This window comes from Rhizobium grahamii (assembly GCF_009498215.1).
Lineage (GTDB): Bacteria > Pseudomonadota > Alphaproteobacteria > Rhizobiales > Rhizobiaceae > Rhizobium > Rhizobium grahamii_A.
In genome coordinates this window covers 2,910,247-2,952,500 of the sequence record NZ_CP043498.1, presented here as the reverse complement: position 1 = coordinate 2,952,500, position 42,254 = coordinate 2,910,247, and the positions used below count along the sequence as shown (strand labels likewise).

33 protein-coding genes, 1 tRNA gene, 2 rRNA genes and 1 pseudogene (2 of these 37 only partly in view) are annotated in these 42,254 nt (G+C 59.8%); 24 read left to right on the top strand and 13 right to left on the bottom strand.

Going from position 1 to position 42,254, the window contains the following annotated elements; all coding sequences use genetic code 11:
• From FZ934_RS14225 to FZ934_RS14215, 3 genes are all read left to right on the top strand, one after another.
• Nucleotides 1–2,553, top strand: a 23S ribosomal RNA gene (locus FZ934_RS14225); it begins 245 nt to the left of the window's first position.
• A gap of 220 nt (nucleotides 2,554–2,773) precedes the next feature.
• Nucleotides 2,774–2,888 (top strand): 5S ribosomal RNA (gene rrf, locus FZ934_RS14220).
• Nucleotides 2,889–3,124: 236 nt separating this feature from the next.
• Nucleotides 3,125–3,201: transfer RNA gene (locus FZ934_RS14215), tRNA-Met, on the top strand.
• Nucleotides 3,202–3,294: 93 nt separating this feature from the next.
• Here the strand turns inward: FZ934_RS14215 and FZ934_RS14210 are convergent.
• From FZ934_RS14210 to FZ934_RS14190, 5 genes are all read right to left on the bottom strand, one after another.
• Nucleotides 3,295–4,479 carry a Wadjet anti-phage system protein JetD domain-containing protein gene (locus FZ934_RS14210; protein WP_153271603.1) on the bottom strand — a complete coding sequence of 395 codons (1,185 nt, stop codon included), beginning with the start codon at nucleotides 4,477–4,479 and terminating at the stop codon, nucleotides 3,295–3,297.
• Entirely contained in the window at nucleotides 4,476–7,955 is a 3,480-nt protein-coding gene (locus FZ934_RS14205; RefSeq protein ID WP_153271602.1) for an SbcC/MukB-like Walker B domain-containing protein, read from the bottom strand. The genes FZ934_RS14210 and FZ934_RS14205 overlap by 4 nt, the downstream gene beginning before the upstream one ends.
• On the bottom strand, nucleotides 7,952–8,593 hold the full coding sequence (locus FZ934_RS14200; RefSeq protein ID WP_153271601.1) for a DUF4194 domain-containing protein: 642 nt from the start codon (nucleotides 8,591–8,593) through the stop codon (nucleotides 7,952–7,954). Before FZ934_RS14200 ends, FZ934_RS14205 begins: the two co-directional genes overlap by 4 nt.
• 1 nt (nucleotide 8,594) lies before the next feature.
• Nucleotides 8,595–10,106 (bottom strand): Wadjet anti-phage system protein JetA family protein, encoded by a 1,512-nt coding sequence (locus FZ934_RS14195; RefSeq protein WP_153271600.1) that lies wholly within the window; start codon nucleotides 10,104–10,106, stop codon nucleotides 8,595–8,597.
• Nucleotides 10,107–10,305: 199 nt separating this feature from the next.
• Nucleotides 10,306–10,959, bottom strand: a complete 654-nt coding sequence (locus FZ934_RS14190; RefSeq protein ID WP_432443585.1) for an alpha/beta hydrolase family protein — start codon at nucleotides 10,957–10,959, stop codon at nucleotides 10,306–10,308.
• Nucleotides 10,960–11,212: 253 nt separating this feature from the next.
• On the opposite strand from FZ934_RS14190, the gene FZ934_RS14185 reads away from it, so the two are divergent.
• On the top strand, nucleotides 11,213–12,235 hold the full coding sequence (locus tag FZ934_RS14185; RefSeq protein WP_153271598.1) for a UDP-glucuronic acid decarboxylase family protein: 1,023 nt from the start codon (nucleotides 11,213–11,215) through the stop codon (nucleotides 12,233–12,235).
• A gap of 20 nt (nucleotides 12,236–12,255) precedes the next feature.
• Nucleotides 12,256–13,704, top strand: coding sequence for a UDP-glucose dehydrogenase family protein (locus FZ934_RS14180; protein ID WP_153271597.1), 1,449 nt, complete (start codon nucleotides 12,256–12,258; stop codon nucleotides 13,702–13,704).
• A gap of 18 nt (nucleotides 13,705–13,722) precedes the next feature.
• Here FZ934_RS14180 and FZ934_RS14175 read toward each other — a convergent pair whose 3' ends face one another.
• On the bottom strand, nucleotides 13,723–14,634 hold the full coding sequence (locus FZ934_RS14175) for an SMP-30/gluconolactonase/LRE family protein (RefSeq protein ID WP_153271596.1): 912 nt from the start codon (nucleotides 14,632–14,634) through the stop codon (nucleotides 13,723–13,725).
• A 172-nt stretch (nucleotides 14,635–14,806) separates the two neighbouring features.
• Here FZ934_RS14175 and FZ934_RS14170 point away from each other — a divergent pair, with 172 nt between their 5' ends.
• The 5 genes from FZ934_RS14170 to FZ934_RS14150 all read left to right on the top strand — a co-directional run bounded on the left by FZ934_RS14170 (nucleotide 14,807) and on the right by FZ934_RS14150 (nucleotide 21,773).
• Nucleotides 14,807–16,027, top strand: a complete 1,221-nt coding sequence (locus FZ934_RS14170) for an adenylate/guanylate cyclase domain-containing protein (protein ID WP_153271595.1) — start codon at nucleotides 14,807–14,809, stop codon at nucleotides 16,025–16,027.
• A 171-nt stretch (nucleotides 16,028–16,198) separates the two neighbouring features.
• Entirely contained in the window at nucleotides 16,199–16,630 is a 432-nt protein-coding gene (locus FZ934_RS14165) for an OsmC family protein (protein ID WP_153271594.1), read from the top strand.
• A gap of 167 nt (nucleotides 16,631–16,797) precedes the next feature.
• Entirely contained in the window at nucleotides 16,798–17,406 is a 609-nt protein-coding gene (locus FZ934_RS14160; RefSeq protein WP_113365074.1) for a TetR family transcriptional regulator, read from the top strand.
• A 54-nt stretch (nucleotides 17,407–17,460) separates the two neighbouring features.
• On the top strand, nucleotides 17,461–18,597 hold the full coding sequence (locus FZ934_RS14155; protein WP_153271593.1) for an efflux RND transporter periplasmic adaptor subunit: 1,137 nt from the start codon (nucleotides 17,461–17,463) through the stop codon (nucleotides 18,595–18,597).
• Nucleotides 18,598–18,623: 26 nt separating this feature from the next.
• The gene (locus FZ934_RS14150) at nucleotides 18,624–21,773 is read left to right on the top strand and encodes an efflux RND transporter permease subunit (protein WP_153271592.1); all 3,150 of its coding nucleotides are present in this window, start codon (nucleotides 18,624–18,626) and stop codon (nucleotides 21,771–21,773) included.
• 68 nt (nucleotides 21,774–21,841) lie between these two features.
• Here the strand turns inward: FZ934_RS14150 and FZ934_RS14145 are convergent, their stop codons facing one another.
• From FZ934_RS14145 to FZ934_RS14135, 3 genes are all read right to left on the bottom strand, one after another.
• Complete coding sequence (locus FZ934_RS14145) at nucleotides 21,842–22,753, bottom strand: ROK family protein (RefSeq protein WP_153271591.1); 912 nt, start codon at nucleotides 22,751–22,753, stop codon at nucleotides 21,842–21,844.
• 73 nt (nucleotides 22,754–22,826) lie between these two features.
• Nucleotides 22,827–24,161 carry a sensor histidine kinase gene (locus tag FZ934_RS14140; RefSeq protein ID WP_153272460.1) on the bottom strand — a complete coding sequence of 445 codons (1,335 nt, stop codon included), beginning with the start codon at nucleotides 24,159–24,161 and terminating at the stop codon, nucleotides 22,827–22,829.
• A gap of 2 nt (nucleotides 24,162–24,163) precedes the next feature.
• Nucleotides 24,164–24,817 (bottom strand): response regulator, encoded by a 654-nt coding sequence (locus FZ934_RS14135; protein WP_113365069.1) that lies wholly within the window; start codon nucleotides 24,815–24,817, stop codon nucleotides 24,164–24,166.
• A gap of 217 nt (nucleotides 24,818–25,034) precedes the next feature.
• Here FZ934_RS14135 and FZ934_RS14130 point away from each other — a divergent pair, with 217 nt between their 5' ends.
• The 8 genes and pseudogenes from FZ934_RS14130 (at nucleotide 25,035) to FZ934_RS14095 (ending at nucleotide 34,244) form a co-directional block, all read left to right on the top strand.
• Nucleotides 25,035–25,988 (top strand): sugar-binding transcriptional regulator, encoded by a 954-nt coding sequence (locus FZ934_RS14130; RefSeq protein ID WP_153271590.1) that lies wholly within the window; start codon nucleotides 25,035–25,037, stop codon nucleotides 25,986–25,988.
• A gap of 145 nt (nucleotides 25,989–26,133) precedes the next feature.
• Entirely contained in the window at nucleotides 26,134–27,444 is a 1,311-nt protein-coding gene (locus tag FZ934_RS14125) for an ABC transporter substrate-binding protein (protein WP_153271589.1), read from the top strand.
• 134 nt (nucleotides 27,445–27,578) lie between these two features.
• Nucleotides 27,579–28,451, top strand: a complete 873-nt coding sequence (locus tag FZ934_RS14120; RefSeq protein WP_153271588.1) for a carbohydrate ABC transporter permease — start codon at nucleotides 27,579–27,581, stop codon at nucleotides 28,449–28,451.
• Nucleotide 28,452: 1 nt separating this feature from the next.
• Nucleotides 28,453–29,282, top strand: a pseudogene (locus FZ934_RS14115) (carbohydrate ABC transporter permease).
• A gap of 18 nt (nucleotides 29,283–29,300) precedes the next feature.
• Nucleotides 29,301–30,299: an ABC transporter ATP-binding protein gene (locus FZ934_RS14110; protein ID WP_153271587.1), complete on the top strand. Its 999-nt coding sequence runs from the start codon at nucleotides 29,301–29,303 to the stop codon at nucleotides 30,297–30,299.
• 107 nt (nucleotides 30,300–30,406) lie between these two features.
• Nucleotides 30,407–31,888, top strand: a complete 1,482-nt coding sequence (locus FZ934_RS14105; protein WP_153271586.1) for a mannitol dehydrogenase family protein — start codon at nucleotides 30,407–30,409, stop codon at nucleotides 31,886–31,888.
• Between the two features lie 83 nt (nucleotides 31,889–31,971).
• Complete coding sequence (locus tag FZ934_RS14100; protein WP_153271585.1) at nucleotides 31,972–32,661, top strand: HAD family hydrolase; 690 nt, start codon at nucleotides 31,972–31,974, stop codon at nucleotides 32,659–32,661.
• Nucleotides 32,661–34,244, top strand: coding sequence for an FGGY-family carbohydrate kinase (locus FZ934_RS14095; RefSeq protein WP_153271584.1), 1,584 nt, complete (start codon nucleotides 32,661–32,663; stop codon nucleotides 34,242–34,244). The genes FZ934_RS14100 and FZ934_RS14095 overlap by 1 nt, the downstream gene beginning before the upstream one ends.
• A 10-nt stretch (nucleotides 34,245–34,254) precedes the next feature.
• On the opposite strand, the gene FZ934_RS14090 is transcribed toward FZ934_RS14095, so the two are convergent.
• On the bottom strand, nucleotides 34,255–35,109 hold the full coding sequence (locus FZ934_RS14090; RefSeq protein WP_153271583.1) for a MurR/RpiR family transcriptional regulator: 855 nt from the start codon (nucleotides 35,107–35,109) through the stop codon (nucleotides 34,255–34,257).
• A 224-nt stretch (nucleotides 35,110–35,333) separates the two neighbouring features.
• On the opposite strand from FZ934_RS14090, the gene FZ934_RS14085 reads away from it, so the two are divergent.
• Nucleotides 35,334–36,047 carry a sulfate transporter family protein gene (locus FZ934_RS14085; RefSeq protein WP_153271582.1) on the top strand — a complete coding sequence of 238 codons (714 nt, stop codon included), beginning with the start codon at nucleotides 35,334–35,336 and terminating at the stop codon, nucleotides 36,045–36,047.
• 5 nt (nucleotides 36,048–36,052) lie between these two features.
• Here the strand turns inward: FZ934_RS14085 and nth are convergent, their stop codons facing one another.
• Nucleotides 36,053–36,835: an endonuclease III gene (gene nth / locus FZ934_RS14080; RefSeq protein WP_153271581.1), complete on the bottom strand. Its 783-nt coding sequence runs from the start codon at nucleotides 36,833–36,835 to the stop codon at nucleotides 36,053–36,055.
• A gap of 22 nt (nucleotides 36,836–36,857) precedes the next feature.
• Here nth and FZ934_RS14075 point away from each other — a divergent pair, with 22 nt between their 5' ends.
• The 4 genes from FZ934_RS14075 (at nucleotide 36,858) to FZ934_RS14060 (ending at nucleotide 39,345) form a co-directional block, all read left to right on the top strand.
• Nucleotides 36,858–37,352: a DUF2244 domain-containing protein gene (locus FZ934_RS14075; RefSeq protein ID WP_153271580.1), complete on the top strand. Its 495-nt coding sequence runs from the start codon at nucleotides 36,858–36,860 to the stop codon at nucleotides 37,350–37,352.
• Between the two features lie 69 nt (nucleotides 37,353–37,421).
• Nucleotides 37,422–38,294, top strand: coding sequence for a methylated-DNA--[protein]-cysteine S-methyltransferase (locus FZ934_RS14070; protein WP_153271579.1), 873 nt, complete (start codon nucleotides 37,422–37,424; stop codon nucleotides 38,292–38,294).
• 120 nt (nucleotides 38,295–38,414) lie between these two features.
• On the top strand, nucleotides 38,415–38,894 hold the full coding sequence (locus tag FZ934_RS14065; protein WP_153271578.1) for a hypothetical protein: 480 nt from the start codon (nucleotides 38,415–38,417) through the stop codon (nucleotides 38,892–38,894).
• Between the two features lie 13 nt (nucleotides 38,895–38,907).
• Nucleotides 38,908–39,345: a GFA family protein gene (locus FZ934_RS14060; RefSeq protein ID WP_153271577.1), complete on the top strand. Its 438-nt coding sequence runs from the start codon at nucleotides 38,908–38,910 to the stop codon at nucleotides 39,343–39,345.
• A gap of 11 nt (nucleotides 39,346–39,356) precedes the next feature.
• On the opposite strand, the gene FZ934_RS14055 is transcribed toward FZ934_RS14060, so the two are convergent.
• Nucleotides 39,357–40,340, bottom strand: coding sequence for a sugar-binding transcriptional regulator (locus tag FZ934_RS14055; RefSeq protein ID WP_153271576.1), 984 nt, complete (start codon nucleotides 40,338–40,340; stop codon nucleotides 39,357–39,359).
• A 408-nt stretch (nucleotides 40,341–40,748) separates the two neighbouring features.
• Here FZ934_RS14055 and tal point away from each other — a divergent pair, with 408 nt between their 5' ends.
• A complete protein-coding gene (gene tal, locus FZ934_RS14050; RefSeq protein ID WP_153271575.1) occupies nucleotides 40,749–41,714 on the top strand; it encodes a transaldolase in 966 nt (321 codons plus the stop codon).
• A gap of 57 nt (nucleotides 41,715–41,771) precedes the next feature.
• Here tal and FZ934_RS14045 read toward each other — a convergent pair whose 3' ends face one another.
• Nucleotides 41,772–42,254, bottom strand: the 3' portion of a protein-coding gene (locus FZ934_RS14045; RefSeq protein ID WP_153271574.1) for an amidohydrolase family protein. The gene runs 354 nt beyond the window's last position; 483 of the gene's 837 nt are visible here — the last part of the coding sequence; its start codon lies beyond the right edge, outside the window — the gene reads right to left on this strand; the stop codon is at nucleotides 41,772–41,774.

Sequence of the window (42,254 nt, the reverse complement as noted above, 5' to 3'; positions counted from 1 at the left end):
TGAAACATCTAAGTACCTGCAGGAAAGGACATCAACCGAGACTCCGCAAGTAGTGGCGAGCGAACGCGGACCAGGCCAGTGGCAATTGAAGTTAAAGTGGAACAAGCTGGAAAGCTTGGCCGTAGTGGGTGACAGCCCCGTACGCGTAGATACTTTGATTGTCCTAGAGTAGGGCGGGGCACGTGAAACCCTGTCTGAACATGGGGAGACCACTCTCCAAGCCTAAGTACTCGTGCATGACCGATAGCGAACAAGTACCGTGAGGGAAAGGTGAAAAGCACCCCGACAAGGGGAGTGAAATAGAACCTGAAACCGGATGCCTACAAACAGTCGGAGCCCGCAAGGGTGACGGCGTACCTTTTGTATAATGGGTCAACGACTTAGTGTAACTAGCAAGCTTAAGCCGGTAGGTGTAGGCGAAGCGAAAGCGAGTCTGAATAGGGCGATTTAGTTAGTTGCATTAGACCCGAAACCGAGTGATCTAGCCATGAGCAGGTTGAAGGTTGGGTAACACCAACTGGAGGACCGAACCCGCATCTGTTGCAATAGATTGGGATGACTTGTGGCTAGGGGTGAAAGGCCAATCAAACTCGGAAATAGCTGGTTCTCCGCGAAATCTATTTAGGTAGAGCGTCGAGCGAATACCCGGGGGTAGAGCACTGGATGGGCTATGGGGACTCACCGTCTTACTGATCCTAACCAAACTCCGAATACCCGGGAGTACTACTCGGCAGACACACGGCGGGTGCTAACGTCCGTCGTGAAAAGGGCAACAACCCTAACCTCCAGCTAAGGTCCCCAAGTCATGGCTAAGTGGGAAAGGATGTGAGGATCCCAAAACAACCAGGATGTTGGCTTAGAAGCAGCCATCATTTAAAGAAAGCGTAACAGCTCACTGGTCTAAATAAGGGTCTTTGCGCCGAAAATGTAACGGGGCTGAAGCCATGCACCGAAGCTGAGGATGTGCACTTGTGCACGTGGTAGCGGAGCGTTCCGTAAGCCTGTGAAGGGACAGTCGTGAGACATCCTGGAGGTATCGGAAGTGCGAATGTTGACATGAGTAACGATAAAGAGGGTGAGAGACCCTCTCGCCGAAAGACCAAGGGTTCCTGCTTAAAGTTAATCTGAGCAGGGTTAGCCGGCCCCTAAGACGAGGCGGACACGCGTAGTCGATGGGAACCACGTTAATATTCGTGGGCCTGGTGGTAGTGACGGATTGCTCAACTTGTAAGGTCTTATTGGATTGATCTTGCAGGGACGCGGTTCCAGGAAATAGCTCCACCGTATAGACCGTACCCGAAACCGACACAGGTGGTCAGGTAGAGTATACCAAGGCGCTTGAGAGAACTATGTTGAAGGAACTCGGCAAATTGCACGCGTAACTTCGGAAGAAGCGTGACCCCATTTTACGCAAGTATGATGGGGTGGCACAGACCAGGGGGTAGCGACTGTTTATCAAAAACACAGGGCTCTGCGAAGTCGCAAGACGACGTATAGGGTCTGACGCCTGCCCGGTGCTGGAAGGTTAAGAGGAGAGGTGCAAGCTTTGAATCGAAGCCCCAGTAAACGGCGGCCGTAACTATAACGGTCCTAAGGTAGCGAAATTCCTTGTCGGGTAAGTTCCGACCTGCACGAATGGCGTAACGACTTCCCCGCTGTCTCCAACATAGACTCAGTGAAATTGAATTCCCCGTGAAGATGCGGGGTTCCTGCGGTCAGACGGAAAGACCCCGTGCACCTTTACTATAGCTTTACACTGGCATTCGTGTCGGCATGTGTAGGATAGGTGGTAGGCTTTGAAGCGGGGACGCCAGTTTCCGTGGAGCCATCCTTGAAATACCACCCTTATCGTCATGGATGTCTAACCGCGGTCCGTTATCCGGATCCGGGACAGTGTATGGTGGGTAGTTTGACTGGGGCGGTCGCCTCCGAAAGAGTAACGGAGGCGCGCGATGGTGGGCTCAGACCGGTCGGAAATCGGTCGTCGAGTGCAATGGCATAAGCCCGCCTGACTGCGAGACTGACAAGTCGAGCAGAGACGAAAGTCGGTCATAGTGATCCGGTGGTCCCGTGTGGAAGGGCCATCGCTCAACGGATAAAAGGTACGCCGGGGATAACAGGCTGATGACCCCAAGAGTCCATATCGACGGGGTTGTTTGGCACCTCGATGTCGGCTCATCGCATCCTGGGGCTGGAGCAGGTCCCAAGGGTTTGGCTGTTCGCCAATTAAAGCGGTACGTGAGCTGGGTTCAGAACGTCGTGAGACAGTTCGGTCCCTATCTGCCGTGGGTGTAGGAATATTGACAGGATCTGTCCCTAGTACGAGAGGACCGGGATGGACATATCTCTGGTGGACCTGTTGTCCTGCCAAGGGCATAGCAGGGTAGCTACATATGGAATGGATAACCGCTGAAGGCATCTAAGCGGGAAACCAACCTGAAAACGAGTATTCCCTATCAGAGCCGTGGAAGACGACCACGTTGATAGGCCGGGTGTGGAAGCGCAGCAATGTGTGAAGCTTACCGGTACTAATAGCTCGATTGGCTTGATCGTTCTCATTGATCAATGCTCATCGAACAAAGTTCGATGAGCCATCATCTCTTGTCCTGACGCGCCAAAGGCGCTGCGGACGGCCCGCGCCACGAGGCGCGACGGCTTACCAGCCTGTATGGGTGCAACAAGCATCGTCCAGGCGGCAAAGAGAAAGACGTGTTCAAAGACTAAGAAGAAGGCTCTGCCTTCACCAGCTTCTCAATTTGTTGCGCTTCGCTGACCTGGTGGTTATGGCGGGGCGGCTGCACCCGTTCCCATTCCGAACACGGCCGTGAAACGCCCCAGCGCCTATGGTACTTCGTCTTAAGACGCGGGAGAGTCGGTCGCTGCCAGGTCTGCCAAGCGCAACAACAAATCTTCTCTGATCGAAATCTTCGGCCCAGCCGAAACAAAAGGGCCGCGTAAGCGGCCTTTCTGCTATAATGGGCCCGGAAATAATGGGATGCGCATCGTATCTGCTCGTGCGTCCCTTACAGGAGACAAATCGCCTTCGGCAATTTGCTCCGGCACAGTCCGTCATCGCTAAAGCGACGACGTAGCCGCGATAAATCCCAAAGGGATTTACGCTGGACGCGGGGTGGAGCAGCCCGGTAGCTCGTCAGGCTCATAACCTGAAGGCCGCAGGTTCAAATCCTGCCCCCGCAACCAAATCTTCACAAACGAAATACCCAGAAACATATCAAAGAAGACCCGCATCGGGCCGTAGAGACGCAAGGGCCGCGGCCGCTAGTCGCGGCGCAATCATGGCCGTTGCGGTGACAGGCTTTCCTGTTCCAGGACCAGACCCGCTTCCCTTAAAGCGCGCCAGAGGCCTTTGATCATGCTGTCGTCACCGCCATATGGGGGAGTGCTGGCGTTGGCCGTCGCCGGGACGCCGTACCGGGCCAGAATGCCAGCATCCATCAGATGCGGTCGCAATCTGATCGCATCATGGCGCAGCGCCTTTTCCAGATGCGCAAAAATGCGCACACCGCCGGCATCGAGATCGCCCCAATGGTATGTCGGCGCGCCTGCCTCACGGCAAAGCCGCAGGATCTGGTCAAGATGGCTGCGGGCAGGAAAGCCGCCGGTGTAGAGAATCAGGCCGCTCCAGTTGCCGTTGCATTCCCGAGCATGGCGAATGAAGGACGTATAATTCTCGATCGTCAGGACATAATCGACGGAATCGGCGAGCGTGACCGCGGCGGCCTGGTCGGGTGGAAAGCCGTAATAGACGAGGTTTGGAAGCTTCACACCGTGGATTGCAATCGGGCCGCTGAGCAAAAAGGGCTGTGGCGTGCGCGCGACGCCAAACGTCGCCAGGAACTCGTCGCTGTCCAAAGTGGCTGTTGCGATATCGCTTGGGTAGAGACGAGAATGGATTGCAACGACGCTGGTCGCCAAACGATCGAGCGCCTTGCTGTCGGCCCCGACCGAACGTGAAAAACTGCGGAAATCGACGGTGACGGCGGCCGCATCTTTCACCCTCTCCTGCAATCCGCAGGCAAGCGCGAGTGCGTTCCGCACGCTTGCCGTATCGCTTCGGACCAACCCGAATTTTCGGACGTTGCGTGCCCAGGCAGAAGCGATCTCGTCAAGCACCTCGTGCGCCGCTTTGGGGATATTCGGGAGCTGATACAGATCCGCCAGCGTGGCTTCGACCTGCTGGTGCGAGGGCCTCCGGTCCAGATGCCTATACAGCGCGTCAGCATCGAGGAGCCTGATACGCAGCCCATCGGCATCGGCGGCTTTCGTGTTTTCCAGGCTTACCGCCCCCAACTTTTCGGCTGCCCGGATGGTTTCGACGAAGCGGTCGCGCGCCTCTACGCTCGGAAAGGCGGCTTCGTCGGCATAGCTTAACGGGTGAGGGATGCTGGGTCTCGCTTCATACCGGTCGAGCAGGTTGTGAAGGAGCCTGGCCGCATCGCCGAAACGGACGTGTTTCATCCGTTGATATCCGCACCATTTCGGACGCCAGCGACCGCATCCGGACCATTGGCTGTTATCTGGATGGCCAGCTCGGCATCGCTGATATATTGGGGGTTGTTAGCACGCATCTGCTCTTGGGCATGGGGCTTGATCCGGATGGTCTCGGCGGTCGCCGCGTTGCCGTGGCGGAAGACATCGGCGATGCTGTCCATGTTCTCGTAGATGATGGCACGTTTTTCAGAGGGTGCCGCGATGACGACCTGCAGGCCGATATCGGTGTAGAAGCCCAGCAAGGTGCGCTGGTTTGGACCGTCCATTTTGCTGAACGCCTCATCGAAGACCGCAAGGCCCAGTCCGAAATCCGTGCGTTCGCTATGTCGCCCGGAACTGTGGTAGATGCTTGCGAGGGCGGCGCCGATGATCACGTAATAGGGAACCTGGCGTTCCGCGCCGCTGGCCGTGCCTTTGCGGCGTTCATAACTGGTCTGCAGACCCGTCTCGATATTCCGAGTGGTCAGATCGAAACTGTAGTAGTTGCGGTAATCCTGATAGAGGGTGAAATCGAGCGCCTCATCGTTCAAGAGCCGCTCGACGTCTGCCAAAGCCTGTGCGTGCTGCGGGTCGCGCGGGGCTTCGTGACTGAAAAGGGTTTCAAAGACGTTTTCGTCATCTTGGCTCGCTTGAGCGAGATGATAGAGCCCGGAGAGTTCCGGCTTCGGACGGGCGTTGAGTGTGTAGGTCTCACGATTGAAGGGCCGGGATTTCAGTGCGCGGGCCAGCGCATCGAGTTCGCTTTTCAGCTTGTTGAACCGGTTGTTGAGCTCTTGTACGAAAGCCGTTCGCAGAAGCCGGCTGATCTGGCTTGCAGCCTCATCCGCCTGTTGCCTGTAGCGGATCAGTTCGTTGGCCTCCAGCATGGCCGTATTGGTCTCGATCCAGTTCCTGATCTCGATCGAAATGGATGCCGGCCCGATTGATGGCGCCGTATTGTCGAAGTTCAATCGATAGTGGGTCAGCGCTTCGCGAATTTCCCCTTCGCAAGCGTGGTATTCCTCTTTTGCGTCCTCGGCCCGTTTCTTCATGTTTGTTATGACGCTGGCCAGCGCTTTAGGGCGTTCGGCGATGTATGTGTCCCGAAGTGCCGAAAGCTGCGCACGATTTCGAATTTTCTGGCGAAAGACTTGGCGTCGCAGCGAGAAATGTCTTCGCGATCCGAGCTGGTATTCGCCGCTTCCGAGCATCCGGCTAAGTTCATCCATGCGGGCTGTCAGTTCACCCTGTTGTGTCTGGCACGCACCTTTGTCTGCCTGGATGTTTTGCAGTCTCAATCTTATCCGCTCGACAGCGGCTCTGAGACGCGGGTCAATGCTCGACGCCACGCGATCCAGCCTTTGCTGCAAATCCGACCGGCTTTCATCGAGCTGATTGATTTCGAACGCCAGGGCTTCAAGGCCATTGGTGGCTTCGACCGGTTGAATGAACGCGTCCAGTCGTCTTGCCAGGTCGTCATGGAACTTTTCGTTCTGAACATGGTTTGCGATCAGCATGCGATGCTCGGTGGTCTGTCTTGAAAGATCCTCCCGCATCAGCGGTGCAGCGGCGCGACCGATCTTCAGGCCGCCCTGAGCATGTAAAACCTCCACCACCATGTCATTGTTGTATGTGCCGTCCTTCATGATGGCACGCCCGCCGTCCATGAGTTCGGGCTGGCCGTGCGCGAGGCGCACCTTTCCGGCGCGGAAATCGATAAACGCGGAGGCGAGCGCATCGTCGCTCTTCATGATGCTTGCCAACGATCCCGGTTGCGCCTCCAGCGAGCGGCTGGCAAGCCGCCGCGTGTTGACGACGCGGCAGCCTCGGAACCGGTCCCTGCTGTCGCTTCGCAATATTTCGACGGCGCGTGCGGCGTGTTCCGGCTGGACAATGATCGCCTCGCGATCGCGGGCGAGAAAGGCCTCCGCGGCATTGCGCCAGCTTTCGTCGAGGATTTCGGTGACCTGGCACAGGGCCCTTGGACGCATTCCCTGGCTCTGCAGCGTGCTGATCAGGTCTGCGGTGCGCGGGTCCAGCGCGACCTGGCCAGATCGTGCCTGGCGCAGCCTGTCCTCGAGCTCAGCCAGCTCTTTCTCGAGGTTCTTGCGGCAGGTGATCGCGTCGTCGCGTCGCTCGAGCAGCTTGATCTGGCTTGCCGCTGCTTCAGGTTTCGCGGCATTGATCAAGTGCTCCATCTCGGCAGGATTTTGCGGCCAGGCAGGAGAGGCCTGATCTCCGCTCTTGCGGCGAATGGTTTCCAGCATCTCGAAGAGATGCCCGAGCTTGAGAGAGGCCAGTCTTTCGTGGTGATCGAGCAGCGTGACGGCGCGCGCGGTGCTGAGAAAGCGCTGCTGCAGCCGACTTGTTGCAGCGGCGCGGGCTTGTTCCTTCAGTCTCAGTTCCGCGGTCAGAATCGATTTTTGTGAGGTCACGTCTAGGGCTGCGATCTGCGCCTGCAGGACCTCTTCTTCCTCCCGAAGCATCTTCTGCTCGTCATCGAGACGCGCGCTCTCCGAGCCAACATGATTGAGCGCGATGGTTTTCTCGCGAAGCGCACGGATCTTCGCGATAAGCACCGCGCCAGACTCGATCAGAGCAGCGAGGCTCTCAACGCCGCGGGCAATATCTTCGCGTTCCAGCAAGACGACATATTCGCCGACGAGTTTTTGCATGTTGCGCAGGGATTCCAGTCGCCGCTCAAGCTCGTGGATATCTTTCTGAATGTCCCGATAACGTTGGATCGAATCTCGCAGCTCGCCGATGTCGATATCGTCCTTTTCCAAGAGGAAGCGCCGAACGAAGTCTTCGACGGAACGCATTTCCTCGAATGACAATGCTGTTATGAAGGCGCGGATGAAACGCTCCGGATCGCCGTGCCGGCGGCCGGTGAAGAGCAGGCGCATGTACTCGCGGATGAAATTGCGCGCACCGTCCGGCCTGAGAAGAGTGGTGCCTCGTTCCGCACACGTCTGCTCCAACCGCGAGCGAACCAGCGACCATGCCGCGGAGCGTTGTTGTCCATCGGCAAGATCTTCGACTAGCATATCGGTGTGAATACGAACGCCGGGAGCAATATAGCGGCCGACGATCTGTGCATCCTCGGTGGCCGATGCCTCGATGCAAAGGCCGATGCTGACAGGCTTGCGCATACCGGTCGGATCATCGAAGACGAGGGCGATATGGGTGATGGATTGCTCCCGCAGGACATGGTGCTCGTTGAGCTGTCCCAGGCAGTAGCCTCGCATGGTTCTCTCCGAGCGGCTGCTGCCCGTCTCGCCGGCGGACCGATTGAAACGGTAATATCTGGGCGATCCACCCGCCATGACTGCCTGGATCAGATCGATCAACGTCGACTTTCCCGAGGTGTTCTGGCCGAGGATTGCGCCATTGCCGCTGATATCGAGGTCTTCGCGACCGAATAGGTGCCATTGCACCAGTGAGATACGACTGAGCTGCATCATTCGGCGTTGTCCTCGTTTTCGTCTGATGGTTCCTCGTCGTTGTCCTGAAAATCCGGACCGGACAGAAGCTGCTCTATATGGAGAAGATGTTGCGTACCGCTCACCGTGTCGACAAGCGCTCGAATGGTCAGGTGCATGTCGCGCGCCTCGTCGTCATATTCACCGAGCCTGACGATCGCCCGCCGCTCTAGCGATTGTAGAAGGTTTCTGAATTCCACGATTCCCAAGGCGGGTCTTCGTGTGCCGCCCACCATGTCCTGGTAGGCATCATAAGCCTCATTGAGCGTCGTCAGCATGTTGCCGTGTTTTCCAAGATCGCCTTCTCCCCAGAGCCTGCGCAGGAGAAGAAGAACAAGGGTCTCGTCCATGCGCATCCTTGGGCCGGTGACGACTTCAGTATCCGGAAGGATGCCGGCCCAGCCTTCTGAGTCGCGCACGGCGAGCCGATAGCCTGCGACCTCGAAATAGCTGGCCACGAGCCTTTCGATCTCGGGTTTCAGCAGGGTTTCCATCATGCCGGGCGAGCCGCGATCCTCAACATGAAGGAACTGATGACGCAGCAGGTGATGGATGACCTGGATAACCCGTTGCAGAAGTTTCGGATCACGGCCCTCGAGGTTGCGGAATTCGACGAGCATTTCAGTTTCCCGGGTTTGTTACGTCTTGCCTGCGGGCAACGCTGAAATCCGCGCACCGCAGCCAGTCATTGTCGACGACGGCATCAGCGATCGGTGCCAAGGTAAAGTGTTTGGCAAGCAAGGCGGCCAGCGGTGTGTCATGCGGCTTTCCCTCTGCGCGCGAATGCGCGACCAAGCGCAGGGCCTCGAAGGCGAGGAAATCGTCGATCGTGTCGATCCAGAGCCGGCTGGCTGGTGTCTCTCCAAACCGAGGCACCCGGCTTTCGAGAAAATGCAAGACCTGCTCGGGCCTTACACTCAGTCGCTGGATATGAATGCGCTCCAGATTTTTTCGCAGTTCCCAGATTGGATTGACAGGCCGCAGCGCCAGCACATCGCCGACAATCGGTTGTCGCGCGTTGCGTGGACGAGCCAGAAGGAACGGGGAAAGTGGCGACAGGCGAGGCTCGATCAAACCGGGCAGCGTGACATCCGCCTTTCTGGCGGCAATCAGCCTATCAAGCGTGAGCAATACGGAGGTGCTGCGCAGAAGAAATCCGCCGCTGCGGCGCCCCGCGTATCGCACCGTGTTGCGCAGCCGCGTCTCAAGTCTTGTCCGATGCTGCTGGATGGCTTCGAAGGCATCCTCGATCTGGTCGAAGACACTGCGGATGCGCTGCAGATCGTCGTGAACGAGTTCCCGGGCGCCAGCCATATCTGTTGCCAGCCGGGCTTCCAGATAGGCATCCGCGATCGCCCCTGTATCCGCGATGGAATCCTCTAGCCTGTTGAGGGCCTCGATAATTCTATGACGATAGCGGTACGGGTGCGAGGTCGTGGTGATCGCGGCATAATCCTGCAGCAGGACCCGCTCGACGAAATCCTCGAAATAGTGCTTCAGGCGGTCGCCAATGTTTTCGCTTGCGACGACTTGCTTGTCGATTTCCCGAAGGGCCGACAGGACACTCCGCATGTAACGCCCGAAAGAGGCGGCATCTCGAGCCGCTTTGTGAAGACCGAGCGCATTTTCGCGGGCCTTGGTATGCAGGGCCTCCAGGCCGCTTTTGACCTGTACCACCAGGCCGCCGAGCTGCTCGGAGACACCTACTTTGAGCTCGCTGAGGAATTCTGCAAGGCGCATGGCGCCTGACGGCATGTCGACAGTGATCTTCAGCCCGTAATGGATCGGCTCCAGCCAACCGGTCGCGATGAGGCGGTGATAGATATGCCGCGCCCGCATCATGGCGTCGCTGCTGGCAATCGGATCTGCGCTATCGTTGCCGCGGCGTTTGATCCGGCGTCCTTTTCCCAAAGCAAGCTCATCGAGGACGACCGGCACTTCGTCGTCTCGCCATAAATGAGACTGCTCGGCCAACTGGTCATAGATCAGTCGGAGGATATCGGTCTGAGTTGGGAAATAGAGATCGGCCTGGTAAAAGCGCTCATAGATTTTTGCGACAATGATCTCGTATATTAGACGGTTTGATCCAGAGAAAACCGTGAATATATCCGTATGCAATTTCCCAAAAAGCATCGGTGATATTTCCAATTCTTATTTCATTTATAAAATTTTATCAGAATGGCGCGGTTACAGGATTTTTCGAAATTCAATACGTAACGTTATCTCGGGACCGAAGTACGTACGAGTAGATCGGTTATGTCAATATGAGAATATCAATTTAGGATTGTTTTTCGTGGGTCTTCTATTTTGGGGCTAGTTGTGCCGCGTTGGGCTATGCCGCCGGACGCAGGTTCGCGATCCATGCGGAAACACGAGACGACAAGCTCTGCAAGTGAGCCGCCAGCGTGAAGCCCGAGACGGCCTTGCGCGGTCGGAAATCGTGGTCGCCGTCGTCAAGCCAGAAGAGGGAAATCTGCGCCGACAGCGCGTAGTCCTGCACCTCTTCCAGGCTTCCGAACGGATCGCGCGTGCCTTGGCAAATGAGTGTCGGTGTCTTCAGTGCCTGTAAGTGCGTCGTGCGAAGTTGCGCCGGCTTGCCGATCGGGTGGAAGGGATAGCCGAGGCACAACAGGCCGGCGATCGAGCCGGCGACGTAGAGTTGATCCGCCACCATGCTCGCAACGCGGCCGCCCATCGACTTGCCGCCGATGATGACGGGGCCGGAGGTCGCGAACTGGGTGACGGCGGCAAGATATTCCGGGATGAGCGTTTCCGCACGCGGGGCGGGGAGGCGGCGGCCGGATCGGCGGCGCTCCGCCATGTAGCCGAACTCGAAGCGCCCGACGCGAAAGCCGGCATCCGCCAGTGTTTCGGCAAGCGCATTCATCGATGCCGAGTCCATGGGTGCACCCGCGCCGTGGGCGAGCAGGATGGAGAACTCGGCATCATCTGGGCCGATCGTCAGAAACTTCTCTTCCACTTGCATGTCCTAACCAACTCATCGCCTGCGCAAAGGCGTAGCGGCAATCATTTCGCGATACCAGCCCTGATGTCGCGTAGCGCCTCAGGTGCGGGGCGCAAATGAAGGCGGGTGCTTCACCTTTCGAATGAATGGCAACCGCGCGACTTATAAACTAACAATTGGATAGATCCGGACAATAGTAAGAGGCCTGATCGCTAGTCTATCGATTGTGGCCCGAAGCAACGCGCTTGTTGGTGGTGCTTTATGGAGTGTAGTTATGATTGAAGCTCATAGTCATTCGAAGGCACTTCGACCTATTCTTGAATCGTCAAATATTCTCATCACGGGTGGCGCAGGTTTTCTTGGCTCACATCTTGCCGAACTGCTCGTCGCGCGCGGCAATCATGTCTACTGCCTCGACAATTTTCACACCGGCCGGGTCGCGAACCTTTCCAAGCTGCAGTTCACCAATCGGCTGAGCGTCGTGCAGCATGATGTGCGCGACGAACTGCCGGATAGCTTGCCGGCCTTTTCGGAAATCTACAACTTGGCCTGCCCGGCATCCCCGGTGCATTATCAGGCCGATCCGGTCGCGACCGCGATGACGAACTGCCAGGGAGCATGGAATGTGCTCCGGCGGGCAGAGCGGGACGGCGCGCGGGTGTTCCACGCCTCGACCTCCGAGATCTACGGCGACCCCGAAATCCACCCGCAGCCGGAACACTACTGGGGCAACGTCAACAGCGTTGGCCCGCGTTCGTGCTACGATGAGGGCAAGCGCTTCGCGGAGACGCTTTTCACCGATTTCGGCAAGACACGTGGCGTCGCGGTGCGGATCGTCCGCATCTTCAACACCTACGGTCCGCGCATGCAGCCCGACGATGGCCGGGTGGTCTCGAATTTCATCATTCAGGCGCTGCTTGGCCAGCCTCTCACCATGTATGGCGACGGCCAGCAGACCCGATCGTTCTGCTATGTCGACGATCTCATCCGTGGTTTCGACCTGCTGATGCGGAGCGAGCTGGCCGACAGTCCCGTGAATATCGGCAATCCGGGCGAGTTCACGATGGAAGAACTCGCGAGTCTGGTGCTCGAGATAACGGGGTCGCGGTCACCGGTCGTACGGTTGCCACTGCCGGTCGATGACCCGAAGCGCCGCAAGCCCGATATCAGCAAGGCGAAGGATCTGCTCGGCTGGAAGCCGGAGATCAGCCTTCGGGAGGGGTTGATCCGGACGATCGAGTATTTCGATCGCGAGCTGCGCAAGCAGCCCGCGATGACGATTAGCGCCGCCGAATGAATAGTGTGTAAGGGGTTATCATGAAGGTCGTTATTGTCGGCTCAGGATATGTCGGGCTCGTATCCGGTGCGTGTTTTTCGGCTCTCGGCCATTCGGTCGTTTGCGTCGACAGCAATGAGCAGAAGATCGAGACCCTGAAGGCCGGCGGCGTGCCGATCTACGAACCCGGCCTCGGCGCTCTGATCAAGACGAATATCGAGCAGAACCGGCTCGCCTTTTCCTGCGACCTCGAAGGTGCCATGAAGGGCGCCGATTTCGTTTTCATCGCCGTCGGTACGCCGACCCGCCAGGGCGGAAGCGAAGCTGATCTGACGAGTGTCTACTCGGTTGCGAGCGCGATCGCACTGACGGCTGACGACGGCATCATCATCGTCACGAAATCAACAGTTCCGGTCGGAACCGGCGAGGCGCTGGAAGGGATCGTCCGCGCTGCGCGGCCTGATCTCGTATTCGCGGTCGTCTCCAATCCCGAGTTCCTGAAAGAGGGAAGCGCGATCGAGGACTTCATGAAGCCCGATCGTGTGGTTGTCGGTTGCGATCTGCCCTGGGCAGGGGAGAAGATGAAGGCGCTCTATGAGCCGTTGCGCGCCATGGGGGTCACAATTCTTCATACCGGACGCAACGCCGCCGAGGTGATCAAGTACGCGGCGAATGCGTTTCTGGCGATCAAGATTTCCTTCATCAACGAGATCGCGGATTTCTGCGAGGCCGTTGGTGCTGACGTCGCCGAGGTTGCAGATGGCCTCGGAAAGGATAAACGCATCGGTCGCGCCTTCCTCAATCCGGGCCCCGGATACGGCGGTTCATGCTTCCCGAAGGATACGCTTGCGCTGCTTGCCACGGCGCAGAGCCATGCGGTCAATCTTCGCGTGGTGGAAAGCTCCATCTCGGCCAATGATGCGCGGAAGCGCGGCATGGGAAACCGTGTCGTTCGCGCTCTCGGGCAGTCCGTGCGCGGCAAGACGATCGCGGTACTCGGGCTGACGTTCAAGGCCAACACCGACGACATGCGCGAGGCGCCGTCGCTCGATATCGTCACCTCGCTGCAGCGGCTCGGCGCGCGGGTGCGCGTCTATGATCCGAAGGGCATGGAGCAGGCGCGTCAGTATCTCAGGGACGTGGACTATACGGCTGATCCCTATCAGTGCGCGACGGGGGCTGATGGCATCGTCGTTGCGACGGAGTGGAAGGAGTTCGAGCATCTCGACTTCGTCCGGCTCGCCGCGCTGACGAAGCATGCGGCGATTGTCGACCTCCGGAACATCCTGGATGTTCGCAAGGTCGAGGCTGCCGGCTTCGAACTTCACCGCATCGGGTCGCCCCGCAGGGAAAAGGCCTCGGTTCAGCAGCAGACACCGCGTCGCCTTGCGGTCAAGGCGGATTACTATGACGAGAGCGCCCAGCCGAATGCGGCAAATGGCGCGGTGCGCGCGGGAGCGCCGCTTCCGGTCGCCATTCCCGCGCAGTAACAGCAGCAGGCCATCCCGTCAGGGATATTGGGCGCCGTTCGTCGTTGTGTAGATCGAGTAGACCGATTGTGTGGCGGTGATGAAGAGCCGGTTCTTCTTCGGGCCGCCGAAGGTCAGGTTAGAGACGGTCTGAGGAACCTTGATCTTGCCTAGCAGCGTGCCGTCCGGTGCAAAGCAATGCACGCCGTCGGCCGCACTGGTCCAAAGGTTGCCTCTCACATCGAAGCGGAATCCGTCAGGCACGCCGGCATCGATCGAGCAAAAATAGCCACCATTCTCGAGCCGCCTGTCGTCTACCACGTCGAAGACGCGGATATGGCGCGGCACCTCATGGTTCGACGAACCGGAATCTGCGATGAAAAGACGTTTTTCGTCCGGCGAAAAAGCAAGACCGTTCGGCTGAATGAAATCCGTCACGACGGCTTCGACTTCGCCCGTGCCGGCGTCGATGCGATAGACGTTTCGTGTCGGTTGCTCGGGCTCGGCCCTGTGTCCCTCATAGTCGGACATGATGCCGTAGGTCGGATCGGTAAACCAGATCGAGCCATCGGATCTGACGACGACATCGTTCGGCGAATTCAGCCGTTTTCCCTTGTAGCTATCCGCAAGCACGGTGATGCGGCCATCGGGCTCGGTGCGGGTCACGCGCCGGCCGCCATGTTCGCACGATATCAGTCGGCCCTGGCGATCGCGGGTGTTGCCGTTGACATAGTTGGAAGGCGAGCGAAACACCGAGACGCTGCCATCGGGCACCCAGCGCATCATCCGTTCGTTCGGAATGTCGCTCCAGATGAGGCAATCGAGATCGGAGAACCAGACCGGGCCTTCTGCCCAGCGGCAACCGGAAATGAGCTCCTCCAGCTTCGCGCTGCCTGCAATCAATTCGTGAAAACGTTCGTCTCTGACATCATAAAGCACATTGTCCGACACCGGCCGACTCCTCCCAAAGCGTTCCGGCCCCTGTGGTAGCCGCAAAATCCGGTCTGTGCCAGAGCCGTTTCGGCAAATGATTGGCTTCAAAAGGAAATTGCCGCGGGGAAGGGCCAAGCTCTTTGCCACGTTGACGAAACCGCGATAGCTTAGTTTCAGCGAGGAGCCTTTCATGGAACAGAGCGATATCGGGACGGTTGCCGCCTGGCTGACGGAGCAGGGGCTCAAGGGAGCTTCCGAATCCGAGCTGTTGACCGGCTTCTGCGAGATGTGCAGGGAGTTCGGGCTGCGGCTCGATCGCGGCATGGCCTTGATGGACACTTTGCATCCGGTGCACGAGGGTCGCGCTTTCCGCTGGGACAGCGAAAAGGCAATTGAGCCGGAGTTCGAGTATGGCCCGACTGGCCGCGATGCGGATTCGCTACAAAGCTGGCAGCGGTCGGCGTTCTATCACCTTTGGGCTGGCACCGAGAACGAGGTGCGCCGCCGCATCGGCTTCGGCGACCCGACCGATTTCGCGATGCTCGAGAGGATGCAGTCGGAGGGCCACACCGACTTTATCGCCATGGTGCACCGTTTTGAGAAGGCCGGTACCATCGGCGAGATGGATTGCTTCTTTTCGCATTTTACGACGCGCCATCTGCAGGGTTTCTCGGATCGCGACCTCGTCATCCTGCGCAAGCTGGTGCCGGTTCTGGCACTCGCCATCAAATGCATTGCGCTTGGCCGTATCGCCCGGACCATCGCGGAGGTCTATCTCGGTGAAGACGCCGCGCGGCAGGTGCTGGAAGGCAAGATCTCGCGGGGCAAATCGGAGCGCATCTCAGCCGCCCTTTGGTTCTCGGATCTCCTGAATTACACGAAAATCTCCGACAGCGTACCGCCGGAAGACATATTGCCGATGCTCAACGCCTATAGTGATGTCATCATTTCAGCGGTTCACGAGGCTGGCGGCAACGTCCTTAAGCTGATCGGCGATGGCGTGCTTGCTATCTTCAAATCGGAAGCGGCGTCCGATGCCTGCTGCGCGGCGCTTCGGGCCGAGCGGCTATTGCGCGAGAAGCTCATCGTCCTCAATGAGGAACGGGCACGCGACGACCGGCCGACCACGGATGTCTATATCGGCCTGCATATCGGCGATGTGTTCTACGGCAATATCGGCAGCCAGGAGCGGCTGGATTTCACTGTGATCGGCCCTGCGGTCAACGAGGTGAGCCGAATTGCGTCGCTCTGCCGGTCCGTCGATTTCAACGTTCTCATGTCTTCCGATTTCGCGGCCTCTATTCCCGACGAGGATCGAGAGACGCTTGCATGCATCGGTCGCTACGCGCTGCGAGGCGTCCAGCGGGCGCAGGACCTCTATACGATCGACAGCGGCCGCATGTTGGGCTGACCTCACATCGAGGCTCGCTCGCGGTTTGCGTCCACAAAGAAATTTCACAGCCGTGTCGCCTTCTTTGACTAGAGGATTATATCGCGTCGAAGGGGCAGGTGCCTCGTTCAGCGGGCGAAAGGACAGTGGTCGTTTCGTTCCCATCACAATCGAAAGAAACTGGAGGACGGCATGCAGATCAATCGTACAGGTTCGGCTCAGTGGTCGGGTGGCCTCAAGGATGGCAAAGGCCAGATATCGACCCAGAGCGGGGCACTCAAGAGCTACCCCTACGGCTTCGCAAGCCGTTTTGAAGGCGTTCCCGGCACCAATCCGGAAGAACTGATCGGTGCAGCACATGCGGGCTGCTTCACGATGGCTCTTTCGCTGATCCTCGAGGAAGCTGGCCTCAAGGCAACCAGCATGGAAACGACCGCCAAGGTCACGCTTGAGAGCGTTGAAGGTGGCTTCGCCATTACGGCGATCCATCTTTCGCTGACTGGCTCTGTTCCGAACACGGACGAACGGACGTTCATCGAACTTGCCAACAAGGCGAAGGCCGGATGCCCGGTTTCCAAGGCTCTGTCTGCTGTTCCGATCTCGCTGGAAGTGAAGCTGGCCTGACCTGACCCTATTGCAAGCTGATAAAGGCGCCGCGCCAGTCGCGGCGCCTTTTTTGTTTGGGCCGTGGCAGCTCCATGCTGCAGTGCATCAGATTGACAAATGACGCTTGATGCTTTACGACTGACGAAATACGAAAATCGTCAGTCATAAATATCGGTGCCCTGAACATGACCGAAACCATCGAGAACACGCTGGAGGCGACGCGCCAGGAGAATGTCACACGCATTCTCGACGCCGCCGAGCGGCTGTTTCGCCACTACGGCTATGCCAAGACGACGGTAGCAGACATCGCCCGCGACCTCGGGATGTCACCGGCAAACGTCTATCGGTTCTTTGCTTCCAAGGTCGAAATCCACCAGGCGATCTGTGGTCGCATGCTCGCCGCGAGCTATCAGATGGCTTACGACGCCTGCCATCTTCCGATCAGCGCGTCGGATCGGCTGCGCCGCTTCGTCGAAGGCCAGTATCAAATGACCGTTGATACGATGCTCGACCAGGAGAAGGTTCACGAGATGGTCGTCGTTGCGATCGAGCGCGACTGGCATGTCATCGAAAAGCATGTCGACAGCATCCATGCCCTGATCGCGGACGTGATCCGCGAAGGCATTGCGTCCGGCGAGTTCGTCGAGCAGGACGCCGATGTTGCGTCTCGCTGCTTCGGTGCCGCGACGATGTCGCTCTGCCACCCGCAGATGGTGGCGCAATGTCTCGCCAAGACCAACCGTGCCACGGTCGACGAACTCATCGAGTTCACGATCCGGGCGCTGAAGAAATAGCTGGGCGGTCAGCACCGCCCCTCCAACCCAAAGATCATTTCAGGAGTGCGAAAGATGATTTCGCTGAAGACAGTGTCGTTGCCTTCCTTTGCCACCTTTGCGCTCCTTGGCGCCGTAGCGCTCGCCGTTTCCGGCTGCAGCGACGAGAAGAAAGCCGAAACCAAAGAGGTTGTCCGGCCGGTCAAGGTGGTCGAGATCGCCAAGGCCGGCGACGTCAGGTCGCTCGATTATTCCGGTTCGGTCAAAGCGCGCGTCGAGATGAACCTTGGCTTCCGCGTGGCCGGCAAGATTACCGATCGTCGCGTCAATATCGGCGATCGCGTGAAGCCGGGCGATCTCATCGCCCGCATCGATCCAACGGATTACGAGCTTGCGGTCAAGACGGCGGAAGCGAACCTCGCAGCCGCCGAGAAGGGCGTGGCGACGGCCGATCTCGCAAACAAGCGTGCCCAGCAGCTCTTCGACAAGAGCGTAACGGCCAAGTCTCAGCTCGAGCAGGCCGCCCTCAGCTACGACCAGGCGGTCTCTACACGAGACGCAACGGCTTCCTCGCTCGATCAGGCACGAAACCAGGTGGCCTATACCGAGCTGAAGGCCGATCAGACCGGCATCGTGACGGCGATCAGCGCCGATACCGGCGCGGTCGTTTCCGCCGGCACGCCGGTTGCCACTGTCGCGCTCGATGGTGAGAAGGAAGTGCAGATCGCCGTGCCTGAGAATGACATTGCTGCCTTCAAGCCCGGCAAGACGGTGACGGCGAGCTTCTGGTCGGACAACAGGCTCGTTCTGGATGGCAAGGTGCGCGAAGTGTCCGGCAGCGCGGACTCGCAGTCGCGGACCTTCTCCGTTCGCGTCAGCCTGCCCAAGGACGAGCGGGTGCTTCTCGGCATGACCGCGACCGTCGAGGCAACAGCCGACATTGCCAATCCTTATGTCTCCATCCCGCTCAGCGCACTGGCTGAAAAGGACGGCAAGAAGATCGTCTGGATCGTCGATCGCAGCGGCGAAACGGTGCATGCGCGCGAAATCAAGGTCGCGGACTTCACGCATGATGGCGTCAATGTCGCCGACGGCCTGCAGACCGGCGATCTCGTCGTTGCGGCCGGAACGCAGTTCATGACTGAAAACTTGAAGGTCAAGCTGCCGGAGCAGCAGTCGGCACAGGCCGACGGTGGCGATGTCGTTCGCTAAGTGGAATCAGGAGAGGGATTAGGACCATGGACAACTCGAGCACCGAGAAGCGTCCCTTCAACCTGTCGCGCTGGGCGATCGGTCATCCGAGCATCGCGCGTTTCCTGTTCGGCCTCATTCTGATTACCGGCGTGCTCGGACTGATGCGCATGGGTCAGAAGGAAGATCCGGATTTCACCTTCCGCGTGATGGTCGTGCAGGCCGTCTGGCCAGGCGCCTCCATTCAGGAGATGGAAGACCAGGTCGTCAACAAGATCGAGCGCAAGCTGCAGGAAACCCCGCATATCGATTGGGTTAAGTCCTATACGCGCGCTGGCAGCGCCATCATCACCCTGCAGGTCAAGGGCGATACCAACAGCCAGCAAGTGGCTGACGCCTTCTACCAGGTGCGCAAGAAGGTGGGTGACATCTCCAACGAGCTGCCGGAAGGTCTGCTCGGTCCCTATTTCAATGACGAGTTCGGCGATACCTACATCACGCTGCATTCGATCAGTGGTGATGGCTACAGCTATCCCGAGCTGAAGAAATTCGCCATCCAGGCGCGCGACATGCTGTTGACGACGCCTGGCGTCGAGAAGGCCGTGATCATCGGCGACCAGCCGGAAAAGATCTATATCGACGTCTCCTCGAAGGCCTTGGCTGAACGTGGCCTGACTATTCTCGACCTTCAGAACGCGATCAAGGGACAGAACAGCGTCGATGCAGCAGGCTCCGTCGATACCGGCACGCGCTCGGTGCGAATCTCCGTCGAGGGCGATGTGACCAAGGCCGCGGATATCCGCGAGCTGCGGCTGAAGGCCGGCAATCAGGTGACGCGCCTTGGCGATATCGCGACCGTCTATTCCGGCCTGGAGGACCCCTATCAGCGCAAGTTCCGCTTCAACGGGCATGAGAGCGTTCAGGTCGGCGTCGTCATGGCCAAGGGCTTCAAGGTGACCGATGTCGGCAAGGACGTCGAAGCGACCTACCAGCGTTTCGAGCAGTCGCTGCCGTACGGCGTTGCCGTCGACCAGATTTCCAACCAGCCTGATGTCGTTACTGATGCGATCAGCGAGTTCATGCATGCGCTCGGCGAAGCGCTTGTTATCGTGCTGATCGTCTCATTCCTGTCCATCGGCTGGCGCTCGGGGCTCGTTATCGCGATTGCCATTCCGCTCGTGCTGGCCGCGACCTTCGCCATCATGTACGAGCTCGGGATAGATCTGCAACGCATCTCGCTCGGCGCTCTGATCATCGCGCTCGGGCTGCTCGTCGATGACGCCATGATCGTCGTCGAGTTGATGGAGCGAAAACTCGAAGAAGGCCTTGTGAAGATCGAGGCGGCGAGTTTCGCCTACTCCTCGACTGCCTTCCCGATGCTGACAGGTACGCTGATCACCACCGCCGGCTTCATTCCGGTTGGCTTTGCGGCATCCACCGCCGGTGAATATGTGCGCACGCTGTTTTATGTCGTCGGCATCGCGCTCGTCGTCTCGTGGTTCGTCGCGGTCTATTTCACGCCGTGGCTCGGCTACATGATCCTGAAGCAGCGTCATCATGCCGGCGAACACCATGATGCCTTCGATACCAGCTTCTATCGGCGCCTTCGGGCGACGGTCGGCTGGGCTGTGCGTCATCGCATCATCGTGGTGGCGATGACACTGGTGACCTTCGCGACCAGTCTCTGGGCGTTCCAGTTCATTCCGCAGAACTTCTTCCCGCAATCTTCCCGTCCTGAGATCCTTGTCGATCTCTGGTTGCCTGAAGGCACCAGCATCAAGGAAGTCGAGACGCAGACCAAGGCGCTCGAAGCCAAGATCATGGGTGATGCCGACAAGAAGTTCGTCGCTTCCTATATCGGCGAAGGCGCTCCGCGCTTCTTCCTGCCGCTCGACCAGCAGCTTCGCAATCCGAACTTCGCGCAGCTCCTTGTCATGGCAAACGACGAGCCTGCGCGCGAACGCCTGATCGTCAAGCTGCGTGATATCCTTGCGGAAGACTTCCCGGATATCCGCGGCAAGGTCGATCGTCTGTTCCTCGGTCCGCCGACGGGTTGGCCGGTGCAGATGCGCGTCATGGGACCGGACCGTCAGGAAGTTCGCAAGATCGCCGACGAGGTGAAGGCGAAGTTCCAGGCCAACCCGCAGCTTGGCGCGATCCATGACGACTGGCTCGAGCCGGTGCCGGCTATGAAGCTGGTGATCGACCAGGACCGTGCGCGTGCGCTTGGCGTCACGTCGCAGCGCATACGCCAGATGCTGCAGACGGCCGTCTCCGGTGCCCCGCTCGACGACTTCCGCGATGGCGAAGAGACGGTATCGATCGTTGCCCGCGAGCCGGAGACCAGCCGCTCGCTGCTGTCGGCCGTCAATTCGGTCTATGTGCCGACTGATTTCGGTGGATTTGTTCCGGTATCGCAGGTTGCCAAGGTGGTGCCGGTTCTGGAGCAGGGGATCGAATGGCGGCGTGACCGTCTGCCGACGATCACCGTTCGTGCGACCTTGCCTGACGACGTCCAGTCGAACGATGTCGTCATGAAGATGTATGCCGACATGCAGTCGCTGCGTGACAGCCTGCCGGCCGGCTACAAGATCGAAATCCAGGGCGGCGCGGAAGATTCCGCCGAAAGCCAGGCTTCGATCGCCGCAAAGGCGCCGATCATGCTTGTTGTGATCGTCCTCCTGCTGATGGCGCAGCTGCAGCACTTCGGCAAGGCGATGCTCGTGCTGGCGACAGGTCCGCTCGGGATCATCGGGGCGGCTGCGGCGCTGCTGATATCGGGTGCTCCGTTCGGCTTCGTCGCCATCCTCGGCGTCATCGCGCTGCTCGGGATCATCATCCGCAACTCGATCATCCTCGTCGACCAGATCGATCAGGACATCAAGGCGGGGATGCATCGGCAGGAAGCGATCATCGGTGCCGCGGTCCGGCGTTTCCGCCCGATCATGCTGACGGCATTGACCGCGGTGCTCGCGCTGATCCCGATCTCGCGTGGCGTGTTCTGGGGGCCACTGGCCTACGCCATGATGGGCGGCATCCTGGTCGCGACCGTGCTGACGATTCTCGTGCTGCCCGCGGCCTATGCCTTGTTCTTCGGCAAGGAGCCGAAGGCAAAGGACGATGCGGCCGAAGACCATGCAAACGGCAACGACGGAAGTCATCTCCATGGAACTCCGCCGGCCATCGCAGCGGAATGATACCGAAAACGGCGCGGTCATCCCGCGCCGTTTTCATTTGATGGATAACCCGGAAAGGCTCTAAGGAATTATTCGGCGTCCGCTCGCAGGCCGAGGAGGGCGGCCCCGATCAGGCCGGGCTCGACCCGGCATTCGCTGCGGACGACGACACGGCGGTCGAACTTGCGCAGGATCCGTTCCCGGACAGCCTTGTCCAGTTCGAGGAGCAGCGGCTCGACATTAGAGAGGCCGCCGGCAACCGGCACGATCGTCGCGCCCGTGATGTTGATCGTCAGCGCGAGAGGGGAGGCTACGAGGTCGATATAGACGTCGATCGTCCGGGTTGCCTTCTCTTCGCCACGCAGCCAGTCGTCAATGATCTCGCGGCTGGAAAGATCGATGTCGTGCAGCGTCTTGTGCAGCCGTTCCATGCCGCGGGCGCCTCCAACACTGTCGACACAGCCTTTCTGGCCGCAACCGCAGGCGTAGTGGGGGATTTCGACCGGTGGATGGCCAGCGCGCAGGGCGACGATCGGTCCGTGTCCCCATTCGCCGGCAAAGCCGCCCGCTTCATTGATCAGCCTGCCGTTGGCGATCACGCCGCCGCCAACGCCGGTGCCGAGGATGACGCCGAGGACGATGCGATGCCCGCGTCCTGCGCCGAGGCCGGCTTCCGCCATAGCAAAGCAATCCGCGTCGTTGGCGACAAGCACGGGAATGCCGAGTTCGGCTTCGATATCGGCGGCGAAATTCCGTCCGTGAATGCAGGGGATGTTGGCGCAGGTCAGCCTTTGCGTGTCCGGATCGACGACGCCGGCAATGGAGAACGACAGCCGCTTCGGCTTCTCGCCGGCTTCGTCGATGATCTTGCGCAGGACACCGACGAACGCCGCAAAGTCGTCGGTTGGTGTCGGATAGCGGTCGAGCGGCGTGATGTCGTTTTCGGACCGGGCAATCCCGCCTTTGATGGCAGAGCCGCCAATGTCGAAGGAAATGATCATTCGCAATCTTCTTGTTCGAGAAGCTCTGCGTCTGCTCGCACCGTTCCCGGTGATTTGCAAGCCAAAACCGAGCTCAGGCCGGCAACTTGATCCGTGCTTCGAAGCCGGATGTCTCTCCTGATGCAGGCGAAATAAGTTCCAGCGTGCCGCTCATCTGGGAGATGATCCTGTCGGCGATCGCAAGGCCTAGACCCGATCCCGACGCGTTGGTCTGGCCGCGGCGGAAGCGTTTCTTGAGAGTTGCGATATCCATCTCGCGCACAACCGGACCGCCGTTGATGACTCGGATCACGCCATCATTTTCCAGGCTGATGCGGATCGGAAGGTCGGGATCGCCGTGAACAAGCGCATTCTCGATCAGGTTGCGCATGACGATGCCGAAGGCGTCCATATCGGCACTGCGGGTGAGGCTGGCGCCGTCGGCGACCGAATAATGCAGGCGACCGTTCGTACGGCGATCGCGCTCGAAATCCGTCACGATCATGTCCAGCACGTTGCGCAGGTCCGCAGCCGTTGCGCTACCGCCGATACCGGCTTCGGCGCGGGCAAGTTGGAGCAGCTTTTCGGCCAGTCGTCCGAGATTGACGAGGGAGGTTTCCACCTGCCGTGCCCGGGTCAATGCCGGACCCGGAGGGAGTTCTTCGGCAAGGCGTTGCGTCTGAGCCAACGCGCCGGCAATCGGCGTTCTGAGCTCGTGAGCGCTGTTGGCGGTGAATTCCCGTTCGGCTTCGAGGGCTGCGCGCAGCCTTGCAAGCAGCAGGTTGACGGACCGCGCGATCGGCCGCAGTTCCTTTGGCAGATCACGGGTTTCCAGTTCCGCGAGGTTGCCGCCATCCTTTGTGCCGATATCCTCCCGCAGGGTGTCCAGCGGTTTCAGGCTGCGATTGACGATCAGCCAGATCACCAGAATGCTTGATGGTACAAGCACCGCCAGCGGGATCAGCAAGGTAACGGCGCTTTCGCGCACGGCTTCGCGGCGGTTCTTGAAGCGATCTGCCACCTGCAGGAACAGCCGTCCGTCAGCTGTCGACTCGGTATAGATGCGCGCGGTTTCGCTGTCCTTGAAGCCCGTCGCGAGCGGCGCGGGGAAAGGCTCGGCGGGCGCGTCGTTGGAGCGGAGAATCACTTTTCCCTGCGGGTCTCGTACCTGGAAAGTCAGATACTCCCGGTCCGCGGCGGTCTCCAGCGCTGCAATACCATGTGGTTCGAGGGCATCGCGCTGATCGATGTCGTCGACGATGAGTGCCAGAAGCCGCTGGGTCGTTTCCTGCTGGGCGCTGTCGAAGATCTCGTCGAATTCGTGCTGCATCACGCGGAAGCTGAGGCCAATGGCCAGCAGCCAGAATACGACCATCATGGAAGTCAGCGTGAGGATCAGGCTGCGTGCAATACTGCGGTCGCGTTTCATGGTCATCCGAGGGTGTAGCCGATGCCGCGGGCGGTGCGGATGCGGTCCTTGCCGATCTTCTTGCGCAATCGGCTGACGTAGACTTCAACGGTGTTGCTTTCGATTTCCGAGCCGAAGGCGTACAGCGCTTCTTCGATACGATCCTTCGATACGATCGAACCGGGCCGTGCCGTCAGAAGATCGAGGACGGCCCATTCACGGCTCGTCAGGATGATCGCTTCGCCGGCGACCGAGAGTTTATGCTGTGGCCGGTCTATTTCGATATCGGCGATGCGGACGATCGGATGCGGATTGGCGTCATAGCGGCGGGCGACAGCCTGTATCCGCGCTTCCAGCTCTTCCAGGTTGAACGGCTTCACCAGATAGTCGTCGGCGCCGGCGTTCAGTCCTTCGATCCGGTCTGAGATCTGATCCCGGGCGGTCAGGATGATGACCGGCATGTTCATTCCACGGCTGCGCAGGCGCTTGAGGAAATCGACGCCGCTGCCATCCGGAAGCTGCAGGTCCAGAAGCACCAGCCCGTAGTCGACGGGGCCGATGGCGGTATCGGCGTCGCCGAGATTGCCAACCCAGTCGACAGCGTGATTGGCCGCGATCACATGATCACGCACCGCTTCCCCGATCATCTTGTCATCTTCAACCAGTAGGATACGCACGGCTTTTCCTCTCGCGGACAGTTAGCGTTGGGAACGCCGATCGGTCAAGCGTGGCTTCAACGGCAAAGATGGCCGGGAGATGGCGGATGCGTCCAGATGATCGTCTGATATCTTCGGTACATTTTCTCATCGCACTCGACAATTGCCCGAATTTTGTTTTGATCTGTTGCAATGAAATTGGCTCCCGCTTTGCCGGGTGCGGTCTGTGGTAAGGTTTATGGTGAAGAGATCCGAGACTTCCGGGCGGCTTGACGATGCGGCGCGTGCCGGCTGGCTGTATTATGTCGCTGGCCGAACACAGGATGAGATCGCCGCTTCGATGGGGATTTCGCGCCAATCCGCGCAGCGTCTGGTGTCGCTTGCGGTCGCTGAACGCTTGATCAAGGTGCGGCTCGACCATCCGATCGCCGCCTGTCTCGAACTTGCCAATGCCGTGCGCAAGAAGTTCAACCTGAGGCATGTCGAGATCGTGCCGAGCGATCCCGGTTCGGGCTCGTCAACCGTTGGGATCGCCGAGGCGGCAGCGGCCGAAATCGAGCGCTGGTTGAAGCGGACGGATCCGATCGTACTTGCCGTCGGGACGGGGAGAACTTTGAAGGCCGCTGTCGATCAGCTGCCGACCATCGAATGTCCCAATCATCGCATCGTATCGCTGACAGGCAACATCGCGCCTGACGGCTCGGCCGCGTACTACAACGTCATCTTCAGCATGGCCGATGCGGTCAAGGCGCGGCATTTTCCAATGCCGCTTCCGGTTCTCGTGACGTCTGCCGAAGAGCGGGAAACCCTGCATGGACAGCAGCTCGTTCGTTCGACGCTTGAGATGAGCGCGCAGGCGGATGTAACGTTCGTCGGCATCGGCGAGCTCGGCATCGACGGACCGCTTTGCGTCGACGGTTTTCTCGAGAAGGACGAGATGATGGAACTGATGCGCAACGGCGCTGTCGGTGAGATCTGCGGCTGGGTCTTCGACGCTGACGGCAAGCTTCTCGACAATCCGATCAACGAGCGGGTTGCCTCCGCTTCCATCCCGTCCCGTGATTCGTCGACCGTGATCGGGATCGGCAAGGGCAAGCGCAAGTTCAAGGCGATCAGGGCTGCCGTGACCGGCCATCAAATCAATGCCTTGATCACCGATGAGGCTACGGCCGAATATTTGCTCAATTCGTGAGCAAAAATATTTATATTTGAAATCAGTTAGATAAGGCACCCATTCGCTGTTGCAGCAACGAATGGTGATTGACATTTCTCGCCTATAGATGAGTAATTGCCCATGAGCAAAGCGAATGCTCGCACTCATCTTCTGGGAGGAAGATATGACATTGAGAACTCTCCTGCTGGGCGCCTGCTCGGCACTGGCGTTTGCCGGCATGGCTTCGGCCGAAACGCTGACGATCGCGACCGTCAACAACGGCGACATGATCCGGATGCAGAAGCTGACGGACGACTTCAAGAAAAAGAACCCCGGTATTAATCTCGAGTGGGTAACCCTCGAAGAAAACGTCCTGCGTCAAAAGGTTACGACCGACATCGCGACCAAGGGCGGTCAGTACGACGTTCTGACGATCGGTACCTACGAAGTTCCGATCTGGGCAAAGCAGGGCTGGCTGCTGCCGCTCGACAATCTCGGCAAGGACTATGATGCGGACGATCTGCTGCCGGCTATCCGCAGCGGTCTGACCACAGACGGCAAGCTCTATGCAGCACCGTTCTATGGCGAGAGCTCGATGGTCATGTACCGCAAGGACCTCTTCGACGCCGCCGGCCTGAAGATGCCTGACGCGCCGACCTGGGACTTCATCGCGGATGCCGCGAAGAAGATCACCAATAAGGACAAGGAAATCTACGGCATCTGCCTGCGCGGCAAGGCCGGCTGGGGCGAAAACATGGCCTTCCTGACGGCCATGTCGAACTCCTTCGGCGCTCGCTGGTTCGATGAACAGTGGAAGCCGCAGTTCGATCAGCCGGAGTGGAAGGATACACTGAACTTCTACGTCAACCTGATGAAGGAAGCCGGCCCTCCCGGTGCTTCGTCCAACGGCTTCAACGAAAACCTGGCGCTCTTCCAGACCGGCAAGTGCGGCATGTGGATCGACGCGACCGTTGCTGCGTCCTTCGTCAGCAACCCGAAGGAATCGACCGTCGCCGACAAGGTCGGCTTCGCTCTGGCTCCGGACAAGGGTCTCGGCAAGCGCGGCAACTGGCTCTGGGCCTGGAACCTCGCCATCCCGGCAGGCTCGCAGAAGGTCGAAGCGGCTGAGAAGTTCGTCGCCTGGGCAACGAGCAAGGATTACACCAACCTCGTCGCCGAGAAGGAAGGCTGGCTGAACGCACCTCCCGGCACGCGCTCTTCGCTCTATGCGAACGCCGATTACCAGAAGGCAGCACCGTTTGCGAAGATGACGCTCGACAGCATCAACTCCGCCGACCCGACCAAGCCGACCGTCAAGCCGGTTCCTTATGTTGGTGTCCAGTTCGTCGCTATTCCTGAATTCCAGGGTATCGGCACGGCCGTCGGCCAGCAGTTCTCCGCAGCTCTTGCCGGCCAGGTTTCGGTCGACCAGGCCCTGCAGAGCGCACAGCAGCTGACGACACGCGAAATGACGAAGGCTGGTTACATCAAATAAATAACCTCCTGAGAGGCGGGGGATTTGACCTCCCCGCCCGTCTAGGCCGCCGGTGCCCGAAATTGCGTCGGCGGCCCTTTTTACTTAGCTGTCCTGCAGCCGTTCGCCCCCTCCTGACATGATCGGTCGTCGCCATGGCAACGTTACACACCCGCTCCGCAGCACGAATGATGATTGCGCCATCCGTGATCCTGCTCTTCCTGTGGATGATCGTCCCGCTCGTGATGACGATCTACTTCTCGACGCTGAACTACAATCTGCTCAGCCCGGGGATGGAAACCTTCGTCGGTTTCCTGAACTACAAATACTTCCTGACCGATCCGGCCTTTTTCTCAGCGCTGATCAATACGCTGCTGCTGGTGCTCGGCGTGCTGCTGATCACCGTCGTCGGCGGTATCGCCTTTGCGCTGCTCCTGAACCAGGATATCTACGGGCAGGGCATCGTTCGCATCCTTGTCATCGCGCCCTTCTTCGTCATGCCGACGGTTGCCGCTCTGGTGTGGAAGAACATGTTCATGAACCCGGTCAACGGGCTCTTCGCGCATCTCGCCAAGGCGTTCGGATTGCAGCCCTATGACTGGCTTGCCAATGCGCCGCTCTTCTCGATCATCCTGATCGTTGCCTGGCAGTGGCTGCCGTTTGCGACGCTCATCATGCTGACCGCCCTACAGTCGCTGGACGAAGAGCAGCAGGAAGCCGCCGAAATGGATGGCGCCGGCGTCGTTTCGAAGTTCATCTATATCATCCTGCCGCACATGGCCCGCGCCATCACGGTCGTCATCCTGATCCAGACGATTTTCCTGCTTTCGGTCTTCGCCGAAATCCTGGTCACCACCAATGGCGGGCCGGGCACGCAGAGTACGAACCTCACCTATCTCGTCTATGTGCAGGCACTCCTGCAGTTCGATATCGGCGGCGCTTCGGCTGGCGGTATCGTGGCGGTCATCCTCGCCAATATCGTTGCGATCTTCCTCGTGCGCCTCGTCGGCAAGAATCTGGAGGCTTGAGATGGCTAGAAAAGTCACAACCCAGCGCAAGGTCGTCATGACCGCGATCGCCTGGACGCTCGGGATCCTGATCTTCTTCCCGATCCTCTGGACGTTCCTGACGAGCTTCAAGACGGAAGCGGACGCCATCGCTTCGCCGCCGCAGTTCCTGTTCTTCCACTGGACGACGGAGAGCTACGCGGAAGTGCAGAGCCGCTCGAACTATCTCGGCCACTTCATGAACTCGGTGATCATTTCCTTCGGCTCGACGCTGATCGGCCTGATCATCGCGATCCCCGCCGCTTGGGCGATGGCGTTTTCGCCGACCAAGCGGACGAAGGACGTGCTGATGTGGATGCTGTCGACGAAGATGATGCCGCCGGTCGGCGCGCTGATCCCGATCTACCTGATGTTCCGCAACACGGGCCTGCTCGACAGCCGCCTCGGCTTGGTGATCATCCTGACCTTGATCAACCTGCCGATCATCGTCTGGATGCTCTACACCTACTTCAAGGAAATCCCGGCGAGATCCTCGAAGCCGCCCGCATGGACGGCGCATCGCTCGCCAAGGAAATCATCTACGTGCTGACGCCGATGGCGGTGCCGGGCATTGCCTCGACGCTGCTCCTCAATATCATCCTCGCCTGGAACGAAGCGTTCTGGACGTTGAATCTCAGTGCCTCGAAAGCGGCGCCGCTGACAGCGTTCATCGCCTCCTATTCCAGCCCCGAAGGCCTGTTCTACGCCAAGCTTTCGGCAGCCTCCACCATGGCGATCGCGCCGATCCTGATCCTCGGCTGGTTCAGCCAAAAACAACTCGTCCGCGGCCTGACCTTCGGCGCGGTGAAATAAGATACCAGGGAGAGAAACATGGGCAGCATTACCCTTCAGAAAGTCTCGAAGGTCTTCGGTGAAGCCAAGGTCATCCCGTCGATCGACCTCGACATCAAGGACGGCGAATTCGTCGTCTTCGTCGGCCCCTCGGGCTGCGGCAAGTCCACACTTCTCAGGCTGATCGCCGGCCTCGAGGACGTATCGGCTGGCAAGATCGTCATTGACGGCAAGGATGCGACCGAGAGAGCACCATCGGAACGTGGGCTTGCGATGGTTTTCCAGTCCTACGCGCTCTACCCCCATATGAGCGTGCGCAACAATATCGCCTTTCCCCTGAAGATGGCGAACATGGACAAGGCCGAGATCGACAAGAAGGTCGCCGACGCTGCCCGGGTTCTGAACTTGACCGATTACCTCGAGCGCAAGCCGCGTCAGCTTTCTGGCGGCCAGCGCCAGCGTGTGGCGATCGGCCGCGCGATCGTTCGCCAGCCTTCGGCCTTCCTGTTCGACGAGCCGTTGTCGAACCTCGATGCGGCACTGCGCGTCAACATGCGCCTGGAGATCAGCGAGCTGCACCAGCAGCTGAAGACGACAATGATCTACGTCACCCACGACCAGGTGGAAGCCATGACCATGGCTGACAAGATCGTCGTGCTGAACCGTGGCAATATCGAGCAGGTCGGCTCCCCGCTCGAGCTCTATCACAAGCCACGCAACCTGTTCGTCGCCGGTTTCATCGGTTCGCCGAAGATGAATTTCGTCAGCGGCCAATATGCTGCGCAATTCGGCGCGCACACGATCGGCGTCAGGCCCGAACACATGCTGCTTTCGACGGAAAGCGGTGATTGGAAGGGCAAGATCACGGTCGCCGAACATCTCGGCGCCGACACGTTCCTCCATGTCGATGTCGAGGGTATCGGTCACGTGACCGCTCGTGGCGGCGGCGACTTCCCCGCCAAGGCAGGCGACGCCGTCTATCTGATGCCAGACAAGACGCGGATTCACAAATTCAACGAGGGCGGCCTCGCCATCTGAACAGCTTTGTTGCCGGGTTGGGGACGAGAGAGCATGCCGGGCAAGGTGTCCGGCGTGCGGAGATCGGGATCGCAGTCGACCCCGAAGACCTTCAAGAGGACTGAAACATGACGTGCAAACTATCGCTGGCAACGCTTTCCGACGCGGCAAAGACAGCCGCCGTACCGGCCTATGAGCGGGCGTCGCTGAAGGCGGGCATCGTGCACTTCGGCGTGGGTAATTTCCATCGCGCCCATCAGGCGATCTATCTCGACGACCTGTTCAACCTGGGCAAGGATCATGACTGGGCGATCATCGGCGCGGGTATTCTGCCCTCCGACGCGGCGATGCGCGACAAGCTCGCTGCCCAAGATTTCCTGACGACCGTCGTGGAACAGGACAACAACAAGACATCAGCGCGCGTCACGGCGCCGATGATCGACATCCTGCCGGTTGGCGACGCCAAGACGATCATCGCCAAGCTCGCCGATCCCACGATCCGTATCGTTTCGATGACGATCACCGAAGGCGGCTATTTCATCGACGCATCCGGCAAGTTCAATCCGGCGCATCCGGCGATAGCAGCTGATGGACAGAACCCGTCCGAACCGAAGACGGTCTTCGGCCTGATCGTTGCCGGCCTGAAGGCGCGCAAGGAGAAGGGCATCGTGCCGTTCACGGTCATGTCCTGCGATAACATTCCGCACAACGGCGTCGTCACGTCGAATGCCGTCGTCGGTACCGCACGCCTGTCCGATCCGGCCTTTGCCGACTGGATCAAGGCGAACGTCGCCTTCCCGAACGCGATGGTGGACCGCATCACTCCCGCCACGGGGCAGCGCGAGATTGATCTCCTGAAGGACGCTTTCGGCATAGAGGACAACTGGCCTGTCTATTGCGAAGAGTTCAAGCAGTGGGTGCTGGAAGACAAGTTTACCGCCGGGCGGCCTGCGCTGGAGAAGGTCGGTGTGACCTTCGTGCCGGATGTGACGCCCTACGAGCACATGAAGATCCGCATCCTGAACGGCGGGCACGCGGCGATCGCCTATCCGGCGGCGCTGATGGACATCCATTTCGTGCATGACTCGATGGAAGACCCGCTGATCCGCGCCTTCCTCGCAAAGCTGGAAAAGGAAGAGATCATCCCGATCGTTCCACCGGTGCCGGATACATCGCTGACGGATTATTTCGCGCTGATCGAGCATCGGCTGCTCAACCCGAAGATTGCCGACACCATCCCGCGTCTGGCCCAGGACGGATCGAACCGGCAGCCGAAGTTCATCCTGCCGTCGACGCTCGACAATCTTAACCAGGGCCGGGATGTCGTTGGTCTGGCGCTGGTGTCGGCTTTGTGGTGCCGCTATTTCGCGGGCAAGACCGATAGCGGCAAGGATATCGTCTTCAACGACGCCAGCGCCGACCGGCTGCATGCCGCGGCATTGAAAGCCAAGGACGATCCGATGGCCTTCCTCGCCTTCGACGACATTTTCGGGGAGGTGTCGAAATCCGAGGTATTCCGCAAGCGCTTTGCTCACGCGCTGAAAACCCTGTGGGAAAAGGGCACGCGCGAAACCCTGCAGCTCTATCTCGACAACAAGCTTGCCGTGTAAGGATTAGGTGGCGGCACCGTTGCCGCCACCCTCCGCCCAGTCGGGCGGATGGGATCTCTGCACCAACTGTGATTGGATCTGTCATGGCTGAAGCTGAAACACGGCTGGTCATTTTCGACTGCGACGGCGTGCTCGTCGATAGCGAGCCGATCTCGGTCACCGTTCTCGTCAAGGCGATGAACGATCTGGGGGTGCCGATTACCGAGGATGAGGTCTATGGCCGCTTCCTCGGGCGCAGTCTGGCGACTGTCATCGACGCGATGAAGAACGAGTACAACGTTCACCCCGGACAGGAATTCCTCGAGCAGTTGCGCACCAATCTCTATGCGCGTTTTCGCAAGGAGCTGAAGCCTATCGATGGAGTTGCCGCTACCATCGATAGTCTCGGCATTCCCTGTTGCGTCGCGTCCTCGAGCCAGGTGGAGCGCATTCGCCTGTCGCTGACGGTGACCGGCCTGATCGATCGGCTGCCCGACATCTTCAGCGCGACGATGGTGAAAAACGGCAAGCCGGCGCCGGACCTTTTCCTGCATGCGGCGCGTGAGATGCATGTCGACCCGGCCGATTGCATCGTGATCGAGGATAGCCCCGCGGGCATCGAAGCTGCGAAGGCCGCGGGCATGACGGTGTTTGCCTTCACCGGTGGCTCGCACGCCAATTTCGCGGGCTATCGCGCTGAACTTGACCGGCTTTCGCCCGAAGCGGTGTTTGACGCGATGCCGGATTTGATACACCTTGTCCGAAAACATAAACGGGACGGGATGCACCTTTAATGCCTCAGCATGTGGTCGCGGTCGATATCGGCACCGGCAGCGCGCGCGCTGGCGTCTTCGATATCCGTGGCCAGCTTCTGGGCAAGGCCGAACACCCGATCCTCATGAACCGGCCGCGTGAGAACCACGCCGAGCATGATTCCGAAGATATCTGGTCTGCCGTCTGTATCTCCGTGCGCAAGGCCATGGAACAATCCGGCGCGGCACCGGAATCGGTCGGAGCGATCGGTTTCGACGCCACCTGCTCGCTCGTCGTGCGCGACGTCGACGGCGGCCAGATCAGTGTCTCCACCGGCGGCGAGCGACGTTTCGATACCATCGTCTGGCTCGACCACCGGGCGCTGAAGGAAGCCGATTTCTGCACGGCCACGAAACATCCCGTCATGGAGCATTCCGGGCATTTCATGTCGCCCGAAATGGAAATGCCGAAGCTGATGTGGCTGAAGCGGAAGCTGCCGGGCACGTGGATGAACACCGGCTATCTCTTTGACCTTGCCGACTTCATGACGTGGAAGGCCACGGGTGCGCTGGCAAGGTCGCGCTGTACGCTAACGGCAAAGTGGAATTATCTCGCGCATCTCGACAAGGGCTGGCAGGCGGATTTTCTCGAGCAGATCGGACTTGACGATCTTCGAGAGCGCGGTCGGCTACCTGACGAAACGGTTCCTGTCGGCAAAAGCGTCGGGACGCTGACTCGGGAGGCCGCATCCGCGCTCGGCTTGACGACCGCATGTCATGTGTCGGCGGGGATGATTGATGCCTATGCCGGTGCGCTCGGCACGCTTGGCGGCGAGGCGCGCGATACCAGCGGGCTTGAGCGCCAGTTGGCGCTGATTGCCGGCACATCCAGCTGCATCGTGTCGTTTTCGCGCGAGCGCAAGCCGAGCCATGGAATGTGGGGGCCATATTACGAGGCTGTCTTCCCTGAATCCTGGCTGGTCGAGGCAGGACAATCGGCAACCGGGGCCCTGCTCGATCATATCGTGCGGATGCACGCGGCGGGTGGCGAGCCGACCGCTGCCTTGCATCAGAGGATCGCATTGCGCATCGCCCAGCTTCGCTCCGAAGAGGGGGCTGAATTCGGCGCTCGCATCTTCGTCCTGCCCGACTTCCACGGCAACCGCTCGCCGCTTGCCGATCCGCATGCCGTCGGTGCCATCAGCGGGCTGACGCTCGATACATCCTTCGACGGGCTCTGCGCGCTCTACTGGCGCGCAGCGGTGGGGATCGCGCTCGGGATCCGCCACATTCTGGAGCGGATGAAGGAATATGGCTATGTGCCCGACACGCTGCATGTCGCGGGCGGACATGTGAAGAACCCGGTGCTGATGGAGCTCTACTCGGATGCGACCGGCTGCAAAGTCGTGGTGCCGAAGATGAATGAGGCAGTGCTGCTTGGAACGGCGATGGCCGCGTCCGTCGCCTGCGGCGTCCATGCCGATCTGCCTACGGCAGGCGAGGCGATGTATCCCGGAGGCGATGTGCGGCTTCCGGATGAAAGCAAGCGGGCGGTCTATGACCGGGATTATCGGCGACTGATGGCGATGTATCGGCACCGGGCCGAGCTGGAGGCGATGGAGTAGTCGCTGGGGATCAGCGATGCGCGCTTTCGCCCAGCATGGCGGCGAATTCGGCCATCCGGCGTTTCCGCGCCGTTGCTTCCTGCCCCGCCGCGGTCACGACAGCCTCCGAGAGACAATCGAGAAGGGCCATCAACGGTGGAAGGCAATCGCCTTCATCCGGGCGACACGCCGGCAATGGCAGGATCAGGTTGGTCTGGTCGGGCATCCAGTTGGTGCTTTGGGCGGTGATCACCAGCACCTTGTAGCCGTAGCGTCGGGCAGTGCGGGCCAGCAGCCGTGCCTTGCCGAAGCGCTGGCTGTCGATGATAACGAGCAATGCGTCGTTGCCGTTCAGGCGTGCGAAAAGTTCGGCAAAGCGGCTGCCGGTCCCATCCAGAGCGCAGACGCCGTCACGCGCCTGCGTGAGGCGCTGACAGAAATGAGCCGCAAAGCCTGACAGACCCGCATGCGATGCCACGAAGACCTCGCGGGCGACGTTGATCGCGGCGATCGCGTCGTTCCATTGTGGCTGGCCTGTCAGGTGGTAGATGTGATGAAGCGCCTGGATCTGTTCGGACACCAGCATCGCCAGCGTCTTTCCATCGGACGCATCGGTCTGCAGTTCCGTCATCGACGCCTGCAATTGCGTTGCCGAGATGCTCGACGTCTCGCGGATCTGGACCTTGACGCTATCCAACCCCTGATACCCAAGCGCCCGCAGAAAACGGCCGACGGTCATCGGGCTCAGATCCAGCCGATCGGCCACCGAAGCGGCGGTCTCGAACGGCAGGTCATTGAGGTGTTCGGCGAAATACTTCGCGATCCGTCGTTCGGCGGGGGTGCCGGATTTGGCGTAGTGCCGGAGCTTGTGAACAAAATCTTCCACGGCAGATTTCCTGATCTTTCCGGAAGTGTTTCTTGGGCACTCGAAGTAAACCGTCGGTTTGCAAAAGCGCCTAGAAGCTGCACATCTCCAGCAAATTGTGATGTTAGATAAATATATATTAATATGCCTTTTCCGACAAGATTTCGAAGAACAACCGAAATATTTTCAGCCTTGCCGTTCAAAGATTCACTTCTTACATCCTGGCTACAACCGGAGACGTCAAAATGATCTTTCAAGCCGCTCGCCTTGCTGCCGCTAATCTTTTCGCGGTGGAGACGAGAGCGGTTTTCTGGAAGGTGCTCGGCCTGACCGTTCTTGTGCTCGTCGCTTTGTGGCTGGCGCTTCGCAGTGCCTTCATCTCCCTCATCTTTCCCTGGGTCGCCACCTTCTTGCCGGCCATGCCTGATTGGGCCGGCTGGCTGAGCTTTGTTTTCCTCATCCTGGCGGGGATCGGGCTTGCGCTCGGATTGGCCCTGCTGTTGTCGCCGGTGACGGCCTTGATCGCCGGCCTCTTTCTCGATGACGTTGCCGAGGTCGTCGAGAAGCGTGACTACCCGTCCGACGCTGCGGGCAAGGCCATGCCGCTGGCGGCCTCGATCTCCAGTTCGATCAAGTTCCTCGGCGTCGTCATCCTCGGCAATGTCGTCGCGCTGTTTCTGCTGTTCATACCGGGCATCAACATCGTCGCGTTCTTTCTCGTGAACGGCTACCTTCTGGGGCGCGAGTTCTTCGAGTTCGCGGCGATGCGATTTCGCTCGCCGGAGGAAGCGCGGCAGTTCCGGGCGCGACACGCAGGCACGGTTTTTCTCGCCGGCCTCGTCATCGCCGGATTTCTGGCCGTCCCGATTGTCAACCTTCTGACGCCGCTCTTTGCCGCGGGCATGATGGTGCATCTCAACAAGCTTTTGTCGCGCAAGGAACTCGGCGTTCGGATGTGAGCGTCTTACTCGACGGCCTCGCCGATCACCTGCGGCGGTAGCTCGACCAATGGGGCGGGCACATCCCAGGTCTTCTCAGGCGATTTGCAGATATCGGCAATGACGCAGCGCTCGCATTCTGGCTTGCGCGCCTTGCAGGTATAGCGGCCGTGCAGGATCAGCCAGTGATGCGCGTGGTAGAGGTAGTGTTTCGGCACCACCTTCATCAGCCGCTCCTCGACTTCGTCGGGCGTTTTTCCCGGCGCCAGCTTGATGCGGTTGGCGATGCGGAAAATGTGCGTATCTACCGCCATGGTGGCCTGGCCGAAGGCCATTGACAGCACGACGTTGGCGGTCTTGCGGCCGACACCCGGGAGCATCACCAGTTCGTCGCGCGTCTGCGGCACAACGCCGCCGAACGTGTCGACCAGCATCTGCGAGAGCGCGATGACGTTCTTCGCCTTGTTTCGATAGAGCCCGATCGTCTTGATGTAGTCGCGGACCCGCTCTTCTCCGAGCGCCAGCATCTTCTCGGGCGTGTCGGCGGCCTTGAAGAGCGCCCGCGTCGCCTTGTTGACACCCGCGTCCGTCGCCTGGGCCGAGAGAGCGACGGCGACGACAAGGGTGAATGGGTTGCTGTGCTCCAGTTCGCCTTTCGGCTCCGGCCGCTGGATCGAGAAGCGGCGGAATATCTCCTCCCGCTCGGCTTCCGAATAGGCCGAGCGAACCGTCACCGGCTTCTTGCGGCGGACGATCACTTTTGAGTTCTGCGACGATGTGGCTGATGATTTGAGTTTCGGAGTCGGCATGTAAAATCTATACTTGGCAGCCATGATGGAAAGCAACGCCGATAGCGCCAACGAACCTGTTTTTGCCGCCGAGCTTTTTCCCTACCGATCGCTCGGTCGCAAGGGGTTCAAGGTGTTGCTGCTTCTGACCGGTGCCGTCTGCGGAATGTACGGCATGTTCTTCGTAGCGACGGGAGCTTGGCCGATCGGCTTCTTTTTCGGGCTGGATTTCCTGCTGCTCTACGGTGCCTTCTGGCTGAACTACCGCTCCGGCCGCGCGCGGGAGGAAGTGACGGTATCGCGCACCGATATCTCGGTCCGCAAGTTCGCGCCGTCGGGCAAGATGGTCGAGCACCACTTCAATCCGTTCTGGACTCGCTTCTTCGTTCGCCGACACCAGGAAATAGGCATTCTTTCCATGTACATATCAGGTGAGGGAAAGGGCACTGACATCGGCTCATTCCTTAATCCCGATGACCGCGAGAGCTTTGCAAAGGCCTTCAAGCGTGCACTAGCCACCGTCAAGCAACGGATCTGACCAGCCCGCAAGAAACGGGTGGTTTGCGATCGCTCCCTTGACTATCTCCTTGGTTCAAGGAGAAAGATCATGAACATGGTAGCCAAGCTCAACAACGACATCACGCCCGAAGGCTCTGATTACGAAACCGTGCGCCAGGTGATCGAACTCATCACCGAGGAGTATCGCGATCAGCCGTCTCTCGAAACCATCGCGGCACGGCTAAGCCAATCGCCGACGCAGCTGCAGAAGACGTTCACGCGCTGGGCGGGTCTGTCCCCCAAGGCGTTCCTGCAGGCGGTCACGCTCGACCATGCGAAGCGGCTGCTGCGCCAGGAGGCGATGCCGCTGCTGGAGACGTCGATCGAGGTCGGGCTGTCCGGCCCCAGCCGCCTGCACGATCTTTTCGTCACCCACGAGGCGATGTCGCCCGGAGAATGGAAGGCGAGAGGCGGCGGGTTGACGATCCGCTACGGTTTCCATCCGTCACCTTTCGGAATTGCGCTGGTGATGGCAACGGACCGCGGCCTTGCGGGCCTCGCTTTCAGCGATATCGGTGACGAGGTGGCCTGCCTCGAGGATATGACATGCCGCTGGCCCAATGCGGCCTATGTGGAAGACAGCGAAGCGACCGCGCCCTATGCGGAGCGCATATTCCAGCCCGGACGCTGGGCATGCGAGCAGCCGCTGCGTGTCGTGCTGATCGGCACCGATTTCCAGGTGCAGGTTTGGGAAAGCCTGCTGAAGATCCCCTTCGGCAAGGCCGTGACCTACAGCGATATCGCCAACGACATCGGGCGGCCGACAGCGATGCGCGCCGTGGGAGCTGCCGTCGGTGCCAACCCGATTTCGTTCGTGGTTCCCTGCCATCGGGCGCTCGGCAAGAGCGGCGCTCTGACCGGCTATCATTGGGGGCTGACCCGCAAGCGGGCGATGCTGGGCTGGGAAGCGGCGCACGCTTGATCGGTATTGAGGCGGCGCTCGTAGCCGCCGCGTCCGCCATACTTGATCGTCTCTCTGCCATCAAAAACCCGGGAATTGCGGGTTTGATTCTGCCGCTGGGATTCGCGAGGAGGCGGAATCATGAAGGCAGGAGAGAAGCCGTCCGGGATCGTTGGCGTCGCCATTGTCCTGTGCCTGGCGGGGAGCGCGCCGGCATGGGCGGGCTGCAGGTCTGTGACCGATAACCCGGAATGGCCCAACATTTCACACGCGATTTCGACCGCGCAGCTCTGTGAGCAGCTTCCCGTCGGTCCCAATCGAACCAGCAGCTTCAGGGTCCTGTCGGCGGATGTTTGTTCGTCGGGTGACGGGCTTGCTTCCGTTAAGGCGACGGCGCTGCTGACCTGCGAGACCGGGGATGACGCGCTGTTTCAGATGGCGCCCGTGGAGGGCAAGGTTGTCGCAACTGTCTCCCTCGATCCGGCCGCCTGCAGAATTACCGACACTCACATAGAAATCGATGGCGAGATCGGCAGCCTTTTGTCAGGATTACCGGACACGCAGGATTTCGGACGCAACTGGGCGCAGTCGCAGCTGTCGCGCCTGTGTCGCCTGCGATGACAGGGGGCGCGGGATGACGGCGGATGAAGCGGAACAACGCGGTGACGGCGTTACCCGGGGCAGCTGCCTTTGCGGAGCCGTTCGCTGGACCTTCCGGGGGCATATTCCTGACGCGACGATCTGCAATTGCACGGCCTGCAGGCGTTACGGCGTGCTCTGGGCTTATGGGTACGACGGCCACGAAATTGAAGTGGACGACCAAACCCATGCACTTCGTCCGTATATTCGCGGGTCGCGGTGCTTGTCCTTCAATTTCTGCAGTCACTGCGGAAATGTCGTCAGCTGGCGGAGCCTGACGACCGGCGAGGACGGCAGGACGCGGATCGCGGTCAATCTTCGCCTCGCCGAGCCTGACGATGTGGCTGATATCCCGCTACAGTGCTTCGATGGCCTGCACAGTTTCGAGAATCTGCCGAGGGACGGGCGGACGGTCGGCGACGTCTGGTTCTGAAAGCTAACCTTTCAGGCCGCGTCTGCCAGTTCGAGCAGGGCCTTGGCGGCACTTTCATCGGTAATCAGCGTATTGCAGCCGATGCGCTTGATGGTCGCCCGGATTGCCACGGCCCGATGCGCGCCGCCCGATGACAAGACGATATGCCTGGCCTTCTTCAGGGTATCGAGATCCACCGACATCACGCGGCTGTTGATCGAGTGATCGATCGTGTTGCCGTCCTTGTCGAGGAAGTTGAACATTGTATCGCAAACGCAGCCGGCGTCGATCAGTTGCTGCAGCTCCGCCTTCGAGATCCATCCCTCCGACAGGGAGGTCGAGTGCGGGCCGATATCGCCGCAGCTGACGATCGCGAGGTCCAGCGTTTCAGCCAGCCTGTAGATCGTGTCCAGGCCGCACTTCTCGATGAGGTTCCGCTTCGTCTCCGTCGAATCGACAAGCAGCGGCGCCAGGAACATGTAGCACTCGGCGCCGAGCTGGCTCGCCAGCCGCCAGGTGTAATCGATCGGGTTCGTCTGGTGGACGGCGACGACGCCGCCGAGCAGGGAGACGACCTTGCAATTGTCGCGGCGCGGCGGCCGGAAGCTTGAGAGCGAGGCCGTCATCGTGCGGCCCCAGCCAACGCCGATGGTATAGTTGTCGGGAATGGCTTCGGAGAGAAACTGTCCCAGCGCAAGGCCGACGCTCTTTGCCAGCGAGTTGGCATCCGGCTGTGGCGGGCCCGGCACGACGATCGCTTCGTCGAGGCCATAGGCGCGCTCCAGCTTCACAGACAGCTCGACGCAGTCGCCGATCGAGTCGTTGATCCAGATCTGCACTTCGCTGCGCTTCATCGCCTCGTCCAGCAGGCGGATCACGGTCGTACGGCTGATGCCGAGCTGCTCGGCAACGTCCTTTTGCGTCAGCCCCTGATTGTAATAGAGCCAAGCCGCACGCAATCTCAGCGACGATGCTTCAGAATAAGCCGTGTGCGTTCCGCGTTTGAGCTTGGCCACATCTCCTCCGGAGCGATTGGCGCCCTAGATCTACCATCAAGCCAGGACAGGTTCGTTATTCCGCCCGATAATGACGGGTGTGACACTTATGTCAATTGAAATGCACAAATGTCCTTGACATATCTGGGTCGGAATAGCGATAGTCGCCGTGAAGTAGTCGCCTTGTGCGTCCGAGGAGGCAATGTGCGGGCAAGCGGGAAGTCATCGTCGGCATTTGCGCTGCGGCCTGATGAGCTGCGCGTCCGAACCATGACGTCTTTCTGTAACGGCGATACGACCGTCCCTTACATCAGCGGCCTGCTCGGAAACGGCGGACGCGATCCGATGAGCAGTACAGCTTGTTCGTAGACAGATTTGCCGGGCGATATTCGCACCGGTTCGCAGCTCAAGTCAAAAGGACCAGTAGCCATGACATCCAAGCTTGACCAACTCCGCGAAATTACCACCGTCGTTGCCGATACCGGTGACATCGAAGCCGTTGCCCGTCTGAAGCCGGTCGATTGCACCACGAACCCGAGCATCGTGCTCAAGGCACTCGGTACGCCGATGTTCGCTGACGCGATCAAGGAAGCCGTTGCCTGGGGCAAGAAGCAGGGCGGAAACCCGGACGCCGTTTCGGCTGCCGTTGCCGATCGTCTGGCGATTTCCGTTGGCGCCGCACTGTCCAAGCTGGTGCCAGGCCGTGTATCGACCGAAGTCGATGCCGATCTGTCCTTCGACACAAAGGCTTCGATCGAAAAGGCCCACAGCATCATCGCCGGCTACAAGGAACGCGGCATCGAGAAGGATCGCATCCTCATCAAGCTCGCGTCGACATGGGAAGGCATCCGCGCTGCCGAAGTCCTGCAGAAGGAAGGCATCGACTGCAACCTGACGCTTCTGTTCTCGAAGGCCCAGGCCGTTGCATGCGCCGACGCCAAGGTGTTCCTGATCTCGCCGTTCGTCGGCCGTATCCTCGACTGGTACAAGAAGTCGACGGGCAAGGAATTCACGCCTGAGGAAGATCCGGGCGTCATCTCCGTCCGCGACATCTACAACTACTACAAGGCCAACGACATCAAGACGATCGTCATGGGCGCGTCGTTCCGCAGCGCCGGCGAAATCGAAGCCCTGGCCGGTTGCGACCGCCTGACGATCGCGCCGAACCTGCTCGATGAACTCTCCAACGACCAGGGCAAGCTTGAGCGCAAGCTTTCGCCGGACGTGTCGAAGCCAGCCCCGAAGATCAGCGTCGACGAAAAGACGTTCCGCTGGATGATGAACGAAGACGCGATGGCGACGGAAAAGCTCGCCGAAGGTATCCGCGCCTTCGCAAAGGATCTCGGCACGCTTCGCGCCATGGTCCAGAAGGAACTGCAGCTCGCTGCCGCTTAAGGCCTGCGAGCTTTCCAATAGAGAAGGGCGGTGCCATCGGCGCCGCCCTTTTTCGTTTCAGATCGACCAGATGCGCTTGGCGTTGGCCTGGTAGAGCTTGTCGCGCTCCTCGGCGCTGCAGCCAGACGTCAATGCGTGCGTGACGGCAACCCAGGGCGTCAATCCACCGCCCAGCGTGCAGACCGGCCAGTCGCTGCCCCAGACGACGCGATCCCAGCCGAAGCTGCCGATCGTGTGCTCGACGTAGGGGCGCAAGCTCTCGACCGACCAGCTTTCGAGATCGCCATAGGCAATGACGCCCGAGATCTTTGCGGTGACGTTCGGACGGCGGGCGAACTCAGTGATTCCCTTGCGCCAGATGTCGTTCATGCCGCTCTTGATCGGCGGATTGGCGCAATGGTCGAGGATGAAACGAACATCGGGGCAGTGATCGACGAGCGTCAGGACGGTCTCGAACTGATGCGGGAAGGTGCAGAGATCGAAGGTCAGGCGTGTGCCGGACAGCCGCCGGATGTTTTCACGGAAGATCGGTTGCGCGGC

What these genes read in the sequence shown, in the direction of transcription:
- FZ934_RS14210 (WP_153271603.1), bottom strand. Translation starts at nt 4,479, where the DNA reads ATGAAACACGTCCGTTTCGGCGATGCGGCCAGGCTCCTTCACAACCTG.
- FZ934_RS14205 (WP_153271602.1), bottom strand. Translation starts at nt 7,955, where the DNA reads ATGATGCAGCTCAGTCGTATCTCACTGGTGCAATGGCACCTATTCGGT.
- FZ934_RS14200 (WP_153271601.1), bottom strand. Translation starts at nt 8,593, where the DNA reads ATGCTCGTCGAATTCCGCAACCTCGAGGGCCGTGATCCGAAACTTCTG.
- FZ934_RS14195 (WP_153271600.1), bottom strand. Translation starts at nt 10,106, where the DNA reads ATGCTTTTTGGGAAATTGCATACGGATATATTCACGGTTTTCTCTGGA.
- FZ934_RS14190 (WP_432443585.1), bottom strand. Translation starts at nt 10,959, where the DNA reads ATGCAAGTGGAAGAGAAGTTTCTGACGATCGGCCCAGATGATGCCGAG.
- FZ934_RS14185 (WP_153271598.1), top strand. Translation starts at nt 11,213, where the DNA reads ATGATTGAAGCTCATAGTCATTCGAAGGCACTTCGACCTATTCTTGAA.
- FZ934_RS14180 (WP_153271597.1), top strand. Translation starts at nt 12,256, where the DNA reads ATGAAGGTCGTTATTGTCGGCTCAGGATATGTCGGGCTCGTATCCGGT.
- FZ934_RS14170 (WP_153271595.1), top strand. Translation starts at nt 14,807, where the DNA reads ATGGAACAGAGCGATATCGGGACGGTTGCCGCCTGGCTGACGGAGCAG.
- FZ934_RS14165 (WP_153271594.1), top strand. Translation starts at nt 16,199, where the DNA reads ATGCAGATCAATCGTACAGGTTCGGCTCAGTGGTCGGGTGGCCTCAAG.
- FZ934_RS14160 (WP_113365074.1), top strand. Translation starts at nt 16,798, where the DNA reads ATGACCGAAACCATCGAGAACACGCTGGAGGCGACGCGCCAGGAGAAT.
- FZ934_RS14155 (WP_153271593.1), top strand. Translation starts at nt 17,461, where the DNA reads ATGATTTCGCTGAAGACAGTGTCGTTGCCTTCCTTTGCCACCTTTGCG.
- FZ934_RS14150 (WP_153271592.1), top strand. Translation starts at nt 18,624, where the DNA reads ATGGACAACTCGAGCACCGAGAAGCGTCCCTTCAACCTGTCGCGCTGG.
- FZ934_RS14145 (WP_153271591.1), bottom strand. Translation starts at nt 22,753, where the DNA reads ATGATCATTTCCTTCGACATTGGCGGCTCTGCCATCAAAGGCGGGATT.
- FZ934_RS14140 (WP_153272460.1), bottom strand. Translation starts at nt 24,161, where the DNA reads ATGAAACGCGACCGCAGTATTGCACGCAGCCTGATCCTCACGCTGACT.
- FZ934_RS14130 (WP_153271590.1), top strand. Translation starts at nt 25,035, where the DNA reads ATGGTGAAGAGATCCGAGACTTCCGGGCGGCTTGACGATGCGGCGCGT.
- FZ934_RS14125 (WP_153271589.1), top strand. Translation starts at nt 26,134, where the DNA reads ATGACATTGAGAACTCTCCTGCTGGGCGCCTGCTCGGCACTGGCGTTT.
- FZ934_RS14120 (WP_153271588.1), top strand. Translation starts at nt 27,579, where the DNA reads ATGGCAACGTTACACACCCGCTCCGCAGCACGAATGATGATTGCGCCA.
- FZ934_RS14110 (WP_153271587.1), top strand. Translation starts at nt 29,301, where the DNA reads ATGGGCAGCATTACCCTTCAGAAAGTCTCGAAGGTCTTCGGTGAAGCC.
- FZ934_RS14105 (WP_153271586.1), top strand. Translation starts at nt 30,407, where the DNA reads ATGACGTGCAAACTATCGCTGGCAACGCTTTCCGACGCGGCAAAGACA.
- FZ934_RS14100 (WP_153271585.1), top strand. Translation starts at nt 31,972, where the DNA reads ATGGCTGAAGCTGAAACACGGCTGGTCATTTTCGACTGCGACGGCGTG.
- FZ934_RS14095 (WP_153271584.1), top strand. Translation starts at nt 32,661, where the DNA reads ATGCCTCAGCATGTGGTCGCGGTCGATATCGGCACCGGCAGCGCGCGC.
- FZ934_RS14085 (WP_153271582.1), top strand. Translation starts at nt 35,334, where the DNA reads ATGATCTTTCAAGCCGCTCGCCTTGCTGCCGCTAATCTTTTCGCGGTG.
- nth (WP_153271581.1), bottom strand. Translation starts at nt 36,835, where the DNA reads ATGCCGACTCCGAAACTCAAATCATCAGCCACATCGTCGCAGAACTCA.
- FZ934_RS14075 (WP_153271580.1), top strand. Translation starts at nt 36,858, where the DNA reads ATGATGGAAAGCAACGCCGATAGCGCCAACGAACCTGTTTTTGCCGCC.
- FZ934_RS14070 (WP_153271579.1), top strand. Translation starts at nt 37,422, where the DNA reads ATGAACATGGTAGCCAAGCTCAACAACGACATCACGCCCGAAGGCTCT.
- FZ934_RS14065 (WP_153271578.1), top strand. Translation starts at nt 38,415, where the DNA reads ATGAAGGCAGGAGAGAAGCCGTCCGGGATCGTTGGCGTCGCCATTGTC.
- FZ934_RS14060 (WP_153271577.1), top strand. Translation starts at nt 38,908, where the DNA reads ATGACGGCGGATGAAGCGGAACAACGCGGTGACGGCGTTACCCGGGGC.
- tal (WP_153271575.1), top strand. Translation starts at nt 40,749, where the DNA reads ATGACATCCAAGCTTGACCAACTCCGCGAAATTACCACCGTCGTTGCC.